The 57,671-nt window shown below is 40.9% G+C and carries 44 protein-coding genes (2 of these 44 cut by a window edge); 30 read left to right on the forward strand and 14 right to left on the reverse strand.

Translation table 11 applies throughout. The features are described from left to right. Positions 1-1,056, forward strand: the 3' portion of a protein-coding gene (gene clpA, locus WA256_RS11545) for an ATP-dependent Clp protease ATP-binding subunit ClpA (protein WP_054561665.1). 1,209 nt of this gene lie to the left of the window's left edge; only the last 1,056 of its 2,265 coding nucleotides appear in the window; the start codon falls outside the window, past its left edge; it ends in the stop codon at positions 1,054-1,056. 174 nt (positions 1,057-1,230) lie between these two features. Here the strand turns inward: clpA and infA are convergent, their stop codons facing one another. The 4 genes from infA to trxB form a co-directional block, all read right to left on the reverse strand. Continuing rightward, complete coding sequence (infA, locus tag WA256_RS11550) at positions 1,231-1,449, reverse strand: translation initiation factor IF-1 (RefSeq protein WP_002962494.1); 219 nt, start codon at positions 1,447-1,449, stop codon at positions 1,231-1,233. Positions 1,450-1,539: 90 nt separating this feature from the next. Next, a complete protein-coding gene (locus WA256_RS11555) occupies positions 1,540-2,244 on the reverse strand; it encodes an arginyltransferase (protein WP_054551468.1) in 705 nt (234 codons plus the stop codon). Continuing rightward, positions 2,237-2,953 (reverse strand): leucyl/phenylalanyl-tRNA--protein transferase, encoded by a 717-nt coding sequence (aat, locus tag WA256_RS11560; RefSeq protein ID WP_335991577.1) that lies wholly within the window; start codon positions 2,951-2,953, stop codon positions 2,237-2,239. The genes WA256_RS11555 and aat overlap by 8 nt, the downstream gene beginning before the upstream one ends. Positions 2,954-3,058: 105 nt before the next feature. Next, entirely contained in the window at positions 3,059-4,009 is a 951-nt protein-coding gene (trxB, locus tag WA256_RS11565; RefSeq protein WP_054551466.1) for a thioredoxin-disulfide reductase, read from the reverse strand. A gap of 288 nt (positions 4,010-4,297) precedes the next feature. Here trxB and pssA point away from each other — a divergent pair, with 288 nt between their 5' ends. Beyond that, complete coding sequence (gene pssA / locus WA256_RS11570) at positions 4,298-5,623, forward strand: CDP-diacylglycerol--serine O-phosphatidyltransferase (RefSeq protein ID WP_054561662.1); 1,326 nt, start codon at positions 4,298-4,300, stop codon at positions 5,621-5,623. A gap of 59 nt (positions 5,624-5,682) precedes the next feature. On the opposite strand, the gene WA256_RS11575 is transcribed toward pssA, so the two are convergent. Then, positions 5,683-6,426 carry a YciK family oxidoreductase gene (locus tag WA256_RS11575; protein ID WP_062564591.1) on the reverse strand — a complete coding sequence of 248 codons (744 nt, stop codon included), beginning with the start codon at positions 6,424-6,426 and terminating at the stop codon, positions 5,683-5,685. Positions 6,427-6,654: 228 nt separating this feature from the next. Here WA256_RS11575 and WA256_RS11580 point away from each other — a divergent pair, with 228 nt between their 5' ends. Both WA256_RS11580 and sohB read left to right on the forward strand, forming a co-directional pair. Then, positions 6,655-9,087: a VolA/Pla-1 family phospholipase gene (locus WA256_RS11580; RefSeq protein ID WP_335991583.1), complete on the forward strand. Its 2,433-nt coding sequence runs from the start codon at positions 6,655-6,657 to the stop codon at positions 9,085-9,087. Positions 9,088-9,202: 115 nt separating this feature from the next. Further along, positions 9,203-10,219, forward strand: a complete 1,017-nt coding sequence (sohB, locus tag WA256_RS11585; RefSeq protein ID WP_062564525.1) for a protease SohB — start codon at positions 9,203-9,205, stop codon at positions 10,217-10,219. Positions 10,220-10,282: 63 nt separating this feature from the next. Here the strand turns inward: sohB and WA256_RS11590 are convergent, their stop codons facing one another. Then, positions 10,283-11,614 carry a dicarboxylate/amino acid:cation symporter gene (locus WA256_RS11590; RefSeq protein ID WP_062564524.1) on the reverse strand — a complete coding sequence of 444 codons (1,332 nt, stop codon included), beginning with the start codon at positions 11,612-11,614 and terminating at the stop codon, positions 10,283-10,285. Positions 11,615-11,806: 192 nt separating this feature from the next. On the opposite strand from WA256_RS11590, the gene WA256_RS11595 reads away from it, so the two are divergent. The 4 genes from WA256_RS11595 to WA256_RS11610 all read left to right on the forward strand — a co-directional run bounded on the left by WA256_RS11595 (position 11,807) and on the right by WA256_RS11610 (position 18,998). Beyond that, the gene (locus WA256_RS11595) at positions 11,807-15,232 is read left to right on the forward strand and encodes a hypothetical protein (RefSeq protein ID WP_062564523.1); all 3,426 of its coding nucleotides are present in this window, start codon (positions 11,807-11,809) and stop codon (positions 15,230-15,232) included. 309 nt (positions 15,233-15,541) lie between these two features. Then, complete coding sequence (gene topA / locus WA256_RS11600) at positions 15,542-18,202, forward strand: type I DNA topoisomerase (RefSeq protein ID WP_335991592.1); 2,661 nt, start codon at positions 15,542-15,544, stop codon at positions 18,200-18,202. A gap of 145 nt (positions 18,203-18,347) precedes the next feature. Next, positions 18,348-18,803: a carboxymuconolactone decarboxylase family protein gene (locus tag WA256_RS11605; RefSeq protein ID WP_304636786.1), complete on the forward strand. Its 456-nt coding sequence runs from the start codon at positions 18,348-18,350 to the stop codon at positions 18,801-18,803. 9 nt (positions 18,804-18,812) lie between these two features. Continuing rightward, on the forward strand, positions 18,813-18,998 hold the full coding sequence (locus WA256_RS11610; protein ID WP_335991596.1) for a YrhK family protein: 186 nt from the start codon (positions 18,813-18,815) through the stop codon (positions 18,996-18,998). 67 nt (positions 18,999-19,065) lie between these two features. Here the strand turns inward: WA256_RS11610 and WA256_RS11615 are convergent, their stop codons facing one another. Then, the gene (locus WA256_RS11615; protein WP_054561654.1) at positions 19,066-19,308 is read right to left on the reverse strand and encodes a hypothetical protein; all 243 of its coding nucleotides are present in this window, start codon (positions 19,306-19,308) and stop codon (positions 19,066-19,068) included. Between the two features lie 239 nt (positions 19,309-19,547). Between WA256_RS11615 and WA256_RS11620 the strand changes: the two genes are divergently transcribed. Then, a complete protein-coding gene (locus WA256_RS11620) occupies positions 19,548-20,096 on the forward strand; it encodes a TIGR00645 family protein (RefSeq protein WP_058585177.1) in 549 nt (182 codons plus the stop codon). A gap of 61 nt (positions 20,097-20,157) precedes the next feature. On the opposite strand, the gene WA256_RS11625 is transcribed toward WA256_RS11620, so the two are convergent. After that, the gene (locus WA256_RS11625) at positions 20,158-21,783 is read right to left on the reverse strand and encodes an alpha-glucosidase family protein (protein WP_062564519.1); all 1,626 of its coding nucleotides are present in this window, start codon (positions 21,781-21,783) and stop codon (positions 20,158-20,160) included. Between the two features lie 683 nt (positions 21,784-22,466). On the opposite strand from WA256_RS11625, the gene WA256_RS11630 reads away from it, so the two are divergent. From WA256_RS11630 to WA256_RS11670, 9 genes are all read left to right on the forward strand, one after another. Beyond that, the gene (locus WA256_RS11630; RefSeq protein ID WP_055198748.1) at positions 22,467-25,256 is read left to right on the forward strand and encodes a TonB-dependent receptor; all 2,790 of its coding nucleotides are present in this window, start codon (positions 22,467-22,469) and stop codon (positions 25,254-25,256) included. A 105-nt stretch (positions 25,257-25,361) separates the two neighbouring features. Continuing rightward, entirely contained in the window at positions 25,362-26,858 is a 1,497-nt protein-coding gene (locus WA256_RS11635; RefSeq protein WP_335991602.1) for a tryptophan halogenase family protein, read from the forward strand. A 2-nt stretch (positions 26,859-26,860) separates the two neighbouring features. After that, positions 26,861-28,711: a glycoside hydrolase family 13 protein gene (locus tag WA256_RS11640; protein WP_335991604.1), complete on the forward strand. Its 1,851-nt coding sequence runs from the start codon at positions 26,861-26,863 to the stop codon at positions 28,709-28,711. 94 nt (positions 28,712-28,805) lie between these two features. Continuing rightward, positions 28,806-30,680 (forward strand): alpha-amylase family glycosyl hydrolase, encoded by a 1,875-nt coding sequence (locus WA256_RS11645; protein WP_442961433.1) that lies wholly within the window; start codon positions 28,806-28,808, stop codon positions 30,678-30,680. After that, the gene (locus WA256_RS11650) at positions 30,673-32,157 is read left to right on the forward strand and encodes an MFS transporter (protein WP_335991609.1); all 1,485 of its coding nucleotides are present in this window, start codon (positions 30,673-30,675) and stop codon (positions 32,155-32,157) included. The genes WA256_RS11645 and WA256_RS11650 overlap by 8 nt, the downstream gene beginning before the upstream one ends. A 12-nt stretch (positions 32,158-32,169) precedes the next feature. Continuing rightward, entirely contained in the window at positions 32,170-34,569 is a 2,400-nt protein-coding gene (locus tag WA256_RS11655) for a glucan 1,4-alpha-glucosidase (RefSeq protein ID WP_335991612.1), read from the forward strand. 60 nt (positions 34,570-34,629) lie between these two features. Further along, positions 34,630-35,523 carry a sialate O-acetylesterase gene (locus tag WA256_RS11660; protein WP_335991617.1) on the forward strand — a complete coding sequence of 298 codons (894 nt, stop codon included), beginning with the start codon at positions 34,630-34,632 and terminating at the stop codon, positions 35,521-35,523. Positions 35,524-35,721: 198 nt separating this feature from the next. After that, the gene (locus WA256_RS11665) at positions 35,722-36,126 is read left to right on the forward strand and encodes a hypothetical protein (protein WP_335991621.1); all 405 of its coding nucleotides are present in this window, start codon (positions 35,722-35,724) and stop codon (positions 36,124-36,126) included. A 74-nt stretch (positions 36,127-36,200) separates the two neighbouring features. Further along, positions 36,201-36,587: a hypothetical protein gene (locus WA256_RS11670; RefSeq protein ID WP_442961434.1), complete on the forward strand. Its 387-nt coding sequence runs from the start codon at positions 36,201-36,203 to the stop codon at positions 36,585-36,587. An 8-nt stretch (positions 36,588-36,595) separates the two neighbouring features. On the opposite strand, the gene WA256_RS11675 is transcribed toward WA256_RS11670, so the two are convergent. From WA256_RS11675 to WA256_RS11685, 3 genes are all read right to left on the reverse strand, one after another. Beyond that, on the reverse strand, positions 36,596-37,315 hold the full coding sequence (locus tag WA256_RS11675; RefSeq protein ID WP_335991628.1) for a hypothetical protein: 720 nt from the start codon (positions 37,313-37,315) through the stop codon (positions 36,596-36,598). Between the two features lie 182 nt (positions 37,316-37,497). Further along, positions 37,498-39,684 (reverse strand): OsmC domain/YcaO domain-containing protein, encoded by a 2,187-nt coding sequence (locus WA256_RS11680; protein WP_335991632.1) that lies wholly within the window; start codon positions 39,682-39,684, stop codon positions 37,498-37,500. Between the two features lie 193 nt (positions 39,685-39,877). Beyond that, complete coding sequence (locus tag WA256_RS11685) at positions 39,878-40,897, reverse strand: LacI family DNA-binding transcriptional regulator (protein ID WP_055198756.1); 1,020 nt, start codon at positions 40,895-40,897, stop codon at positions 39,878-39,880. Positions 40,898-41,312: 415 nt separating this feature from the next. Here WA256_RS11685 and glk point away from each other — a divergent pair, with 415 nt between their 5' ends. The 8 genes from glk (at position 41,313) to WA256_RS11725 (ending at position 49,544) form a co-directional block, all read left to right on the forward strand. Further along, positions 41,313-42,311 (forward strand): glucokinase, encoded by a 999-nt coding sequence (gene glk / locus WA256_RS11690; RefSeq protein WP_335991636.1) that lies wholly within the window; start codon positions 41,313-41,315, stop codon positions 42,309-42,311. 22 nt (positions 42,312-42,333) lie between these two features. Next, positions 42,334-43,347, forward strand: a complete 1,014-nt coding sequence (locus WA256_RS11695; protein ID WP_054561637.1) for a LacI family DNA-binding transcriptional regulator — start codon at positions 42,334-42,336, stop codon at positions 43,345-43,347. Between the two features lie 431 nt (positions 43,348-43,778). Further along, positions 43,779-45,629, forward strand: coding sequence for a phosphogluconate dehydratase (edd, locus tag WA256_RS11700; protein ID WP_062564509.1), 1,851 nt, complete (start codon positions 43,779-43,781; stop codon positions 45,627-45,629). 34 nt (positions 45,630-45,663) lie between these two features. Beyond that, a complete protein-coding gene (locus WA256_RS11705; protein ID WP_054551439.1) occupies positions 45,664-46,284 on the forward strand; it encodes a bifunctional 4-hydroxy-2-oxoglutarate aldolase/2-dehydro-3-deoxy-phosphogluconate aldolase in 621 nt (206 codons plus the stop codon). A gap of 18 nt (positions 46,285-46,302) precedes the next feature. Beyond that, positions 46,303-47,307: a type I glyceraldehyde-3-phosphate dehydrogenase gene (gene gap, locus WA256_RS11710; protein ID WP_335991644.1), complete on the forward strand. Its 1,005-nt coding sequence runs from the start codon at positions 46,303-46,305 to the stop codon at positions 47,305-47,307. Between the two features lie 122 nt (positions 47,308-47,429). Further along, positions 47,430-47,774 (forward strand): hypothetical protein, encoded by a 345-nt coding sequence (locus WA256_RS11715; protein ID WP_335991646.1) that lies wholly within the window; start codon positions 47,430-47,432, stop codon positions 47,772-47,774. Between the two features lie 21 nt (positions 47,775-47,795). Next, positions 47,796-48,239: a hypothetical protein gene (locus tag WA256_RS11720; protein WP_335991650.1), complete on the forward strand. Its 444-nt coding sequence runs from the start codon at positions 47,796-47,798 to the stop codon at positions 48,237-48,239. Positions 48,240-48,422: 183 nt separating this feature from the next. Then, complete coding sequence (locus WA256_RS11725) at positions 48,423-49,544, forward strand: sterol desaturase family protein (RefSeq protein ID WP_335991653.1); 1,122 nt, start codon at positions 48,423-48,425, stop codon at positions 49,542-49,544. Positions 49,545-49,579: 35 nt separating this feature from the next. Here WA256_RS11725 and WA256_RS11730 read toward each other — a convergent pair whose 3' ends face one another. From WA256_RS11730 to WA256_RS11740, 3 genes are all read right to left on the reverse strand, one after another. Next, positions 49,580-50,854 carry a leucine-rich repeat-containing protein kinase family protein gene (locus tag WA256_RS11730; protein WP_335991656.1) on the reverse strand — a complete coding sequence of 425 codons (1,275 nt, stop codon included), beginning with the start codon at positions 50,852-50,854 and terminating at the stop codon, positions 49,580-49,582. A 53-nt stretch (positions 50,855-50,907) separates the two neighbouring features. After that, positions 50,908-51,621, reverse strand: a complete 714-nt coding sequence (locus WA256_RS11735; protein WP_054561631.1) for a YebC/PmpR family DNA-binding transcriptional regulator — start codon at positions 51,619-51,621, stop codon at positions 50,908-50,910. Between the two features lie 74 nt (positions 51,622-51,695). After that, positions 51,696-53,438, reverse strand: a complete 1,743-nt coding sequence (locus WA256_RS11740) for an ABCB family ABC transporter ATP-binding protein/permease (RefSeq protein WP_442961435.1) — start codon at positions 53,436-53,438, stop codon at positions 51,696-51,698. 210 nt (positions 53,439-53,648) lie between these two features. Here WA256_RS11740 and WA256_RS11745 point away from each other — a divergent pair, with 210 nt between their 5' ends. The 4 genes from WA256_RS11745 to secF form a co-directional block, all read left to right on the forward strand. Then, complete coding sequence (locus WA256_RS11745; RefSeq protein WP_250659350.1) at positions 53,649-54,695, forward strand: NAD(P)-dependent alcohol dehydrogenase; 1,047 nt, start codon at positions 53,649-53,651, stop codon at positions 54,693-54,695. 197 nt (positions 54,696-54,892) lie between these two features. Next, complete coding sequence (locus WA256_RS11750; protein ID WP_335991664.1) at positions 54,893-55,264, forward strand: hypothetical protein; 372 nt, start codon at positions 54,893-54,895, stop codon at positions 55,262-55,264. Positions 55,265-55,338: 74 nt separating this feature from the next. Further along, on the forward strand, positions 55,339-57,150 hold the full coding sequence (gene secD, locus WA256_RS11755; protein ID WP_335991667.1) for a protein translocase subunit SecD: 1,812 nt from the start codon (positions 55,339-55,341) through the stop codon (positions 57,148-57,150). After that, a protein-coding gene (gene secF / locus WA256_RS11760; protein WP_335991669.1) for a protein translocase subunit SecF crosses the window boundary here: on the forward strand, positions 57,147-57,671 show its 5' portion. Its footprint extends 396 nt past the window's final position; only the first 525 of its 921 coding nucleotides appear in the window; its start codon is at positions 57,147-57,149; its stop codon lies off the right edge, out of view. Before secD ends, secF begins: the two co-directional genes overlap by 4 nt.

Here is a 57,671-nt window from a genome sequence, read left to right on the forward strand (position 1 = left end):
GTTATTGATGAAGCAGGTGCTAATCAGCGTTTACAGCCTGTTTCTAAGCGTAAGAAAACAATTGGCGTGGCTGATATCGAGCTAATTGTATCTAAGATGGCGCGTATTCCTCAGCAAAGCGTTTCATCTAGCGATAAAGAGACGCTTAAAAACCTTGACCGTAACCTGAAAATGCTAGTGTTTGGTCAAGACCAATCAATCGATGCGTTGACTTCAGCAATTCGTTTATCGCGCTCTGGGCTTGCTAACGAAGACAAACCAGTGGGTTCGTTCTTATTTGCAGGCCCAACAGGGGTTGGTAAAACAGAAGTCACTAAGCAGCTTGCTAAGTGTATGGGTGTTGAGTTTATTCGCTTTGATATGTCTGAATACGTTGAACGTCATGCGGTCAGTCGTCTAATTGGTGCACCTCCTGGCTATGTTGGTTTTGAGCAAGGTGGTTTGTTAACTGAAGCGGTAATTAAAAACCCGCATGCAGTTGTACTACTGGACGAAATTGAAAAAGCACATTCAGATATTTACAACATTCTACTGCAAGTAATGGATCACGGTACACTTACTGATAACAACGGCCGTAAAGCCGATTTCAGAAATGTTGTATTGGTGATGACGACGAATGCGGGTGTTCAAGAGACTGTACGTAAGTCGATTGGTTTTACCGAACAAGACCATTCTCATGATGCGATGAGTGAAATCAACAAAGTGTTTTCACCTGAGTTTAGAAACCGCTTAGATAATATCATTTGGTTTAATCACCTTGAGAAAGAGATTATCTTGCAAGTGGTTGATAAGTTCATTGTTGAGTTACAAGCGCAACTTGATAAGAAGTCGGTTAACCTTGAACTTACATCCAAAGCAAGAGAGTGGTTGGCAGATAAAGGCTATGATAAAGCGATGGGTGCACGCCCAATGGCGCGTGTTATTCAAGATGAGCTTAAAAAGCCGCTGGCAAATGCAATCTTGTTTGGTGAGCTAGCCGATGGTGGTTCGGTTAAAGTATCTGTGAAAGATAAGAAAATCCACTTTGACTTTGAAACTAGCCTAGAAACAGCTTAAGTTGTTTTTAGCTAAAAACAAAAAGCCCAGCAATTGCTGGGCTTTTTGTTTATTAAATGGAATTAAAACTAAATTAGTTTTAACACCATTTAACAAACGCTTTTAGCTCTTTGTAATAAACACGCCTGCTCATTCAAAGCAGCAAAAAGCTAAATCTCTCGTTAACGCACTAACTTAGCGAGCACGGAATACGATGCGACCTTTCGATAAATCGTAAGGAGTCATTTCTACGGTTACTTTGTCGCCAGTTAAGATGCGGATGTAGTTTTTGCGCATTTTACCAGAGATATGAGCCACAACAACGTGACCATTTTCTAGCTCAACTCGGAACATTGTATTTGGTAAAGTATCAAGGACCGTACCTTGCATTTCGATTACGTCTTCTTTCGCCATGTTTAGCGTAACACCTCTTTAATAGTTAAACGCTGCAGATTTTGCCGAAAATACAGCAATAAGTAAAGCTACAGGGCTCAATTTTGTAAATTAAATCGCCAACCACTCGTCGCCAATGTGCTTTTGTGCAGGCAAAAATTGGGTTTTATATTTCATTTTAGTGCATTCGTCGATTTGGTAACCTAAATAGACAAATTGTTTTGCTTGTTGTTTTGCAAATTTAATTTGCTCCATGATCATGATGCTACCAATACTGTATTGCTCATAATCGGGATCAAAAAAGGTATAAATCGCTGATAGGGCATTGGTCATGCAATCGGTTACCGCAACAGCAACTAATTTATCGCCATCTCTTAACTCTATGAACGTAACGGGTAGCCACTGGCAAAACAAAAAGCTTTCGTACTGACTTTGATCAGGCGGAAACATTGAACCATCTTGATGCCTTTGCGTGATGTATTTGCAATATAACGGGTAATATTCTGCGCGTTCGTATTCACTATAACTGACTGTGAAAACCTTATTTGCTTTATTTAATTTGCGCTTTTGTGATTTTGAAGGGGTAAATTGTTGGGCCAAAACGCGCACTGAATTACAGGCATTACAAATAGGGCAATGTGGACGATAGATTTGGTCGCCACTGCGTCTAAAACCCAATGCTAATAACTGTTCAAATTTATCAGGGCAATAACAACTTGGGTCAAGTATAACAAGTAGTTGCTCCTGACGGTCGGGTAAATAACTGCAATCAAATTGCTGGCTTAAACCAAGCCTAGCGGGTAAGTGCTCAGTCATAAATATTAATCAACTCTTGTGGTTGCCACATATCTTTTTTAGGCACATAACTGTGCGCTAATTTAAGTCTAGTTAAAAATTCTCTACGTGGGATAACTTTTGCACCTAAAGTGATTAAATAAGGGTTTTCTAGTTGGCAATCAATAAAATGGGCTTGGTGCTTCTTAAGCCAATTAACTAATGCCCACATCGCCAGCTTTGAGCCATTACTGACTTGATGAAACATTGATTCCCCACAAAATATGCCATTTTGCATAATGCCATAGAGACCAGCTACGAGTTCATCTTGGTGCCATATTTCAAGGCTGTGTGCTAGACCCTGGTGGTGCGCTTCAATGTAGGCATGCATCATTTGCTCAGTGATCCAAGTACCTTCTGCATCGATACGTTGCTCACGACAGGCATTGATAACGTGGGCAAATGCATGATTTATGGTGACACGTACAGGAAAACGCTTTAAATGCTTTTTTAAGCTGCGACTAACATGAAATTCATTAAGCTCAATAACACCACGCATGCTAGGTGACCACCACATAATAGGCTCATAGTCACTAAACCAAGGGAAAATACCGGTGTTATAGGCATTTTTAATGCGCTCAACTGATAAATCCCCGCCAATTGCTAACAGGCCATCGGGCTCATCAAGGGAGAGTTCTGGGTCTGGAAAATCAACAGTCTCGGGCGAGAGTTGGTATAGTTGCTTGATCATATCAGCGTATCGTTGTTATTTGCTCTGATTTTAACAAAAATTTAGCTATAAAAAAGGGGCTGTTTTACAACAGCCCCTAGTATTTAGTGCTTTAGATCAACTATTTTATAGGTTATCTAAGAAGCGTTCTGCATCAAGTGCAGCCATACAACCCGTACCTGCTGATGTGATTGCTTGGCGATAAATGTGATCAGACACGTCACCTGCAGCAAATACACCTGGTACGCTTGTTTGTGTTGCGTTACCGTTTAAACCAGACTGAACGACTAAATAGCCGTCTTTCATCTCTAGCTGACCTTCAAACATGTCAGTGTTTGGCTTATGACCAATTGCAATGAATACACCGGCAAGATCTAAGTTTTCTGTTTCTTCAGAATCAGTTGCTTTAATACGGATGCCGGTTACGCCCATTTCGTCACCAAGTACTTCATCCAAAGTACGGTTGTAATGTAAAACAACGTTACCGTTTTCAGCTTTTTCTTTTAAACGATCTGCTAAGATTTTCTCACTGCGGAAGCTGTCACGACGGTGGATAACGTGAACTTCATCAGCGATATTTGATAAGTAAAGTGCTTCTTCAACAGCAGTGTTACCACCGCCTACAACCGCTACTTTTTGACCACGGTAGAAGAAACCATCACAGGTTGCACAAGCAGAAACACCACGACCTTGGAAGTTAGTCTCTGATTCTAAACCTAAGTATTTAGCCGACGCGCCTGTTGCGATAATTAATGCATCACACGTATATGTGCCTGAGTCACCAGTTAAAGTGAAAGGGCGCTTTGAAACATCAACTTTATTAATGTGATCAAAAACAATTTCAGTTTCGAAACGTTCAGCATGCTCTTTCATACGGTCCATTAATGCAGGACCTGTTAAACCGTGTGCATCGCCAGGCCAGTTTTCAACTTCAGTGGTTGTCGTTAATTGACCACCTTGCTGAATACCAGTGATAAGAACAGGGTTAAGGTTGGCACGTGCTGCGTATACCGCTGCCGTGTAACCAGCTGGGCCAGAACCTAAGATTAATAGTTTACAGTGTTTTGCGTCACTCATGGTTTTTCCTAAAAACGTTTCAATACGATGTCTATGCGCCCGATTCTAAGAAAAACAAGGCGGATGTAAACAAAAGCCCTGATTATTTTTTTAGTCAAATCGCTAAGCTGTCAAATAATCCTTACTTATTATAATTTAAATAACTCTTTTTGCTCATAAAATAGGCTAATTACAAATTGTTCTGTGATCAAAGTACGGTAATTCATGACCAAGCAATATTTTTTTGGTATGTTTTAGCTAATTTTGATATTAGCTCTTGGTATGAGCTAACTAAACGAACAGGCAATTATGGTATTTTGGCAGGAAAAGCCCGCTTTTGGGCTGACTACAGAAGACGTACAAGTCTTAACCAATGCAAAAGAGTATCGCACTGAACTATTGCGTTTAATTGGTGCAGCGAAAAAAAGAATTTATATTACTGCTTTATATTTGCAAGACGATGAAGCTGGGCGAGAAATATTAACAGCGTTACATGAGGCATCACTTGCTAACCCTGAGTTAGAAGTAAAAGTACTGGTTGATTTTCACCGTGCTCAACGTGGTTTAATTGGTGCGGCTAAGTCTGATGGCAATGCCAGCATGTATTGTGATTTTCAAGAGCAGTATCAATCAAATGTTAAAGTTCATGGTGTTCCAGTAAAAGCCAAAGAGCTTTTCGGAGTCCTGCATTTAAAAGGCTTTGTGATTGACGACACATTATTATACAGCGGCGCAAGCTTAAATAATGTATATCTTCAGCAAGACGAACGTTACCGTTTAGACCGCTACTTTTTAGTTCGCCAAGCTGGTTTGTGTAATTCGGTCATCGAATTTATAGAAACACATCTTTTAAGCTCAGCAGCAGTGCCACGTATTGATATGCGTCCACTGGTAAAGTTTAATGATATTAAAGTCGCGCAAAAACAATTGATGCGTGAACTTAAATCGGCAAGTTACGAAAGTGCTGCAGAAGCTAGTGCCGGTGAGTTGGGTGTGCGTTTATTTTTAGGTTTAGGGCGTAGAAGTAATAAGCTGAATCGTTTAATTAAGTCGTTATTCGATACCACAGAGCAAGAACTCGTTCTTTATACCCCTTACTTTAACTTTCCTGCGCCATTAATGCGTTCATTACGCCGTTTATTGAAGCAAGGCAAGCAAGTAACTATTGTGGTAGGGGATAAAACCGCAAACGATTTTTATCTGCCGCCAAGTGAGCCATTTAGTAAAATTGGTGCATTACCTTATTTATATGAAACCATTTTATATAAGTTTTTAAAGTCACAAAAACGCCACATCAGTAATGGTAATTTGAATGTATACCTTTGGAAGCATGAAAGTAATTCTTTTCACTTAAAAGGGATTTGCTCTGATAAGCGCTTACATTTATTAAGTGGGCATAATTTGAATCCACGCGCATGGGGCTTAGATATCGAAAACGGTATTTTAATTGACGACCCTAAGCAGCATATTCTTGAGCAAATAGAAAATGAAAAACAAGCTATTTTACAGCACTGTCGTCGTTTAACAGGTCCACAGGATTTAGAGACGATGGATGACTATCCTGCACCGGTTAAAAAGCTATTGGGGCAGGCTAAACGTGTAAAAGTTGATTTTATTATCAAACGTTTTATTTAATCGAAAATTAAAAAAGCAGCGAAAGCTGCTTTTTTGTATCTGGATATTAGCAATCTGCTTTATTTTTGCTGAGCATCTAAAGACTGGCCGTTCACCTCTTTAGAGTCGTCGCTCATCAAGTATAAATATGTTGGCATTAAATCTTCAGGTGTTGCTAACTTATCTCTATCTTCACCAGGGTATGCTGATGCACGCATCGATGTGCGGGTAGCACCTGGGTTAATACAGTTCACGCGAATATTGGTTTTACCCACTTCACAAGCCCAAGTTTGCATCATACCTTCAACAGCAAATTTTGAGATTGCATACGCACCCCAGTGTTCACGGCCTTGGCGACCAACACCTGACGAAGTAAAAATAACAGATGCGCTTTCAGATTTGCGAAGCAGAGGGAACATGAATTTAGTGATCATAGCTTGTGCAGTTACATTCACTTTCATGATGTTTTCAAAGGTAGAAACACAGAAATGTTCAAGTGGGCCCAATGAACCTAAAATACCAGCGTTATTGAGTAAACCATCTAACTTACCGAACTGCATTTCGATGGTTGCAGCTAAGTCACGGTAGTTTTGTTTTGTGGCACCTTTTAGATCCATTGGCACAATAGCCGGTTGTGGATAGCCTGCATTTACGATTTCATCATAAACACATTCAAGTTTATTGGTTGTTTTTCCAAGTAAAATAACAGTGGCACCATGCTTAGCATAAGTTAATGCGGCAACACGACCAATGCCGTCACCAGCACCTGTTATTAAAATTACTTTGTCTTTTAGCGCATTCTCTGCGGCTTTATAAGTATGCATAAACGTACCATCGATTAGATTTTTCATCATTTTACCATAGCAAAAAGCCAAGTTATCGAATTTATTGCAAATTAAGGTGGCGAAAATTGAAACTTTACGTTAACTTTAACTGGTCTAATGTCTCATTAATAACCTAATTACATTAAATTAACTTAGAATGAAGGTAGTAGAATAACTACTTTTAACCCTGAATACACAATAACAATAAGATTTGCGCGGAGCGAAATTATGAAAAAACTGCTACTCTCACTAGCCATTGCGTCAGCCATTACTGGCTGTGGTGGAGGAGAAACATTAGAAGATGTAAAAAATGATAATCCTCCTGTTCTCCCAACCGCGACAGTAAAATTTGACCCAGCGAATAGTGTAATCTCAGTACCGAATGATTTACTGATGAGTGGTACCCTTGATGGTACTTTAAACATGCCGGGTGAATTAGACGACAACAATGTCAGTGTTGAACGTGCAGCTTATGCTGATCCTCAGCTTGCACTTGGTGCCCTTGATGGCTGGTCAACACAAACTCCGTTTAAAATCGATTTAACTTTTCCTGCGGGTATTTCTCTTGATATGACTTCTGCTGCTTCACCAGGAGCTGTGCGTATTTTTGAAGTTGTAATGGGGGCAAGCCAAACAGATGAAACTTGCTCGCAAGTTCCAGCGGGTATTGCTTGTAAATTAGTGTCTGAATTAACCTTTGGCGTTGACTTCATTACCCAAGGCTCTGGTGATGCGGTTGCTGTTATCCCACTTAAGCCATTTAAAGCGGGCAGCACTTACATTAATGTTCTGACAACATCATTAATGGACTCAGAAGGGCGTTCAATTGAGCCATCTTCAACTTATGCACTAGTGAGCGAAGAGACAACACTTATCACTGATTCGCAAAAGTCACTTCAAGCGGTTATCAATAGCTACGAAGATGCAGTGACATCGGGTGGTGCCATCACAAAAGATGAAATTATCTATTCTGCTGCGATGACAATGCAATCAGCAGGTCAAGTACTTGGTACAGTAAAACAGCTTCTTGCTGCAAGTTTAACGCAAGATGCACTACCTACGCCGATGGTGCAAATTCCTGAGCAACCTGTTATTACGGTTGAGCAAGTATTCGCATCACAAGGTATTACTGGTTTATCACCTGTTTTTGGCGGTGTGCAATATCAAAAAGGTAGCGTGATGTTACCTATGTATTTAGCCACGCCTACAGGCACAACGGTCGATGACTTATCAGCGACTTATTGGCAAGGTTTATGTGATAGTGGTGTTGCTGTGTTAGGTTATGCGGCAGCAGCCGGTGACTCATTCCCAACAGACCCAATTAGCGAAACTGATGGCCTTTGTATGGCGTTAAGTGAAGGCAAGTTACGCGACTTAGGTTTAGACCAAACTAAACACTTAACCAAGTACAACACAATTCCAAAAACTCAAAGCATTGCTAATGTGCCAGTGCAAATTACTAAACCAATTTTACCTGTGATCAATGCAATACGTGGTCAGTTAGGTATGGATGAGTTAGCAATGCCTGAAGGTGGTTGGCCTGTCGTTATCCTTCAGCACGGTATTACTTCTAAAAAAGAAGATATGCTAGCTATTACCGCACAGCTAACAATGCAAGGCTTTGCAACAGCTGCAATCGATCACCCTATGCATGGTGAGCGTGGTGTAGATGTAGACGGCGACGGTACTGACGACTTTAATGCCTCTACAGGTTCTGTATTAAGCTATATGAACTTACAGTCATTATTAGTAGCGCGTGATAGCTTACGTCAATCAGTTGCTGATTTACTTGGCTTACGCTTAGGTCTTAACTTTACCGGTGCTGCTGATTTAAATGCCCAAGATGTATCATTCTTAGGTCATTCATTAGGCTCGGTAGTTGCTCCAGCATTTGTTGCTGTGACTAATGCTCCGCTAGCTGATCAAGTTGATCCAATGTTCAACGTTAAAAGCGTAGCACTTGCCAGTGGTGGCGGTGGTATCGCCAGCTTCTTAATTGAGTCAAATACATTTGGCCCATTTGTACAAGGCTCTGTATTACTTGCAGCTGGTACAGCTGAATCTGCGGAGTTTGGTGCTTATGCTCAAAATGAAGCGCTATCGAACTGTGGTTCACTTGCGTCTAACCAAACTGCTTTCGTTACATGTGCTTATAAAGAGTACGTAAGTTCGTTAACAATGGCGGGCGAAACAGCAAAATTAGCTAACATTCAAAGTGTGATTACTCAGTTTGCTTTTGCTGCGCAAACAGCACTTGATAGTGGTGACCCTTCTAACTACGCAGCATCTGTTGCAGCACTTGGCACGCCAGTATACATGAGCGTTGTAGTGGGTGATGGTGAAAATAACAATGCTGATATGGTTATTCCACCTATGGTAGCGAGTAACCCAATTGCTGGTAGTTTACCTCTTGCTAACCTAATGGGTTTATCAACGGTAGCTGAAACACAAGGTCCAACAGCTGATGCAATGAGTTATGTGGTTAAATTCACTAAAGGCCATCACAGCTCAGTGTTAACACCTGTTGCAACGGCAGATTCAGGTGCAACAGCTGAAGAAAGTGCTGCGGCAACTGCAGAAATGCAATTGCAAATCGCGACTTTCCTAGCAAGCCGTGGTCAGTATCTTCAGGTTACTAATACAGAAGTCGTTACTGAATAATCGAAACCTTACTAATTAAGTAATAACCAATTAAGCAAAAAGCCACATCATGTGGCTTTTTTTTGCTTTAAAGCGTGGTAAATTGTGCCGATGCATTAATAAATGGAGAGTTTGATTGGAATTTTTATATGAATACGGGTTATTTTTTGCAAAGACCCTGACATTTGTCATCGCAATTGCTGTGATTGTTGCCATTATCATGGGCGCTGCAGTGAAACCCAAAGCGAAGAAAGGGGAGATAACAATTGATGATTTGAGTGAGCAACTTGATGATCTAAAACAAAGCTTTATCGAAAATACCCTTTCAAAAAAAGAGCTAAAGGCTCACCAAAAACAGCAAAAAGCTGAGGCTAAAAAACAGCAAAACGACGAGCCTAAATCACGTTTATATGTAATTGACTTTAATGGCAGTGTTGATGCCCACGAAGTAGAAAGCCTACGAGAAGAAATTACCGCTATTTTAACCATTGCCGACAAAGAAAAAGATCGCGTGCTGGTACGCCTTGAAAGTGGTGGTGGTGTGGTGCACGGCTATGGCCTTGCTGCCTCTCAACTACAACGCTTACGTAATGCTGGCATTCATTTAACTGTTGCTATTGATAAAGTAGCAGCAAGTGGTGGCTATATGATGGCCTGTGTGGCCAATGAGATTGTTGCAGCACCTTTTGCAATTGTTGGCTCGATTGGTGTTATTGCGCAAATTCCTAACTTTAATAAAATCTTGAAAAAGAATGATGTTGATTTTGAGCAAATCACCGCAGGTGAATACAAGCGTACGCTAACTATCTTTGGTGAAAATACCGATAAAGGTCGTGAAAAATTCAAAGAAGAGATAGAACAAACCCATGGTTTATTCAAAACTTTTGTGAGTGAGCAGCGTCCATCTCTGGATATTGATACTGTTGCAACCGGTGAGCATTGGTTTGCTACCCAAGCATTCGATAAAGGCTTAGTTGATAAGATTGACACAAGTGATGATATCTTATTGAGCCAAGCGAAAGAACGTCAAATTTATAAAGTTAAATACCGTATTAAGAAGAATTTAAGCGATAAGCTTGCTGTTGGTTTAAGTTCAGGAGTAAGTAAAGCGGGTGTTAGTTTAATGTCACGTCTTAAAGGCTTAAATCCATAACCAAGCACTATCAATAAAAAACCCGCTAACTTAGCGGGTTTTTTATGGGCTGCAGATAAGTAATTACTTAATTGACTTATGATAGTCCTCTAAATCTTTAGCGGCATTTGGGTCGTTAAATACGTCCTCATCAAATTCACCTTCAGATTTTGCAACCACACAGGTAACCATACAGTCACCGGTTACGTTGACAGCGGTACGTGTCATATCGAGTAAACGGTCAACACCAATGATGATAGCAATACCTTCTACAGGTAAGCCTACTTGGTTTAACACCATGGCTAACATAATAAGACCAACACCGGGTACGCCCGCAGTACCCACAGAAGCAAGTGTTGCGGTTAAAATTACCATTAAGTAATCAGAAATTGTTAAATCAACTGAAAATACCTGTGCGATGAACACGGTAGCAACACCTTGCATAATTGCAGTGCCGTCCATGTTAATGGTTGCGCCTAAAGGCACAGTAAACGAAGCAACTGAGTTGTGTGCACCTAACTTCTTGCTCGCAGTTTCAAGGGTAATAGGCATAGTTGCACTTGAGCTAGATGTACTAAATGCAAATAGGCAAGCGTTTTTCATCTTCTTTAAAAACGTCACTGGATTTAAACCAGTTAATACTTTTAATAAGATACTATAGTTTATAAAGCCATGAATTAAGAGCGCGAAGACCACCACGCCAAAGTATAAGGCAAGGCTTGTGATGAGTTTAAAGTCTATAGTTGTGAATAACTTAGCCATTAAAAAGAATACACCGTAAGGAGCGATATTCATCAGTAGGGTAACAAGTTTTAAAATAACGGTGTTTAAGTCTTCGAACACGGTTGCAACACGTTTACCTGCTTTACCGCTTAAAGCCATCGCCACACCAAATAACAAAGCAAATACAATAACTTGCAGCATATTGCCATTTGCCATTGCATCAATTGGGTTGGTAGGGAACATTCCAATAATGACTTGTGCAAGGGTAGGTGCTTCTTTAGCACTGTAGGTCGCATCTGATGGTAGGTTAATACCTTCACCAGGATTAACTAATAGCGCTAGTGTTATAGCAACGGTGATCGCTATTGCTGTTGTTACTAGATAGAGTAAGATTGATTTTCCACCTAATCGACCTAGTTTTTTAGGGTCGCTTAAGCTACAAGTACCACAGACTAATGATACAAAAACCAGTGGCACCACAAGCATCTTTAAGCTTGCAATGAAAATTTGACCACCAACATGGAAAATACCATCAACAAAAAATGCTTTAATTGGTAAAGAGAATAACCCTAGTGGAATAAGGAAATCGTCTTCACCCGCTAAAATGGCTTGAAAGATAAAACCAACGATTACACCCAGTACCATACCTACCATGATACGAGATGTAAGGCTTAAAGATCGTACTTTTGACATACACCCAGTCTATTTTTTTATAAATTTTGCCATAGACTACCAGCATGAAGATTTTTATACAGAAAAATTCGATAAATAGTTAAATAATTTCGTTGCCTTTAAAGGAAAAAAATTATGATCTTCGTTTAATTTTTAGGTTAATATTAGGTAAACAATCAAATAAGTAAAAAATAGCTAACTAGGGAGAGGTCGATGCCTTTATTGCGATGGCTAAGTGTTTTAGTTTTCATCTCATTGTTAGCCGCCTGTGGCGGTGGAGGATCATTAGATAGTGATTCATCCGATGGAGATGATGACACAACCGTAGAAACAAACTATGTTGTGTCTGTTCAAGGCTACAACCAATCTACTACAGATGAAGCGAGTGCAGTTACAGCTGACACACCGTTAACCATCTCGGCAACATTGACTAATAATGACGAAGCCGTTGTAGGTGCAGTTATTAATTTCAGTCTAGATGGTGACATAGGTCTATTAGACCCAGTTTCTGGAACAGATTTAACTGATTCTGATGGTGTTGCATCAATTACGTTAACTGCGGGTGATACTGCGGGGGCAGGTATTGTTACTGCTACATATGTAATTGATAGTGAGACATATACTGATACGTTTGGTTTTACATCAGATGGCTCTGAAACAGATGACTCGAGTGTTAGCGGTAGTGTTACGCTAAGCCTTAACATCGTAGATAGCTCAGGTCAGCCATTCTCTCTAGATAACCCAGTAAGTAAAGATAACAAAGGTACGGTTACTGCGACTTTACTTGATGAAGACACGCCACTCGATGGGCAACTTATTTCATTTACTACTAACTACACAGGTAAAATTACACCAGTACTAGGCACAGCCCTTACCGATGAAAATGGTGAGGCATTTGTAACGCTTAGCAGTGGTGACTCAAAAGGTGCAGGTCAAGTCGTTGCAACTTACACAGATGAAAGTGGTAACAGTATCACAAAAATCGCAGGCTTTATTTCAAATGGTGATGATGCCCCGGTTGAAAGTGCTGAAGCTGAGCTTGATATTAAACTACTTCAAGGCTGTGCGACTGATTGGGATGCCAATCGCAGTACAACATCTCTTGAAACTACTTACTTAACGTCAGGGTGTACGGTTGTAAATCAATTCTCATCTGATGAACTTATCGATGTAATGGTAAAAGTGACAGATACAAGCTCGGGCGACGGTATCGACGGTATTATCGCTGAGCTTTCAACAGATCTTGGTGGTTTATTACCAGAATCTGGAAAGGCGCTTACTGACAACTTTGGTTTTGCCATTTTAAAATTACAGCCTGGCGCAAACAGTGGTGCGGGCGAGGTTACTGTAACTGCTAAGTCTGTAACTTCTTCAAAAGCATTTGAAATTGCGACAGCTGAGTTGAGCGTTGAAATTTCAAATGGTCTATATAACAAGCTAGATGACTCAGGCAATGTTATTGATGATGAATTTGTGCCGCTTGCTGCAGGTGCGACAACTGTTATTACGGTAACAATTTACGATGCAGCTGGTGATTTATATGTTTCTCCTCTTGATGTTGAGTTCACTTCAGGGTGTGTTGAGTCAGATTTATCTGTAATGGATGAAACCGCGACGAGTATTAGCGGCATTGCTACAGCAACATACAGAAGCAACGGCTGTAACACTTCACAGGGCGATACAGTAACAGCGACTGTACTAACAGGTGGAACACCAAAAGTGGTATCAGTGAACGTGCCTGTATCAGCTGCTGAAGTAAGCTCAATCGAGTTTGTAGAAGCGACAGAAAATGTGCTTGCTCTAAAAGGGACGGGTGGTGTTTCACGTCAAGAAACAAGTCAACTTACTTTTAAACTTACCGATGCAATTGGTAATGTTGCAAAACAAAAACGTTTAGATTTCCGCTTAAGCTCTACCAATGGTGGAATTTCACTCTCTGAAGTGACAGATGCAAGTGGTTATTCTCATGCCAGCGTGTCAACCGACTCAGAAGGTTTAGCTCGAATTCAGATAAATTCTGGTTTTGTTCCACAAGCAGTGCGTGTACAAGCCTGTTATATTCCTGATGACCAAATCCCAGCAGATCAAAATGATAATGTTACTTGTTGGAAAGAGCTTTATGACGAATGTCTTCTAGATGAAGCAGACCGTGATAGCAGTGTCTCATGTCCTTCTGGTGAGCTTTCGTTGGTTTCATTAGATGAGCAAGTAACAAGCGTATCAGATCTTGTTTCAATCAGCTCAGGCTTACCTGATGGTAATAGCTTTACCGCAGGCCCGGAAATCATCAACATTGAAGCATTAAATTACATTGGTGATACCACAGATATTTCGGTTTATGTTGCAGATCACTTTAATAACCCAGTACCAGATGGGACTTCGGTTTATTTAACGACAGAAGGTGGCGCTGTAGGGACATTAGATGGTGAGGAGTTTAACCCTCAACTTGAATGTAACACGGTTGATGGTGCGTGCGTTGCACAGTGGCGCTCACAAAATCCGATTCCATTTAGCGAAGATAAATGGGGCAATAAAATCAATAGCACTAACCCAAAAACAAGTGCAATTAACTGCGACCTATATTTTGGTGTGGCAGCACCTTGTATGGCGGGTATTTTAAATGCTGCGTTTGATGATGATGGTGTACCTCTCGGTGGTCGCGCAACAGTACTTGTGACTGCAAAAGGTCAAGAGTCATTTATCGACATCAATGGTAATGGACTTTATGACAAAAATGAGTATTACAGTGGTTATGACTTACCTGAAGCGTTTGTCGATCATAATGAAAATGGCGTTTATGACGGTCTAGCTGCAATTTATGACCCAGTTACAGCAGCGGTCACTAAAGCTGCTGAAAACTGTCAAGAAGGTGATGCAAGCGACCCATGTAGTGCAACGAATACTAATGCAGGTCATACAGAAGAAAACTTCGATATTGACTTAAATGAGATGCATACACTTGCTGATGGTAAATACAATGGTCTTGAGTGTTCTGAAGATGCGACAACACCTGATGAAGACGCAACATTTGAGACTTTATGTACCAAAGAGCTTATTGATGTTCGTGACTCATTTGAGATTATTATGTCAGGAAGCTTTGCATACAGTCGTTTTGTAGTAACAAAAGATGAGCTACGTAATCGCTTTGCTGAAGCACTTGCTGAAACAACAGAAGACGATCCAACTGTATTTACAGATAATGCAATGCAACTTGCTGTTGATATTGAGAACTGTAGTACAATTTATCGACAAGCAGATACGCAGTCAGGTGCTATTATTGCTCGTTTAGAAGCCACAGCGAATACTGACTACTGTGATTTAGGCTCAATTAACATTACTACCGCTGATTCAGGTAACCAGTTGTCAGCGCTGAGTTTTGAGCTTTATTTCTCTGATATTTACAACAACCCAATGCCTTCAGGCACCGCGGTTGCAATTAGTGCAGATAATGGTGATTACAGTGGTACATCTGGTTTTGATATTGGTAATACAAGCCAAACAACAGCGACTGGGGTTGCCCTTACGATTAGCCGTGAAGCTGATCCAAATGATAAAACAGATGGTTTCTTAACTGTTGAATTCACAACAGGTAAAGACAATGTATCAACTGCTACAATAGCAATAAGTGACGATGGCTAATTAAGTAGTTAATTGTTTAAATTTAAAAAAATGCCAACCAGAAGGTTGGCATTTTTGTTGCTGTTCTATATATTCCCCTTGAAATTACCGCAAAACACCACATTGACTAAATTAGCAACAAAAATTGTTTAATTATTCACTCAATGAAGAAAAGTTTCTATTAAAAGCTTGTAACAATTGGTGTTTGTAGATATACCTATAAATATTCGTGCTCCAATGTTAAAAAATCATACTTATTTGTTTAATGTGATGGATATACATTTATAAGGGCAAAAAACTTTTAAAATACTCGGTCAGAAATAGGCAGCTATGGGCAAATCACTTGTAATTGTAGAGTCTCCAGCAAAGGCAAAAACAATTAATAAATACTTAGGTAACGATTTCATCGTAAAGTCCAGCGTTGGACATGTGCGTGATCTACCAACTTCAGGTTCAGGCAAAACGAAGACTGCAGCGACGAAAACGCCTGCTGAAGTTCGAAAAATGTCACCAGAAGAAAAAGCTGCCTATAAAAAGCAACGCGATTACAAAAATCTTGTTGCTCGCATGGGTATTGATCCTGAAAAAGGCTGGGAACCACATTACGAAGTCTTACCGGGCAAAGAGAAAGTTGTTCAAGAATTAAAAAAACTTGCAGAAAACGCCGATAAAATCTATCTCGCAACCGATTTGGATAGAGAAGGGGAAGCCATTGCATGGCACCTTGAACAGATTATCGGTGGTGAACCTGAAAAGTATAAGCGAGTTGTTTTTAACGAAATCACTAAGAATGCGATTCAGCAAGCATTCGAAACACCCGGTGAATTAAACACTGACATGGTTTACGCACAGCAAGCGCGTCGTTTCCTTGACCGTGTAGTGGGCTTTATGGTGTCGCCATTACTGTGGGCTAAAGTGGCACGTGGCTTATCAGCTGGTCGTGTGCAATCTGTCGCAGTGCGTTTACTTGTTGAACGTGAACGCGAAATCAAAGCATTTATTCCTGAAGAGTTCTGGGATATCCACGCCGATGTTAAAAGTACAGAAGCAGCTTTACGCCTAGAAGTGACCAAACACGCTGACAAGCCTTTTAAGCCAGTTAATGAAGAGCAGGCGATGTCTGCCGTTAGTCAACTTGAAAAAGCCGACTACAAGGTCATTAGCGTTGAAGAAAAGCCTAGTAAGAGTAAACCAAGCGCACCATTTATTACTTCAACCATGCAACAGGCAGCAAGTACACGCCTAGGTTATGGTGTTAAGAAGACCATGATGCTGGCTCAACGCTTATATGAAGCAGGTCACATTACTTATATGCGTACCGATTCAACTAACTTATCGAAAGATGCGGTTGAAATGTGTCGTGATTACGTGACAGAGCAGTTTGGTGAGAAGTATTTACCGAAAGCACCGATTAGTTATAGTTCAAAAGGTAATGCCCAAGAGGCGCACGAAGCGATTCGTCCTTCTAGTGTTACTGTGTTGTCTGGTCATTTAGACGGTGTTGAAGCGGACGCTAAAAAACTCTACGAATTAATTTGGCGTCAGTTTGTTGCCTGCCAAATGGTTCCAGCAGAATACGATTTAACAACTTTAACAGTTGGCGCTGGTGATTATCAGTTAAAAGCAAAAGGCCGCGTGCTTCGTTTTGATGGTTGGACTAAAGTTCAGCCAGCTGTTCGTAAAAAGAACGAAGAAGATCAATCACTGCCTGCGGTTAAAGAAGGTGATGTACTGACCCTTGTTGAGTTAGATCCTAAACAACATTTTACAAAGCCACCTGCACGTTTTAGTGAAGCAAGCTTAGTTAAAGAATTAGAAAAGCGCGGTATTGGTCGTCCTTCTACGTATGCATCTATTATCTCAACGATTCAAGACCGTGGTTACGTACGTGTTGAAAACCGCCGTTTCTTCGCCGAAAAAATGGGTGAGATTGTTACAGACCGCTTAGTTGAAAACTTCGAAGATCTGATGAACTTTGATTTTACCGCTAAGATGGAAGGTCGTCTGGATGATATCGCAGAAGGTGAGCGTGTTTGGACACAAGTTCTTGATAAATTCTATGCGGACTTTTCAACTCAGCTTGAAATTGCCTCTGGCGATGAAGAGCACGGTGGTATGCGTCAAAACCAAATGGTCGAGACTGATATCGATTGTCCGACTTGTGGTCGTAAGATGGGTATTCGTACCGCATCAACCGGTGTGTTCTTAGGTTGTACAGGTTATAACCTGCCACCAAAAGAACGTTGTACTACAACAATGAATTTAGTGCCAGGCGATGAAGCCATTGCGGCAGATGTGGAAGACGTTGAAACAGAGTCACTAATGCAAATGAAGCGTTGCCCAATCTGTGAAACGGCAATGGATTCATACTTAATTGATGAAACGCGCAAATTGCATGTGTGTGGTAATAACCCAGCATGTAAGGGTTATATCGTTGAACAAGGTACCTTTAAAATTAAAGGTTACGACGGCCCAATTATCGAATGTGATAAATGTGGCTCAGATATGCAATTAAAATCGGGTCGTTTTGGTAAGTACTTCGGTTGTAGTAATGAAGAGTGTAAAAATACACGTAAGTTACTTAAAAACGGTGAAGCCGCGCCACCAAAAGAAGATCCAGTTCATTTACCTGAACTTGAGTGCGAAAAATCAGAAGCTTACTTTGTACTGCGTGATGGTGCATCGGGTATTTTCTTAGCTGCAAATACCTTCCCTAAATCACGTGAAACACGTGCGCCAAAAGTGGAAGAATTAAAACGTTTTAGAGATCGTATTTCTGAAAAATTCTATTACCTTGCTGACGCACCTGCAAAAGACCCTGATGGTAATCCTTCAGTCGTTCGATACAGCCGTAAAAATAAAGAGCAGTATGTAATGAGTGAAGTAGATGGTAAAGCCACAGGCTGGACTGCTCATTACCAAAATGGCAAGTGGGTAGAAGAGAGTAAAAAGAAAGCACCAGCTAAGAAAAAAGCGGCGGCTAAAAAGTAAGTTTACATCTATGTAGATTATAAAAAGGGGTTGCAGTTGCAACCCCTTTTTTATGCTTGTATGGCATCGCTAATGTCGTTTTTTACCAATCTTTGCTTTTAGGCTGTTGTTATTCTGTCATCAACATCAAGACAGGAGATTTAAAATGCAAACACGTTTATCACAACAGCAGGTTTATTCACTCAACCCAGGACTTGTTAAACATTTAACTGGGCTCAGCGCACTGCCAGAAGGTACAAACATAACCGCGAAGCTCGCTGATTTAGTAAGACTAAGAGTGTCGCAAATTAATGGCTGTGGGTTTTGTCAGCATATGCACTCAGCAGAGCTGAGAAGCCAAGGTGAGTGTCAACAGCGACTTGATGTACTAGCCGCTTGGCGTGAAGTCCCTGTGTTTTCAGAACAAGAAACTGCAGCACTCGCTTGGGCGGAAGCCTTAACAAATATCATTGATAAACATGTTGAAGACGATGTTTACAACCAAGTGTCTGCTATTTTTAACGAAAAAGACATCGTGGTATTAACGACGGTAGTACTTGAGATAAACAGCTGGAACCGCATAGTTAAAGCGTTTCACTTTATCCCTGAGTTAACAGAATAAGGAATGGTTATGAAATTTACACTCGTACCTAAAGTTAATGCGTTGGTGAATATCATATCAGCATGCGCCTTTTTCTTTGGTAGTACCTTATTTTTACCAGCATTTATAGAGTATGCCACAGTGGGGGGGGTGTTATTCATGGTAGGTTCGTTATTATTTTTATTAAGTGCATTAGCTGATTATTACAGTCATTAAAAACAAAAAACCGGAGCGCACATCATTGTGTCATTCCGGTTTTTCTATATTCTAAGCAGGCGTAAAATTAGATTTGTACGTCTTTTACTTTTTTATAGCCTTCAGCTTCAAGCTCATCGTTTAAACATTTTAATACGTATGGCTTTAATTCTTCGTTGCTGATGTCATCATCTTTTGCCCAGTTTAAACACATTTCAGTGTATTCTTTGATCATTTCAGCTGATGCTTCAGGTGCTTCGTTAGCGATTGCATTCGTTGCTGACACGCTTAAAACAGGTGCCAAAATTAGTGCTAGCAATGCTTTTTTCATTTAATTATTCCTAATCAACAAAAGTAATTATTACCGGCTCAATTGCACAGTAATGGTGCGCAATGTGTATCTCACTTTGCTTGAGTGAATTTATAAACTAAATTTCAAAAAAAGATAACGAAATATTTTTATCGTAAAGATAAGCAAAAAATAACCACTCTTTTTGCCTCTAATGCTGGTAATCGTAAGGTCAAAACACGTATTATCGCGCTAATTTTAAAAGAAAAGTGAACTAAGTTATGTCTGAACAAGTGACTCATTCAAAAATAAAGAAAGTACCAACCAAACTAGAGCAAGTTGTGGAGAGTTTTATCTTTCGCTCGCGTTGGTTATTAGCACCATTCTTTATTGGTTTATTAGTCGCTGTGGTATTACTGCTGCTAAAGTTCTTTAAATATTTATACAGTATGGCCTTAAATACGTTCACTGCGTCAAACCAAGAGCTTTTGGTAGGTATTTTGACTTTAGTTGACACTGCGCTATTAGCAGGGCTTTTGCTTATCATCATTTTCAGTGGCTACGAAAACTTTGTGTCAAAGTTGAATATAGACAACCATGAAGACAGGCCTGTGTGGATGGGTAAAGTTGGTTTCTCGGGCCTGAAGATGAAACTGATAAGCGCTATTGTCGCAATATCTGCTGTGGAGCTTTTAAAAGTGTTTATTAGCTCAAACAACCATTCAACAGATGAGCTACTCTGGAAGGTGTTAATTCATGTCACGTTTGTGGTGTCGGGGGTGTTGTTTGCGCTAACAGATTACATTAATAGTAAAACCATGAACCACTAACACCATGATTAGGAATAAAAAAGCCCTGCAATTGCAGGGCTTGGTTTTTAACAACTGATTATTAATTCAGGGTTGCGTAAAAGCAACCGAACCCGGGCAGAGTGACTGTATTATTGTTTAATTCAGCTGTGTGATGAGAGATCTCAGTATGCTGTGAAGACACAGTATCAGAGATTGTCAGTTCACTACTTTGTGCACCTAAGTTGAATGCACAAAGCATTTTAGTGTCGTTAAGCGTTCTATAAAAAGCAAGCACTGGCTCTTGCGTTTCGATAAATTCAATATCGCCTTCTAACAATACGTTCTTATCTTTACGCCATGCCATAAATTCACGATAAGCATTCAAAATTGAATCTTTATCATGATCTTGCGTATTTACGGCGACTGATTTGTGCGCATCGCCCACAGGTAGCCAAGGTTTTACTGTTGAGAAACCTGCTTGCTCAGCATCTGCTGCATCCCATGGCATTGGTGTACGACAGCCGTCACGGCCTTTAAAGTTTGGCCAGAATGTAATGCCATATGGGTCTTGTAAGTCTTCAAATGCGACTTCTGCCTCACCTAAACCAAGCTCTTCACCTTGGTACATACATACACTACCACGTAATGAAGCAAGTAGGGCTGTTAGCATCTTACATTGCTGAGGCTCAATTTTTTCACCTTGACTCCAGCGGCTAGCAACACGTTCTACGTCGTGGTTGCTAAATGCCCAACATGGCCAACCTTCAGTCATGCGCTGCTCTAAAGTGCTTACTGTGGTACGAATATATTCCGCGCTATAGTCGTTAGTCAGTAGCTCAAAGCTATAACCCATATGAAGTTTGTCACCACCTGATGTGTACTCTGCCATGGTTGCCAGTGAATCTTCAGATGAGATTTCGCCTAATGCAACTGTACCAGGATACTTGTTTAGTAGGGCACGAATGTCCTGCATAAAACTAAGGTTCTCAGGTTGCGTATTATTGTAGTAGTGATACTGGAACGCATAAGGGTTGTCTTCGCTAAAGCCTCGGCCTTGACGCTTCTCTGGTGGCTTAGCTGGATTATCACGTAATTGAGCATCGTGATAGCAAAAGTTAATTGCATCTAAACGGAAGCCATCAACCCCTTTCTTAAGCCAAAACTCAACATTATCTAATACTGCTTTGCGCACTTCAGGATTATGGAAGTTTAAATCTGGCTGCTCAGCAAAGAAATTATGTAAGTAATATTGACCACGGCGTGGTTCCCATTGCCATGCAGGGCCACCAAAAATTGATAACCAGTTATTTGGTTGTGTGCCATCAGGCTTTGCATCAGCCCAAACGTACCAATCTGATTTGTCGTTAGTTTTATCTTCACGGCTATCAAGGAACCATTGATGTTGATCTGAGGTATGGCTCAATACCTGATCAATAATGATCTTAATATCACGTTGATGAGCTTGTGCAATGAGTTCATCAAAATCGTCAAGGTTACCAAACAATGGGTCGATATCACGATAGTCACTGATGTCATAACCAAAGTCTTTCATTGGTGATTTAAAGAAAGGCGAAACCCAAATAGCATCAACACCTAGGCTTTTAATATAATCAATACGATCAATGATACCTTTGATATCACCAATGCCATCGCCATTGGTGTCTTGGAAACTGCGCGGGTAAACTTGATAAATAACCGCACCTTTATACCACTGCTTTTGAGCCATGTTTTTCTCCATCGTGACACTCAGTGTATGTAAACTGTTAGGCAACCGTTAATGCAATATGTTGCCGGAATGTCAAAAGCATACGTGAAGGGTGAGATACTGTAAAAACTCTGCATACGTATGCACGCCAAATTCATCTTTGTTCTCAGTAAAATTTATTAATTTGATTTAAAAGTAAACAAGTCAGATTTCTATCAATAAAATTTACCAATTAGGTTTGCTGGGTTTTAATTATGATCGCGAACGCCAGCTTGGTGCATAATATAGCTGGCTTACACCATAATGGTGCAGGGGTTGTATTGGTAAGACCAATTATCATTGGTATAGACTAGTACCTTTAATAATTGCGTTTAGTCACCATTTAAGCGAGATAAATGGCTTAGCACCTATTTGTGTAACCAAATTAGGGGCGAAAATATAGCGAAAATGTTTCAATACTATTAAATCACACAATAAAATTGATAAATCATTTATATTCATATGGTTACAATTCTATTTTGTAAAAATGTTGTTAATGTTCGTGGTGGTGGACTACGCTGAATACGTATGCATAAATTTGTTAAGAAAATAATCAGAGCGTTAATATTCAATTCGACAACAAAATCAGTCAGCGAATTACAGCTATTATGTTAATGAATAACTGCAACACGTTGGCATTACAATTTGGGTAATGGGAAAACATCATGTCTATGTTCAAACCAAGTATATTAACTCTGGCTTTAACAGCCGCAGGTTTAAATAGCTTTGTAGCTTATGCTGCAGAAGAAGACCAAAAAGCAAAAAACGATAACGTTGAAGTTATCGAAGTAAAAGGTTTTCGTGGCAGTGTTGTAGAATCTATTAATACTAAACGCTTCACTCCTGAAGTTGTTGAGTCAATCTCAGCAGAAGATATCGGTAAATTACCTGATTCATCAATCGCAGAATCAATCGCACGCCTTCCTGGTTTAACAGCACAACGTCTAGACGGTCGAGCTAGCCGTGTAAGTGTTCGTGGTTTCAGTGAAAACGAAAGTGCAACAACATTCAACGGTCGTGAGCAAGTTTCAATCGGCGACAACCGTGGCGTTGAATTTGACCTTTACCCATCAGAAATTATGAGTGGCGTAACGGTATATAAAACTCCAAGTGCAGGCATTGATGCTGAAGGTATCGCTGGCGTTATCGACATGCAAACTGTTAAACCTTTAAGTAAAGGTGAGCAAGTTATCATGTTTAACGGCCAATACGAGCAAACGGGTTTTGACAAATTAAACCCAGACGGTGACGATAAAGGTTTCCGTGGTACGGTTTCTTACATTGACCAATTTGCAGATGACACAATCGGTGTTGCATTTGCTTACAACACGATGAGCTCTCCAAACCAAGAAAAACGTTGGAACTCTTGGGGTTACCCTGAATTTACAGGTGAAGATGGTAATACGTACTCAATTTTAGGTGGTGCTAAGCCATTCGTACGTTCATCGACTCTTGAACGTGATACAGCAATGCTTGTTATTGAAGCTGCGCCGACTGATCGCCTAAACATGACATTTGATGCTTTATATGTAGATTTCTCTGATGAGAAAATCTTACGTGGTATCGAAGTGCCATTTGCATGGGGCCAAGGTTCAATTGACCCAAGTTCAGCTGTTGTTGACGCAGATTCTGGTTTCATCACAAGCGCAGTAACAGAAGGCCAACGTGTTGTTGTTCGTAATGACTACGAAGAGCGTAACGCAGAACTAACTCAGTTTGGTTTTAATGCAAAATACGACATCAGCGATGATTGGTCAGTAGAATTTGACGTAAGCCGCTCTGAAGTTGAGCGTCAAATCTGGAGTATCGAAAGCTACTCAGGTACAGGTCGTGGTGATGCAAATGGTGTTGCTGATACGATTGGTTATGAGTTTGACGGTGGTAACACTGGCGCACAATTCAGCCATAACCTTGATTACAGCGATTATGACTTAATTCAACTTGGTGGCCCATTATCTTGGGGTGCAAGTGCTGCACTTAACGATAAGTACGGTCTAACTGATACTGCTTATCAGAATACTGCGCAAGATGGTTTCATCAATGCGCCAGAAATCAATGATGAACTAAGCACATTGAAACTTGCTGCTAGCAAAGTACTTGATAACGCTTACATCAGCCGTGTGTCATTTGGTATGTCATACCGTGACCGTGAAAAGAGCAAGTTGTCTGAAGGTTACTTCATGACACTAAAAGACTTCTCTTTATCAAACCCGGGTATGCTATCTATCCCAGAACAATACCGTTTAGGGTCAGCTAGCCTTGATTTCATTGGTATGGGCAACATGGTTGCTTATGATACCAACGGTCTGGTGAATGATGGTTACTATAGCCTTCTTCAAGAAAGCTTAACTGATTCAAAACACAAGACACAGTCTTGGACAGTTCAAGAAGAAGTAACAGCGTTCTTCGCACAAGCTGACATTAATGCAGAGCTGGGCTCTATCCCTGTAACAGGTAACGTTGGTGTGCGTTATGTGAAAACTGAACAGTCTTCACAAGGCTTTGCTGCTAATACTGTGGATGGTTTAGTTGTTGTATCTCCAACAGATGTAAGCCATGACTACAGCCACTTCTTGCCAAGCATCAACTTATCATTTGCAATTGATGAAGAGCAAACTGTACGTTTTGGTGCGGCAAAAACGATTTCTCGTGCTCGTTTAGACGAAATGAACTCATCAGTTAATGCTTCTTACAATCAACAACCAGATGAAAACGGTAACTACTGGAGTGTATCAGGTGGTAACCCAGAGCTTGAGCCAAAAGAAGCAACTGGTTTTGATTTAAGCTATGAAAACTACTTCCATGAAGAAGGTTACTTCGCTGCAGCTGTATTCTATAAAGATATCACTCAGTGGATTTTTGACGGTACTTATGAAATCGACATGAGCGGTGTAGCTGACCCGTCTACTGGTGAAATCCCTGAAACTTCAACAGGTACAGGCTCTGGTAAAGTAAACGGTGGTTCTGGTGACCTATGGGGTTACGAGCTTTCATTAACACTACCATTCACTATGTTCAGCGAGTCACTTGATGGTTTTGGTTTAATCGCAAGCCATACAGGTGTTGAGCAAGACTTAACTGACCAAAATGGCAACGATTATGAGCTACCTGGTCTATCTGACCAAATTGATAGCCTAACAGTTTACTTTGAGCGTAACGGTTTCCAAGCGCGTACTAGCATGCGTAAGCGTAGCGACTTTAAAGGTGACGTATACGGTTTAGGTTTTGCGACTACACAAGTTGACATTAAAGGCGAAACAATTTGGGATGCTCAAATTGGTTATGACTTTAGCGAAGGCGGTGTAGAGAGCCTTGACGGTTTATCTGTAACATTCCAAGTACAGAACATCACTGAAGAGCCGTTCACATCACTACAAGGTGATAACTCACTTCAAGTACGTGACTACCAAGACTACGGTCGTACATTCCTGTTAGGCTTCAGCTACAAGCTGTAATTAGCTAAAACAGCGATAGAAAATTGCCCTTGTGAATTGTTTTACAAGGGCTTTTTTATATCAGTGAGCTACACTCAATGAATTGAAATTGGCGTTAGGTGTACTATGGAAACAAAAAAAATAACCAAGGTCGTGATTGCCGGTGGTGGTACTGCTGGTTGGATAACTGCTGCATTACTTAATAAAGTGCTGGGCAAAGTAATTGATATCACGCTGGTAGAGTCAGCAGAGATCGGCACTGTTGGTGTAGGCGAAGCAAGCATCCCACCTATTTTGCATCTTAATGGTGCGTTAGGCATTTCTGAAAAAGAATTTATTAAGGCTACTGGTGCCACGATTAAGCTTGGTATCGAGTTTGAAAATTGGCGCAGCCAAGGCCACAGCTATATGCATGCCTTTGGTGAGATAGGTAAAGATTTTCCGTTTTGTGAGTTTTATCATTTTTGGTTAAAAGCAAATCAAGCTAATAATGCGCCTGATTTTTGGGATTTTTCACTTAATTATCAAGCTGCAAAAGCTCATAAATTTGCTCACCTCAAGCACATTCCTAACACTCAGTTGGCGGGCTTACATTATGCCTACCATTTTGATGCCACTCGATATGGCGAATTCTTAAAGGAATTAGCGCAATCACGAAGCGTAAAACGCATTGAAGGCAAAATTGAATCGGTTAACCAATGCCATGAAAGCGGGTATATTCGATCTTTGCTACTTAAAAATGGCGAGCAAATAGACGGCGACTTATTTATTGATTGCACCGGTTTACGTGCTTTATTAATAGAACAAACTCTTAATACCGGCTTTGAAGATTGGTCACATTGGTTACCATGTGATAGTGCGATTGCGGTGCAAAGTGAATCAGCTTCTGATGCAATTCCTTATACACGTTCAATTGCAAGAGACTCGGGTTGGCAGTGGCAAATTCCATTACAGCATCGTGTAGGCAACGGACTTGTGTATTCTTCTCGTTTCTTATCAGATGAAGCGGCAAAGCAACAGCTCTTAGAAAACCTACCTGCTAAACCACTGACAGAGCCCCGCGTTATTAAGTTTAAAACAGGTCGTCGCTTAAAACAGTGGCATAAAAATGTAGTATCAGTTGGCTTATCGAGCGGATTTTTAGAGCCATTAGAATCGACCAGTATTCATTTAATTCAAAGTGCAGCCATTCGTTTAATTAAGTTTTTTCCTCATCAAGGTATTAAACAAAGCCTTGTGGATGAATTTAATCAACAAAGTAAAACAGAATTTGAGCGAATTCGTGACTTTATTATTCTTCATTACAAAATTACAGAGCGTGATGACAGTGCGTTTTGGCGTTTTTGTAAAGGCATGGATATTCCAAGCAGTCTTAAAAAGAAAATTGAGCTATTTAAAACCAGCGGAAAGCTCATTAGAGAAGACGATGAGCTATTTGCCGAAGTTGCGTGGCAGCAAGTGATGATAGGGCAAGGGCTAATTGCAGAGGATCACCATCCATTAACTGATGCGTTATCAGACGAGCAATTAAATGAGTTATTTAGCAATCTAAAAACCTTGATTAACAGCACTGTCGAGCAGCTGCCGACCCACAGTCAATTCTTAGAAAAAGTACAAAATTAACTATGAAAAAAACACAATCATTTTTAGCGCTAACGACCGCATTTACACTTTTTAACTCAACAGCAAGTTTTGCTATTACTGCGTCACCAGAAAACTGGTGGGTAGGGATGCAAAATGACTCATTACAAGTCATGCTTTACGATAACAATATTGCTAACAAAACGTGGCAAATGAAGCCTTACAAAGGCGTTGAGTTTAAAGGGGTGACAACAACGAATAACCCTAATTACGCGTTTTTAGATTTAACCATTAGCGATAATGCAAAGGCGGGAACACTGACTTTTAAAGCTAAAGATGGCACAGAATTTACTTACCCATTAAATGCCCGTGATAAGCAAAGTGCCAATCGTCATGGCTTTACAAATAGAGATACGCTTTATTTAATCAATCCTGATCGCTTTGTAAATGGTGACCCAAACAATGACACCGTTGCTGGTATGAAGGAGGCTGCAAACCCAAGTTTTAAAGGAGGTCGACATGGTGGAGATATTCAAGGTGTTATCAATAGCCTAGATTATCTTGAGGACTTAGGTGTGACGCAACTTTGGTTAACACCTGTACTTGAAAATGATATGCCAAACTATTCATATCATGGCTACGCTATTACTGACTTTTACAAAGTTGATCCGCGCATGGGTAGCAATGCGCTTTATAAAACCTTATCTGCGGAAGCGAAAGAGCATGGTATCGGTTTAGTGATGGACATGGTACTTAATCACTTTGGTTCATCACATCAGTGGATGAGTGACATGCCAACAGCTGATTGGGTTAACTTTGATGGCAAGTTTGAAAACGGTAAAAATGCAACCAGTCACGCCAGACAAACAATCCAAGACCCTCACGCAAGCCAATACGACAAACGTCAATTTAACGATGGTTGGTTTGTTGAGTCGATGCCTGATTTAAATCAGCGCCAGCCGTTACTATCAACGTATTTGATTCAAAATGCCATTTGGTGGATTGAATACGCCAACTTAAGCGGCATTCGTGTTGATACCTATTCATACTCAGATAAAGCATTTTTAGCCGATTGGACTAAAGCGATTATGACCGAGTATCCAAACTTTAATATTGTCGGTGAAGAGTGGACAACTAACCCAGCAATTGCTTCTTATTGGCAGCGCGGTAAAGTCAATCAAGATGGTTATACCTCTGATTTACCAAGTGTGATGGACTTTTCATTACAAGAGGCATTAATCCAAGCACTTAACGAAGAAGAAAGCTGGAATACAGGTTGGGTAAAAGTATATCAATCGCTGGCGAATGACTTTTTATATGCTGATACAGATAACATTTTAGTGTTTGCAGATAACCATGACATGAGCCGTGTTTACACTGAGCTGGGTCAAGACCTCGCAAAAACTAAATTAGCCATGACGCTGCTGTTAACAACTCGCGGTATTCCACAAATTTATTACGGCACTGAACTGCTGCTCGATAACACACCTAGTAATGATCACGGTGATATTCGTATTGACTTCCCAGGTGGGTTTAAAGGTCAAAAAGCAAATGCCTTCACAGGTGAGGGGCTTTCAGCTGATCAGCAAGAGATGTTAGCTAGCATGAAAAAACTGCTTAAGCTGCGCCAAGAAAAACCAGCGTTAAGCGAAGGTCGTTTAATGCATTTTTCACCCAAGCAAGGCGTTTACAGCTATGTGAGGGAGCACAATGGCCAAACTGTATTGGTTGTTCTTAACAAAAACCAACAAGCCATTGATTGGGATTTAAGCTACATGCAAGAAGTGCTGAAAGGCAATAATAAAGGACGTGATTTAATCAGCGAAAAACGCGTTGATCTTGCATCGCCAATCCGCTTAAAAGCTATGCAAGCACGCTTAATCGAGCTTGAATAATTGCAACTAATAGGCTGAATACGTATGCATTTACTGTCCGTATGCAGCCCTTAACATTAGTATGAACTGATATTTACAGAAAAATGAAGTAATGATGACAACATACAAACTAACTGCGTTAGTAGTGGCTTCTGTTTTAGGTTTAACTGCCTGTGGTAACGATGCGCCAGTACAGCAGAACACGCAAAAGCAGCAATCAGAATCTAGCCAAGCAGCTATCTCTAAGCCTGTGATTTACCAAGTATTCACTCGATTATTTGGTAACACTAACAACACCAATAAACCGTGGGGCACATTAGAAGAAAATGGGGTAGGTAAATTTGCTGATTTTAATGATGCAGCATTACAAGGCATTAAAGAGCTAGGCACGACACATGTTTGGTATACCGGTGTACCGCGTCATGCTTTAGTAACTGACTATACCGAATACGGTTTGTCACAAGATGACCCTGATGTTGTAAAAGGCCGTGCAGGCTCACCCTATGCGGTGAAAGATTACTACGATGTTAATCCTGATTTAGCAATTAACCCTGAGCGCCGCTTAGAAGAGTTTGTGGAGCTAATTAATCGTACTCATGAGCACGGTATGAAAGTTTTTATTGATATTGTGCCAAATCACGTAGCGCGTAATTACGAGTCAGTCGCCAAGCCTGAAGGCGTAAAGGATTTTGGTGCTGAAGATGACACGACGAAAACCTATGCTCGCGATAATAACTTTTACTATGTAACAGGGCAGTCATTTCAAGTTCCTACCAGCGATAGCTACCAAGTGTTAGGTGGTAACCCGCATCCTCTTGCTGATAATCAGTTTGCCGAAACCCCAGCAAAATGGACGGGTAATGGGGCCCGTGCCGCTAAACCTGACATTAATGATTGGTACGAAACAGTTAAAATCAATTACGGTGTTAAACCAGATGGCAGCTACGACTTCCCAACACTACCGGATGATTACGCTGATAAAGATTACCGTGCGCACTACGCCTTTTGGCAGGATAAAGACTTACCAAATAGCTGGTATAAATTCCGCGATATCGCGCTTTATTGGTTAGATAAAGGTGTCGATGGCTTCCGTTATGATATGGCCGAGATGGTGCCTGTTGAGTTTTGGAGCTTTTTGAACTCATCAATCAAGATGCAAAAAAGTGATGCCTTTATTCTGGCAGAGGTTTATAACCCAACGCTTTACCGCCCATATATCCAACAAGGTAAGATGGATTACCTTTACGACAAAGTCGGTTTTTACGACACGGTTAAAGCTGTGATGCAAGGCAAGCAATCAGCGGATACTATTTTCGATATCCAAAGCCAAGTGGCTGATATTGAAGAGCACATGCTGCACTTTTTAGAAAACCATGATGAGCAACGCATTGCTAGCCCGGATTTCGCTGGTAGCAGTGAAAAAGGTAAGCCAGCTATGGTGGTTTCTACATTAATGTCGCGTTCGCCAACCTTACTTTATTTTGGTCAAGCTGTTGGTGAAGATGGCTCTGAAGACGGTGGTTTTGGTGACCCAACGCGTACCAGCATTTTCGACTACATGGGTGTACCTGCACATCAAGCGTGGATGAATAATGGTAAATTCGATGGCGGTGCGCTTTCAAAGCAGCAAGCTGATCTTCGCGCTTACTACACCAAGTTAATGTCATTAAACACACTGCCTGCAATTGTTGGCGGTGACATGCAAGCGGTTGAATTGACAGGTTCAGAGCAAGTGATTGCTTTTACGCGCAAGCTAGGTCAACAACTAGTGCTTGTAGTAAGTAACTTTTCAGAAAACCCACAAAATGTTGAGCTTACTCTTAACCAAGCGTTGTTACCTAAGCTTAACCACAGTGGTTTAACGTTTACTGATAACCTAGAAAATCATGCCGACATTGTGATTCCTGAGGCATCTACAAAGGCGCCAATTCAATTACAACTGAACGGCTTAAGCAGTGCAGTATTTACCTTAAAGGCTGACTATGAATAATAACAAACCAACGCTAAGCTTTTGGCAAATATGGAATATGTGTTTTGGATTCCTTGGAATCCAATTTGGCTTTGCATTACAGAACGGTAATGTAAGCCGTATTTTTCAAACCTTAGGTGCCAATGTTGATGATATTCCAATTCTTTGGGTTGCAGCACCATTAACAGGCCTTATTGTTCAGCCGATCATCGGTTATTGGAGTGATAAAACATGGAATAAGTTAGGTCGTCGTCGTCCGTTCTTTTTCTATGGCGCTATTTTAACGACGTTATCGTTATTTATTATGCCTAACTCACCAAGCCTGTGGATTGCGGCGGGTATGTTATGGATCATGGATGCGTCAATTAACGTAACTATGGAGCCATTCCGTGCTCTTGTCAGTGATAACTTACCGAAAAAGCAACGTGCAACTGGTTATGCAATGCAAAGCTTCTTCATTGGTGTTGGTGCGGTTGTCGCGTCTGCATTACCTTGGGTGATGACTAACTGGTTCGATATTGCTAATACTGCACCTGCAGGGCAAATTCCAGATTCTGTAAAATTTTCGTTTTACTTTGGCGCAGTAGTTTTAATTATTGCTGTGTTTTGGACTGTCTTTACTACTAAAGAATATTCTCCAGAAGAACTTGAAAGCTTTCATGAACAAGAGCAAAGCGATGACTCGGGCGATGTTCAAAGTGATGTAAACTTTAACAAAGGCGCTGCAATCTTTACGGTTCTTGGTCTAGTAGTACTTGGTATTGTTACGGGTCTATCGCTTGAAAAAGAGCTTTATTTACTTGCTGGTGGTTTGATTAGCTTTGGTGTTATTCAGTTTATTGCTGGTGCTTTAAAGGCTAAAAACGCAACCAGTGGTGGCTTTTATCAAGTTGTGAATGATGTATTCACTATGCCAGAAACGATGAAACAATTGGCTTGGGTACAATTTTTTAGCTGGTTCTCATTGTTTGCAATGTGGATTTACACCACATCGGCAGTAACTAGCTTCCACTACGGCAGCAGTGATACAAGCTCTCTTGCTTACAATAACGGTGCAGATTGGGTTGGTGTATTATTTGCCGCTTACAATGGTTTTGCTGCCATTGCAGCACTGTGTATTCCGGTTATCGTTAAAAAAGTAGGGCTAAAAATGGCTCACGCTATCAACCTAGTGCTAGGTGCATTGGGTCTGGTCAGCTTCATTATTATCAAAGATCCAAGTTTACTGATCTGGCCAATGATTGGAGTAGGGTTTGCTTGGGCGTCAATTCTATCTTTACCATACGCAATGTTAAGTACCTCAGTACCAAGTAAAAAAATGGGTGTGTACATGGGTATCTTTAACTTCTTTATTGTTATTCCGCAGCTTTTAGCGGCAAGCGTATTAGGCCTAATTTTACGTCACTTTTTTGATAATCAACCGATTTATGCGTTAGTGCTAGGTGCAGTGTCATTCGTACTAGCAGCGGTCGCTGTACTGCGCGTTAAGCAACAATAATAAGGACACACCATGAAAAAATTTAATCTTATTACCGCAAGTTTTTTAGCGTTAGGTTTAACAGCTTGTAGTTCAGAGCAATCAGTTAATACATCAGTTGAGCAGGTGTCTGCGCCAGGAGCTCCGGGTGTTGAACCTTTTTGGGCATACTCAGGTAAAACAGGTATTGGTACATCTTACGAGCAATACCAAGACGGCCACTATAGCGACGCAGCTGCTACCGGCAAAGTATCAAAAGTTTGGTTTTCAATCGCGAAAGGCATGATCACAGAAACCATGTTTGGTTTAATTCACCAAGCACAAATCAAAGATATGCAGTTTGTTATAGTTGGTAAAGACTTTACCGTTACAGAGAGCGATGATCTTGATGTAAGCATTGATTATTTATACAAAGACGACGCTGGTCGCCCATTATCGCTTGCTTACAAAGTCGTTAGTAAAGATAAACAAGGTCGTTTCACTTTAGAAAAGCATATTTTTACAGATCCAAATGGCCAAACATTGTTTGTTCGTAGCGTATTTAATACAGACCTTGAAGGTGTAAAAGCCTACGTTAATGTAAACCCTTACATTGATAACAACGGCTTAGATGATTTTGCAAAAGTGACTGATAAGGGTCTAGTTGCTTGGCAAGATGATAACTTTTTATCTTTACAAGCCGCTAAACCATTTAAGCAAGCAAGCGTTGGCTTTACGGGGGTAAGTGATGGCTTAAAAGAGTTAAAAACATCGCAATCACTATCAACGACTTACCAAAATACCGGTGATAAGTCGGGTAATGTAAGCTTACTTGCAGAGCTTGGTGAAGTATCAAAAAACACCACCTTTGATTTAGCTTTAAGCTTTGGTAACTCTGAAGCTGCAAGCTTAAAAGAAGGCCAAACAAGTTTAAACCAAGGCTACCAAAAAGTACTTGCTGCATATAACGGTGAAGGTGCTGCAATTGGTTGGCAAGACTACTTAGCAAGCCTTGAACCTTTGAGCACATTAACTAACAGCACCGCAGATAATGGTAAGTTGCTTTATATCAGCGCCATGGTGTTAAAAGCGCAAGAAGATAAAACTCATGCCGGTGCTTTAATTGCGTCACTGTCTAACCCTTGGGGTGAAACAGTATCAGCTAAAACAGGGTCTACCGGTTATAAAGCGGTTTGGGTACGTGATTTCTATCAAGTAGCAATGGCATTTATGGCCATGGGTGATACACGTACTGCTAAAACGGCGTTTGAATATCTAGAAAAAGTACAAGTAACAGATAACACGCCAGGCAATGGTGGTGACACGGGTTGGTTCTTACAAAAGACGCATGTTGATGGTGAGCTTGAGTGGGTAGGTGTTCAGCTTGACCAAACAGCAATGCCAATCATGTTAGCGTGGAAACTACATCAAGCTGGCGTACTTAGCGATCAAGAGCTGACAGATTGGTATGGCAAAATGTTAAAACCAGCTGCTGATTTCTTAGTTGATGGTGGTCTTGCGAAAATTCTTTGGAATGACACACAAATTACACCGCCTGCTACGCAACAAGAGCGTTGGGAAGAACAAAATGGTTTTTCACCATCAACAACGGCTGCGGTTGTTGCAGGCCTTGTGACAGCTGCTGATATTGCTAAAAAAGCAGGTGACACTAAAAATGCAGAGCGTTACTTAGCAACGGCTAAAACCTACAATAGTGAAATTGAAAGCACCATGTTTACGACTCAAGGTAACCTTAAGTCTGAAAACAGCGATGGTGAATATTTCATTCGTATCGGTCAAGACAAAGATCCAAACTCATCAACCACACTTAACGCCAATAATGGCCGTGAAGGCTTTGATAAAAAGCAAATCCTTGATGGTGGTTTCTTAGAGCTTGTACGTTATGGTGTTCGTGATGCACTTGCGCCAAGCATTGTAAAAACATTACCAGAATACGATGACGAAACCTTAGTCGATAATCTGCAAGTGCGTTACACCTTTAATTTTGCTGATGGCTCAGGTTCATTCCCTGGTTACCGTCGCTATGGTAACGATGGTTACGGTGAAGATGAAGTGACAGGTAACAACTATGCCGAAGGTGGTAACAACACCCCTGGTCAACGTGGTCGTGTATGGCCGTTTTTCACAGGTGAACGTGGTCACTATGAAATCGCTGCTGCAAACGCAACTAATAGCCTTGATGCGATGAAGCAACAAGCGATTAAAGACACCTATGTAAAAGGTATGGAAGCATTTGCCAATGAAGGCATGATGTTACCTGAACAAGTTTGGGATGGCGTAGGCAACAATAAAGCAGGCTATCAGCTAGGTGAGGGTACAAACTCTGCCACACCACTGGCTTGGACTCACGCTGAATACATTAAGTTACTCCGTTCAGTGAGCGATAAACATGTATGGGACCATTACCCAGTTGTTGAAGACGCATTGAAGTAAAAACGTAATTAACATGCCCAATATTTATTGGGCATGTTGCTTTTGGCAAAAGGAAAAATAATGTTAAAAAAACTAGCTTTATGTGCTCTATTAGCAGTAAGTACGCAAAGTAAAGCGGATGATTACTTGCTTTACTTTATGGGTGGCCAATCAAATATGGAAGGATTTGGCTTTAATAAAGATTTACCTGCGCAGTATAAAAAACCAGTTGAAAATACCTTACTCTTTTTTGGTAACCCTGTTGCTGATGATGCATTAAATGGTGGTAAAGGTGTTTGGACTAATTTAATGCCTGGTTTTGGAACAGGCGCAAGATCGACAGATCATTCAATTATTTTATCTGAAAGGTTTGGTCCTGAATTGAGTTTTGGTAAACGCTTATCTGAGCTCACAGATAAGAAAATAGCCATTATTAAATATGCGCGTGGTGGTTCATCTATTGCGCTTGGGGCATCTGGTTTTGGTACGTGGGGGCAGAACTATGCTGACAACACCAAGATCAACCAATGGGATAACTTTCAAACTACCGTAAGAGCTGCGTTAGCTAACAATGATATAGATGGTGATGGTGAAGCCGATAGTTTAGTCCCAGCAGGGATCATTTGGATGCAGGGTGAGGCAGATGCCTATCATGAGCAAGCATCTAAGGTTTATTTAGCTAATTTAACAAGCCTGATGAATGATATGAAGATGACTTTTGGCAATAAAGAGTTACCAATCATACTTGGCAGAATCGAAGACTCTGGTAAAACACCTCAAACACGCATGATGCCATATATAGAGAGTGTATGGGATGCTCAGAAAAAGTATGTTAAATCAAATGCTAATGCTCATTTAGTCGCCTTTGATGAGCCTGTCGAATTCATTGAAGATAAATGGCACTATAAAAGTAATTACTATATAAAACTAGGTAACCTTTTTGCAGAAAAAGCAGCCGAAACATTAGCTAAGTAAGCTTCTTTTAAATAACTACTTAAATAATTAAACCGCCGAATTAACCTCGGCGGTTTTTTGTTTTGCACTTTTTTACAATTTAATTGTGATTTCCTTATACGGGTACGATAAGATAACTTATCTTTAGTTTAGTAAACAAAAGCCATTACTATTTGGTGTAATTTGTAGCTGAACAATTAATTCAGGGAAGGTGAAAATATGTTCAAGGCTTTATCTACTTTGTTGAGTGTTGGTTTATTGTGTTCTTGTGCAATAAATACAAACGTGGGTGAGTATGTACTTGGTGATGTTGAAACTTCAGTCCGAGGTCACAATGTTGAAGTATTTACAGAACGCCAATTAGTGAGCCACAGAGCAACATTTCTTGGCCAGGTTTCGAGCTATTATTGCCAATTAGAAAGTGATATGCATTTACCACAAGCGGGTCCGTTTGATGATATTGATGGTTCTAGAAGTCAACTCCAAGACACTCTTAAAAGTAAAGTACAGCAAAGGGGTGGCAACGCGATTGTTTATGGACAGTGTTATATCAGTGCTCATGCAGATACTGATTGCCAAAAAGCGCTGAGTTGTGATGGGTTTGCGTACCAAGTTGAATATTAAAAATTTTTACTATTTCCATCTCGTTACTTAAGGTCTGGACTGTGGCGAATTATCCTAACGTTATCCTAGGTTTGATGTTACTTTTTCATGCTTCTATTTCCAGTTGTGCTGAACTTAAACCCTTCACTACAGATGGTTGCAGTTCTTTTCCTGATGGAACAATAGAACATAAAAACTTATGGTTGGCGTGCTGTACAGCCCATGATCTTGCATATTGGCAAGGCGGTACTTTCAAGCAACGTGAGCAAGCTGATATAGATTTAAAAAAATGTGTTGCTAAGGTGGGTGAGCAAGAAATTGCAGTATTGATGCTTGCCGGTGTTAGAGTGGGTGGAACACCTTTTTTACCTACTAGCTTTCGCTGGGGTTATGGCTGGCCATACCCCAAGTTTTATGGCGAGCTAACAGTGCAAGAGCGTTCACAAGTTGAAAGTCGTTTAGCCGAGCTTAAAACTAAATAATCTATCGTTTATCTAACTTCTTTACAGGTTTTTGATGCATCGTTGATAGCAGTTGCTTCAGCGCTTTTGGCAAAATGTGATGACATATAAAGCCCTAATTGATGGTCGGGCATTTTAATGCGTGTAATGCCATCAAAGTGGTGAGGCTCGATATCTTTTGCAATCACACTAGGTAGGGCTGTTATACCAGCTCTGTTCTTAGCCACAAAATCAACAGCTTGTTGCCATGTACTAACTTGATGTTCATGGCTTATCGATTCATTTTTATCAATGCCTAAATATTTAAGCATTAAGGTACGTGCCCCAGTTCCGCGTTTATAGACGATACCATTCAAGTTTGCCTGTCTGCGTAAATTCTCGATACTCAAATCTGGGTTAGTACTGTGGCTTATCAGCTCATATCCAACTTGATAAATTGTCGCTGAGCGAGTCGCAAATAGCTCTCTCTGTGGTAACAATAAAAGTGGCATGGCAATATCAACTTCATTGTTTTGCAGCATTTTAATAAGCCGTGCTTGCGGTACAGTGATTACGTCGTAGTTGCTATCAAGTTGATTGATAACGCAGCTATAGGCTGATTTTAATTCACCGTGAAATTGTTTGCGTGAGTACTTTAATGACTCGCCATTTTCACTTGATACACCAATTGTTATTTTTGCAAAACAAGGGTGAGAGCAAAACAGTACAAGCAGGATAAGAGGGGCTGTAATGAAGTCTTTTAAGTCCATTTAATAAATCGATAGGGTGAAACTTGAGCGAAATTTATCAGTTTAAACAGAACTGGACAAGGTAGGGGGCTTACAGTGCAAATACATAAAAATCTAAGTGTTTTATTGAGGTATTAATTAATTTACCTAGTAAACAAAGGGATGGAGCTGTAAGTTGGTTGCTTACAGCTCGATTTACCTGATTATAATCCTGCTTTTTTAGCGCGAGCAGTGTGTAGCTTTTTGTAGCTTTCGATTAAACGAAGGTGCCTGTCTAAGCCCTCAAGTTTCATGCTGGTTTCTGTTAAACCATAGAACATTACATCGCCGTTGATTGAGCCAACGACTGCATCCATCGTTTCTTGACCAAACATACGGGTGAAGCTATGAATGTAATCTTCAATCTCAAGGTCATCGCTGAGTGCAACTTCTAACGTTGCATGCATTGCTTGGTAGAATAGGCCGCGTTCAACAATGGTATTGTCGTTATACTGTAAGAATGCTTCAACAAGCTCCATTGCTGCTTCTAAATCACCAAGTGCTAAGTAAATAAGTAGCTTCAGCTCTAGAATCGTTAACTGACCCCATACTGTGTTTTCATCAAACTCAATACCGATTAATGTGATGATGTCAATGTAGTTATCTAGTTCACTTTCTTCTAGGCGCTCAACTAAATCAGCAAGTTGATCTTCTGATAAACGGTGTAGGTTTAAGATATCTTCGCGGAAATTAAGTGCTTTATTGGTATTGTCCCAAATCAAGTCTTCCACAGGATACACTTCTGAGTAATCAGGCACTAAAATACGACATGCGGTACCAAGATCTGAGAACTCAGCAATGTAAGCTTCTTTACCTAAGCTTTCTAAAATACCGAATAAGCTCGCTGTCTCTTCCTCATTGCTACCAGAGAAATCCCACTCGACAAACTCATAATCGTGTTTAGCACTGAAGAAGCGCCATGAGATCACGCCCGTTGAATCAATGAAGTGCTCTACAAAGTTTTCCGGTTCAGAAACTGCCATACTATTGAACGTTGGCTTAGGTACATCGTTTAAGCCTTCGAAGCTTCTGCCTTGTAATAACTCAGTTAAGCTGCGCTCTAAAGCAACTTCAAAGCTTGGGTGCGCACCAAAAGAAGCAAATACACCGCCTGTTTTAGGGTTCATGAGTGTTACGCACATCACTGGGAACTGACCACCTAGCGAGGCATCTTTTACTACAACAGGGAAACCTTGTTCTTCAAGACCATTAATACCCGCAACAATACCTGGGTACTTGTTTAACACCTCTTGAGGTACGTCTGGTAAAACAATTTCTTGCTCAATGATTTGGCGCTTAACTGCACGCTCAAAAATTTCAGATAAACACTGTACTTTTGCTTCGGCAAAATTGTTACCAGCACTCATACCATTACTTAAGAATAAGTTTTCAATTAGGTTTGAAGGGAAGTAAACTGTTTCACCGTCAGAGTGGCGAACATAAGGAATAGAGCAAATACCACGTTCTTTATTTCCAGAGTTAGTATCGATTAAGTGTGAGCCACATAGCTCACCATCTGGATTATAAATTTCACGGGTATAGTCATCTAAAATACCCTCAGGTAGAGAGTCATCATCAGTCAGAGCAAACCACTTTTCATTTGGGTAATGAACAAACTTGCCATTAGCAATGTCTTCGCCTAAGAACTGATCGTTATAGAAGAAGTTACAGTTTAAGCGCTCAATAAACTCGCCCAAAGCTGAGCATAGCGCGCTTTCTTTAGTTGCACCCTTACCATTGGTAAAACACATTGGTGAGGCTGCATCACGAATATGAAGTGACCATACATTTGGCACAATATTACGCCAAGAAGAAATTTCGATTTTCATCCCTAACTCTTCAAGGATGGCCGTCATATTTGCGATGGTTTCTTCAAGGGGTAAGTCTTTACCTAAAATAAAGGTATTACTGTCATCACCTGGTTTTGCCATCAACATTGCTTGCGCGTCTGCTTCGATGCTTTCAACAGTATCGATTTTAAATTCTGGGCCAGTTTGAATAACACGTTTTACTGTACAACGCTCAACAGAGCGTAAAATACCCGTGCGGTCTTTCTCAGAAAGGCTTTCTGGTAACTCAACCTGAATTTGAAAAATTTGGTTATAGCGGTCTTCTGGATCAACGATATTGTTTTGCGCAACACGGATACCATCTGTCGGGATATCGCGTGAATTACAATACACTTTAATAAAGTAAGCCGCACACAATGCAGAAGATGCTAAGAAGTAATCGAATGGACTAGGTGCAGTGCCATCACCTTTATAGCGAATAGGTTGGTCTGCAATGACTGAAAAATCATCAAACTTGGCTTCAAGTCTGAGATTGTCGAGAAAATTAACTTTAATTTCCATTAAAAAATTCCACCTTTGTGCGCGTTGTTATCTAAAGCTTTGTTTGCCAGATAAGCGTTTTCAACATAATAGGCGTAATTATCTGCTTTTTCGAAGTAATAGTCTTGGGTAAATCGAAAAAAAACTAATTTTAATGCAATAAGTTTGTGGTTGGGTAAGGAGTAGGCGATAACAAGGTTGTTATCGCTAAAAATTAAACACTCGAACCACGAATAATTAAACGCGGTGGTAAAAGGGTATTCTCTACATCTTCACCACGAATGAGTTTGAGCAGGTTATCGACCAACATTTGTCCGGCGAGGGTGGTGTCTTGCTGAACAGTGGTAAGTGGTGGGTTTACAAAGCTGGCAACAGCAATGTTATCAAAGCCAACAACATGTACATCATCAGGGACCTTTATTTTTGCTTCTTTCAAGGCGCGAATTGCACCAATAGCAATAAGGTCACTGGCGGCAAACAATGAGTTAAAGCGAATGTTATTTGCTATGAGGGAACGAGTCGCGTGATAGCCAGATTCCTCTGTTGAAATCGCATTTGCCATTTTACGCTCGTTTAAAGCCACGCCTTTGGCTAAGAATGCATCTTTAAAACCTTGATAGCGAGCAAAAAACTCAGGGCTATGATCAGAAGCATCACCAATAAATGCGCAGTCGGTTCTACCGGTTGCAAGTAAATGTTCAGCTGCTAACTTACCACCGCCATAGTTATCGCAGCTGACTGTTAAATCTGGGCGGTTATCGACGCTTGCACCCCAACAGACAAACTTAGTATGTTGGTCAATTAAGGTTTTAAATTTAGGTTGGTAATCGAGGTAATCACCATAACCAAGCAGTATTAAGCCATCTGCACGGTGGCTGTCTTCGTAATCGGCTTGCCAATCAGAGCTGCTCGACTGAAACGATACCAGTAAGTCGTAGCCTTCCTTTGCACAAGCTCTTGTAATACTGCCCAGCATCGCCAAAAAGAAAGGGTTTATTTGTGATTCATCCGAAGTGGGATCTTCAAATAATAACAGGGCGAGGGTACTACTTTGTTGAGTTCTTAAGTTACTGGCATTTTTATCAACTTTATAGTTGAGCTGTTTTGCTACCTCATGAACACGTCGACGCGTTTCTTCGTTGACCAAAGGGCTATTTCGCAGCGCGCGAGACACGGTTGACTGCGACACACCCGCATAATGTGCAATGTCAAAAGATGTCGCCTTACCTTTCATATGGTTACCAAATAACAGAAGTAGTAATTGCCATTTTCGGCTATTTAATATTTTTTTCAAGCTATTTGTGACAAGTGGCGTGTGTGTGGCTGTTCTGTACACAGCTAGGCATTTTTTATGCGTATATAAATGCTTTTTCGATACTTAATACGCAGGTTTTATCAATAAATACGTATGCATGCACAAATAATGAAAATTTTTATTGATCCTAATCTGACACCGGTGTCATAATGTCACTGTTTTATCATTTTGTTGTCAAAACGTATTTGGCTGCCCATTCATTTGGGCAGCATTTTTTTAATACAAAAGATAGCTTCTTTGAGGCAATGACCCAAAGTTTAGCAGACACAGTGGCTTTGCCATTGAAAACTAGAAAAATAAGCGGCAACTAGCTTAGACAAATAGAGAAAACATCATGAACACACAGACAACTACAGAATTCGCTCCTATTCTTGTTGCCGATATCGGCGGCACTAACGCTCGTTTCGCTTTAATCACTGACTTTAATGAACAAACTAACCAGTTTGTTATCGAGCACAATTTAACTTTTCCAAGTGCAGATTTTGGCTCTTTAGAAAGTGCGATTAACCAGTACTTCAGCCAGATTTCGTTTCCTAAGCCAAGCCGCGCATGTTTAGCAGTAGCTGGCCCGATTAAAGCAGGCCAAGTTCACTTAACAAACCTTGGCTGGCACTTTAACGTTGCAGATTTAAAAGCAGAGTTTTCATTTGAGCAACTTGAAGTAATCAACGACTTTGCAGCATTTGCTTATGCGGCGCCTTATTTAGATGATTCGCAAAATATGGCTGTTAAAGCAGGCCAGGCTGATGAAAATGCGAATATCGCAGTTATGGGGCCAGGTACAGGTTTCGGTGCTGCGTGTTTAGTTCGCACATCACAGGGTAGCGCTGTACTTAGCTGCGAAGCAGGGCACATTACCCTTGCGGCAGTGACAGAGTTAGACCGCCAGTTAATCACTGAGCTTAAAAAGCAGTTAAATCATGTATCTGTTGAAACAGTATTCTCGGGCCCAGGTATCGCGCATTTATACCGTGCTATGGCAGCGGTAAAAGGTGTTGAAGCAAAGAATCTAGATGCTGCACAAATTAGCGAGCTTGCAACCACTGGTCAGTGTGAAGTCTGTGATGCAACACTTAATCAATTTTGTGATTGGATTGGCAGCGTAGCAGGGGACTTAGCCCTGACATTTGGCGCATTAGGTGGCGTATTTATTGGTGGTGGTATTTTACCTCGCATGCAACAACGTCTATTATCTAGTCGATTTGTTGAGCGTTTTGCAGACAAAGGCATTATGTCGCAATATACTTCACAGATCCCCGTTACGCTTGTAACACAAGACAACATTCCATTCATTGGTGCTGCTGCGTGTATACATGTTAAAAGTAACGCGTAATTAGCAGTTGGATGTAGAGCGGATGAAGAAAGTAACCATCAACAGTGTCGCCAGCTATGCCGGTGTATCGAAAAAAACAGTGTCTCGCGTGCTCAACAATGAGCCTAACGTGAGTGATGCAACGCGCGAAAAAGTACTCAAAGTATTTAAAGAGCTTGATTACACACCAAACCCAATCGCTCGTGGTTTGGCACAAAACCGTAGTTTTATTATTGGTTGCTTGTACGACAATCCGAGTAAAAGCTATATTACCCGTGTGCAAACCGGTGCTTTAGCGGCGTGTCATGAGCTTAACTACAATTTATTGATCCACCCATGTGAATTACGCGGCGAAGAATTAATTAGTAATATTGAGCAATTAATTCAAACCTCTCGTTTAGACGGCATTGTACTTACCCCACCATTTTCAGATTTCCCTGAACTTGTAAGCTTTTTAAAGTCGAAAAAAATCCCGTATGCTCGCGTCGCATCTGCGGTACTTGAAGACGACTCTATTTCGGTAAGAAGTAACGACGAGCAGGGTGCTTTTGAAATAACAGAGCATCTTATTAAGCTGGGTCATAAAGAAATCGCCTTCATTAAAGGTCACCCTGATCACAGTGCGACAGAGCAGCGTTTTAAAGGTTATCGAAGAGCGCTTGCGTCAAATGGTATTGAGTTTGATGAACGCTTAGTTGAAGAAGGTAACTTCAGTTATCACTCTGGTGTTGATAGTGCCCGTACAATTTTAGATTTAAACCCTCGCCCAACAGCGGTATTTGCTTCAAATGACTACATGGCAGCAGCAGTATTAAAGCTTGCTACACAAATGCAGTTAAGAGTGCCAGATGATATTTCTATTGCTGGGTTTGATAACGCACCAATTGCACGTCATATCTGGCCAGGGTTAACGACCATTGCACAACCGGTTGAAGAAATGACGCAGCAAGCAGTTAAGCAATTGATCACTCATATTGGGGATCCACAAGAGTCGCCTTATCAAGTAACCCTTGAAGCAAAACTCATTACTCGAGAGTCGACAGCAGCAATTAAATAAATTTCATCTTGTTTTTTCACAGTAGCCCGAGAATGAGTGACGCGTTCTCGGGCTTTTTTATTTTCAATCTAAAAATTGCATTTTTATGATCTAAGTTGCTGTTTTTAAATAAAGCTCAGAACAAAACCTTTCTTATGCATACACCTTTGATAGTGGTGCTTTACATGAATTCTACTCATATTCTATTAAAATAAAATTGTTCATTATTTGGTCATTTAAAAAAATTAAACTAAATTTAACAGATAAGGTTGACACCGGTGTCACAGTCATGAGTTAATACAGTGACACCGGTGTCAGGTTGGTTGTGAGAGACAGCCTGTCAGCGTACCTTTGAACGGGTAAATCAAAGTTGCTCAGTACAATTATTTTCGTGGAGTCTGTAATTGTTACTGAGCCTTTATCCTCTAACTATAGAGATGAGTCGAATTTATATGTTGCATCCTCGTATCCAAGAAGTCACCGAACGCGTTATCGAACGCAGTAAAGAGACCCGCCAAGCTTATTTAGAGCGAATCGCGCACGCAAAAAAACAAACAAGAGTTCGTGCTGGTTTAGGCTGTGGTAATATTGCACACGTTATGGCTGCTTGTAGCAGCGATGACAAAGCTCGTTTAAAATCAGACGAGCAACCAAATCTAGCTATCATCAACGCTTATAACGACATGCTTTCTGCGCATGTTCCTTACAAAGACTATCCAGAAATTATCAAAAGCCTTGCCACTAAGTTTGATGCTACAGCACAGGTTGCTGGTGGTGTACCTGCTATGTGTGACGGTGTTACACAAGGCCGTGATGGCATGGAGCTTTCATTGTTCTCGCGTGACGTGATTGCAATGTCTACTGCGGTATCTTTATCGCATGACGTGTTCGACGGTGTTTTTTGTTTAGGTGTGTGTGACAAGATTGTCCCAGGACTTTTAATTGGTGCCTTATCATTTGGTCATTTACCAACGTATTTCTTACCAGCCGGTCCAATGCAATCGGGTATCCCAAATAAAGAAAAAGCCCGTGTTCGTCAAAAGTTTGCACAAGGCTTAGTAAGCCGCGAAGAGCTTTTAGAAGCAGAAAGCGCATCGTATCACAGTGCAGGTACCTGTACTTTCTACGGTACGGCAAACTCGAATCAAATGTTAATGGAAATCATGGGCCTACATTTACCAGGTAGCTCTTTCATTAACCCTTACACAGAACTACGTGATGGCTTAACAGGTCATGCTGTAGAAACCATGTTAAAGCAGCTAATCGAAACAAAAGATGCTAACTGCCTTGCTGACGTAGTAAGTGAAAAAACAATTATTAATGGTTTAGTTGGCTTGTTATCAACAGGCGGCTCAACAAACCACGCAATCCACCTAGTAGCTATCGCGAAAGCAGCGGGTGTAATCCTTACTTGGAAAGACATGGCTGACTTATCAGAAGTTGTGCCACTTCTTACACGTATCTACCCGAACGGCTCAGCAGATGTGAACCACTTCCAAGCAGCCGGCGGTATGGGCTTCTTAATGAAGCAACTACTTAGCAAAGGTTACTTACATAACGACGTGAAAACGATTGTGGGTGATGGCTTAGAAGCATACACCACAGAGCCAATGCTAGATAAAGATTCATCAGTGATCATGACTAACAGCACTGGCCCAAGCAAAGTTAAATGGGTAGCGTGTCCAGAAAAATCACACGATGAAGAAGTGTTACGTCCGATTGATAACCCGTTTAGCAAGCAGGGTGGTTTACAGCTTCTTACAGGTAACCTTGGTAAAGCTGTTATCAAAGTATCTGCAGTGGCTGAGTCTCACCAAGTTGTTTCTGCACCAGCTAAAGTATTTAGCTCTCAAGGAGAGTTACAAGAAGCGTATAGCCGTGGTGAATTAAACACAGACTTTATTGCTGTAATTAAAGAGCAAGGTCCAAAAGCGAAAGGCATGCCTGAGCTTCACAAATTAACGCCAGTAATGGCAACACTACAAGACCAAGGCTACAAAGTGGCGATTGTGACTGACGGCCGTATGTCGGGTGCATCAGGTAAAGTTCCTGCTGCAATCCACTTAGCACCAGAAGCGGTTGAAGGTGGTGTAATCGCAAAAATTCACGAAGGTGATTTAGTGACGCTTGATGCACCAGCGGGTGTATTGAAAGTACACGTAAGCGATGAAGAATTAGCAAAACGTGAACTACAACTTAGCCAACCAAGCCAAACATATGGTACAGGCCGAGAGTTATTCGCAGGTTTCAGAAATATAGTAAGTAGTGCAGACCTAGGCGCAAGTGCCTTTGGTTTAGAATAATAATACGCCGTTACTGGGCTATGAGGAACAAACAATGAGCATTGAGAAAATTTTATCATCGGCACCTGTGGTACCGGTTGTTGTTATCGAAAAACTTGAAGATGCAGCACCCCTTGCACGTGCGCTTTATAACGGTGGCTTAAAAGCACTAGAAATTACTTTACGTACGCCGATTGCGGCAGAAGCTGTAAAGCTAATGAAAGAAGCCGTACCAGAAGCATACGTTGGCACAGGCACTGTGGTTGATAAAGCAACATTTAATGCATCTGTTGAAGCCGGTGCTGACTTCATGGTTAGCCCAGGTGTAAACGACGAATTATTAGCACTGGCTAAAGACACTGATATTCCATTTTTACCAGGTGCAGCAACACCAAGTGAAGTAATGAAATTAGCAAGCCATGGCTTTAAGTTCTTAAAGTTCTTTCCTGCAGAAGCAGCAGGTGGCACAGCAATGCTGAAATCAATTGGTGGCCCTTTACCACAAGTAACTTTTTGCCCTACAGGCGGCATTAGCCTTGAAACAGCACCTAACTACCTGGCACTTAAAAACGTAATCTGTGTAGGTGGTACTTGGATGTTAGATAAACAACTTATTGAAAACAAAGACTGGCAAGCCATTGAAGCGCTTGCTCGCCAAGCAAGTGAAGTAAAATAATTAACGGGAGATATTAGAATGATTAATGTTGCAATTAATGGCTATGGACGTATCGGTCGTAACGTATTACGTGCCCTTTATGAGTCAGCTCAAAACAACGAAATCAAAATCGTTGCAATCAACGATTTAGCACCAGCAAATGTTAACGCGCATTTAACTCAATTTGACTCAGTACACGGTCAATTTTCTCAAAAAGTAACACTTGCTGAAAACACCATGCTAATTGGTAATGATGAAATTACCCTTACACAAGAGCGTGATCCAGCAAACCTTCCTTGGAAAGCACTAAACGTAGATATCGTTTTAGAATGTACTGGTTTATTCACTTCACGTGACGCAGCGGCTAAACACATTGAAGCGGGTGCTAAAAAAGTAATCGTTTCTGCGCCTGGCACGGACATGGATGCAACAGTTGTTCATGGTGTTAACAGCGAAGTATTAAACGCTGACAGCAACATCATTTCAAACGCATCGTGTACAACAAACTGTCTAGCGCCAATTGCAAAAGCAATCAACGATACTGTAGGTATCGAGCAAGGTAGCATGACAACAATTCATGCTTACACAAACGATCAAAACTTATCTGACGTTTATCACCCAGACTTATACCGTGCACGTAGCGCAACTCAGTCAATGATCCCAACGAAAACAGGTGCAGCTAAAGCGGTTGGCCTAGTACTTCCTGAACTTGCGGGTAAACTTGACGGCATGGCAGTACGTGTACCAACAATCAACGTTTCTTTAGTAGACTTAACGTTTGTTGCTAAGCGTGAAACAACTGCAGCAGAAATCAACGAAGTCGTTAAAGCAGCATCAGAAGGTACAATGCAAGGTATTCTTGAATACAACGAACTACCACTTGTTTCTATCGACTTTAACCACAACCCTGCGTCTTCAATCTTCGATTCTACCCAAACTAAAGTAGATGGTAAGCTTGTTAAAGTGATGGCTTGGTACGATAACGAGTGGGGTTTCTCAAACCGCATGTTAGACCAAGTTAAAGCGCTAGGTCAGTTCTTATAATAGAACAGTAAAAGTTTAAGCTTTATCCAACAAAGCCACGTTTATCGTGGCTTTTTTGGTTTTTGCTGGATAAAAGCATTTATTCACAGTATCTTGTCTTTAAACATTTTTAGGGACAGATGATGAATAAATTTTTAATACCTTTATGCCTCTTGTTAGTGTCTTGTTCATCAACACAAGATAAATACCTACCCGATTTTAATATTCCCAAAGATGTGATAACAAAAGCAAAAGACGACTTCAGACGATCTGATGATAAAATTTTATTTATGATGATGGTTAATCAAGCGGGTGATGTTGTCAAAGTCAGTGTATTGGATAATAAGCTGCAAAATAAGCAATTCTTAAATATGTTTAAAAAGAATATGTATAACCTTAAATATCCAAAAGCTCAGCAAGGGGACCCTGAATTTAGAGAATTCATTTTACCCTTTGGTGTAAAAACTGAAGTAGAATTCTATGGTTAATCCCAGTTTATGAGGAAAATAATGAAAAAAATCTTATTAACTACTTCACTCTTTGTAATGTCGTTACTGCCTAGTTATGCTTCAGCATCAGAAGAAGCTCAGCAACTTGCAGTGTGTTTAACTGATTCGCTAAATGGCAAAGAGCGGAAAAATCTCGCTAAGTGGATTTATCTGGGTATGTCGACGCACAGTATAATTAAGCCTTTCGCGAACGTTACAGAGCAAGATATGGATGACACTAATCGCTATGTTGGTGCGTTAGTTACGCGTTTATTAACTGAAAACTGTCCAAAGCAAGCTAAGGCGGCGATAGAAGTCGGCGGTCAGGGAGCAATGGAAAATGCATTCGGTATTGTCGGTGAAGTTGCAATGCAAGAGTTAATGGCTGAGCCAAGTGTGGGTAATGCTTTAGGTGCATTTGATAAATACCTTGATCAAGATAAGTTTGATAAAGCATTTCAGTAATAGTTAAAGGCTTATTCTTTTATAAGCCTATTTCGTTTCATAAGGATATGGATGTTCAATAATATTAGACAGTTCTTCGCTATTAATTTGTAATTTACACATTTTCGTGATGGCTCAGCGTACATTTGTTCCTAAATTCTTCTGTGTTATGCTGCAAAAAATTGATAAATGGATTTTTATATCATGGCTCGTCTTTATCATCGGCTATTTAGGGCTGAGCAGTTTCAAGTGGGTGAAGGCAATATTAGCGGTTATATTGCTTGTTTCTTAGCGGTGTTATCCTGTTTAGGGGTGTTAGCCTTTCATTTTCCAGAGTACTTAACGACCCCAGAGCTCAGGCAAAACTACAGTGTTGAGTTTTTACGTCAGCTAATGTTTGTGGCATTAATTATTTCAGGCAGTTTAGGGTTGTTGAACTTTGTTCGTAATACTAATAAACGGCTCGGTGCAACCGCTTGGCTGTTGATCTTACTTGCTATTGCATTTGGTGGGCCTAATGTTGAGGTGGGCGACTTTAAAGATAATACGCCTTACTTGGGGCTGGATTGGTTCATTCTTGACTTACTTGGCTCCACACTGATTTTTATTCTAATTGAGAAGCTACTGCCGCACCGTAAAGAGCAAAAAATTCTCCGATCTGAGTGGCAGGGTGATTTAAATCATTTCTTTGTTAATCACTTAATTATTGGTTTTGTGTTGCTGGCAACCAATCAGTTCGTGCATCATGCATTTGGCTGGGCTGTGTCTGATACAGTACAAGGCTTTATTATTCAACTGCCTTTTTTACTGCAGCTATTTCTAATCATTTTAGTAGCCGATTTAATGCAATATTTTGTGCATAGGGCTTATCATGAAGTGCCTCTGCTTTGGCGTTTTCATGCCGTGCACCATAGTGCAAAAGAGATGGATTGGCTTGCAGGCTCTCGTCAGCATATTTTAGAAATACTCGTGACGCGCAGCTTAGTACTCACGCCTATTTTTGTGCTTGGCTTTCCATCGGATGTTATTAGCCTCTATGTCATTATTGTTGGCTTTCAGGCCGTGTTTAACCACGCAAATGTTCGTGTGAAATTTGGTTGGCTAAAGTATTTGCTGGTTACACCTCAGTTTCATCATTGGCATCATTCATCTGATAAAGCGGCCATTGACCGTAACTATGCTGCGCATTTTTCTTTTTTAGATTATCTTTTTGGCACTGCAGTGAAAGGTCAAGCAGAGTGGCCCGATAAATATGGTGTGGTTGGCGATTACATGCCCGAAGGTATGTTAAGGCAGCAGGTGTTCCCGTTTAAAAAGCAAAAATAAAGCCTCACTGAGGCTTTATTTATTATTACCTATACTCATAATCGCGAAACTAGCTCAGAAAGGCGAGGGCGTTTGTCTAAGTTGAGTCCTAAGCACTCTTGCGCTATGTCAGAAAGTATCTTGGTAGTGTCGTTTTGTTCAGTGACTACAGTTAGTAAATCATCGATGAAATAACCAAGGGCGCGTACTTCAATGCCTTCTAATATCTGCTGTTGATCAGGCGTCAGCATTGATAAGTCTGTTGCCGCACCAAAGTCACCAAATAATAACTCGCCATGTGAATTGATCATGCTGTTATGGGCATAAATGTCACCATGGCTTACTTGCTTTTGATGCAAATGGGCGAGGGTACTTGCCATTTGCTTAACGATTTTTAGCACCATTTCTGGCGCGTACTGGCAGTTGTCTTCGAATGTGTCTCGGGTACAAGTTGCAAGAGAGGGTGGCAAACCAAGATTACTAAACTCTTTACTGATAAGCTCCATCACTAAACCAAGTTGTGACTCTTCATCGACATAGCCCAATGCTTTAATGAGATTTGGATGCTCACTGGCTTTTAAACAACAATTTAGCTCATCAAGTGGATAGCCATCACTGGTGATCTCGCCTTTAAATAACTTAAGGGCAACAGGCTGTTGGTGCCAATTGGCTAAGTGAATAACCCCAGATGCGCCTTGGCCAATCTGCTTTTTAACTTCGATTTCATCCAGTGCGATTTTGCTAAAATGCTCACAGTGTAAGCTAGTTGAGCGATTTAAATCGTTACCAGAGAAGGCAAGCCAAGCAAGTTTCGGTAAAGCTAAAAGCCAATCTTCAACTTTTGTAAGCTTATTGGCACTTAAACGTATTAGCTCAAGCTCTTTACAATCAGCCATTGAAACTGGCAAATGAGTTAACTGATTACCTGCCAGTGCGAGCTTTTTAAGCTTGCTGTACTCACCAAATGTATCAGGTAAAGCAGGAATTTGATTATCAGTTAAGATCAGCCATTCAATCTGCGTAGGTAAACAGTGCGCTTTAAATTCATTAATTTGATTACCTTTAAATGCAACCATGATTAAGTTTGGGCATTGTCTTAGCACTTCTGGAATATGTTTAAACTGATTAAATGATAAAAACAGCCGTTTGAGATTTTTTAATTTGTAAAAATCGTCAGGTAAATCACTTAGCTGATTATTAGATAAATCGAGGATTTCTAACGTATCGGCTAGGGTATAAATTTCTTTTGGGAATTCGGTTAGTTCTGCAACAAGCTGAAGCCGTGTACAACCTTGTAGAGAACCGGCTTTTAACTCTTCGAGGGTATTCAATGTTGATTCCTTTGGGCTAAAAGGTAAAAGGCCAACTTGGTTGGCCTTTTTAATTAAAACTGTGCGTTATGGTAAACGTTTTGTACGTCGTCACAGTCTTCTAGCATGGCTAAAAAGCGCTCCATGACTTCAACGTCTTCACCTTCAATGGGTGCTTCTACTTGCGGCACAAAAGCAATTAGATCTTCGTGGAAATCAGTAATTCCCATTTCTTCAAGTGCTGTACGCGTGTTGTTGTATTCAGTGTGTGGAGCGAATACAGTCACTTTACCGTCTTCAACTTCTACATCTGTTACATCTACATCAGCCATCATTAGTGCTTCTAAAACAGCCTCGTCATCATCACCATCAAATACAAAAATAGCGAGGTGATCAAATAAGTGTGATACTGAGTTTTGCGCACCAATTTTTGCATTCGCTTTTGTAAAACAAACACGTACGTCAGCAAAGGTACGTTTGTTGTTGTCGGTTAAACAGTCAACAATGATCATACAGTTACCCGGGCCATAACCTTCATAGCGAGTTGCTACGTAATCTTCGCCGCCACCGCCTTTGGCTTTATCGATTGCACGCTCAATTACATGCGTAGGTACTTGGTCTTTTTTAGCACGCTCAATTAAGCGACGAAGCGCTAAGTTGCCATCGGGATCAACACCACCATTCTTAGCGCAGATATAAATTTCTTTTCCGTACTTTGAATAAACTTTGGTTTTTGCACCCGCAGTTTTTGCCATTGAGTCTTTTTTGTTTTGATAAGCTCTGCCCATCTGCGTGTTGCCTTTTTGTTATAGATAAAAATAAAGCGGTTATTCTAATCATTTAAACTACTAGTTAACAGTGTTTATTCTTCGCTTTGCTGTAACTGCCACATTCGTGCGTATTCACCATTCGCTGCAAGCAGTTGATGGTGCTGACCTTGCTCAACAACCTGTCCTTGTTTCATAACAATAATTTTGTCTGCGTCAGTAATTGTTGATAAACGATGCGCAATGACTAAGCTGGTATGTCTTTGTGCAACTTCACGCATCGCGCTGAGAATGGCTTGTTCTGAATGCGAATCTAGCGCCGATGTTGCCTCATCAAATAATAAAATGGGTGAACCCTTTAAAATGGCTCTGGCAATTGCAATGCGTTGTTTTTCACCGCCTGATACTTTTAAACCGCGTTCACCAACAAGGGTTTTATCGCCTTTATCTAGGCTGGCAATAAATCCATCTAAATGGGCAAGGCTTATGGCTTTATCAATTTCATCTTCGCTTGCCGTTGGATTTCCATAGGCGATGTTTTCGCGAATGCTGGTGTTAAATAGCACGGTATCCTGCGGTACGATGGCAATAGCTTGGCGCAAACTTTCAAGTGTTACTGTGTTGATTGCTTGCTCATCGATATAAATTTTACCCGCATCAACATCATAAAAGCGGTAGAGCAGGCGGCTTAGAGTGCTTTTACCTGCGCCACTGGCACCCACAATCGCCACTTTGCTGCCAGAAGTAACCTCAAAGCTTAAGTTATTTAAAATTGGCCTTTGTTTGTCGTAACTAAACGACACATTTTCAAATCGAATAGCTGCTTTGGTTGCTTTTAATGGTTTTGCATCTTTTTCATCGCTAATGGCGGCTTTTCGATTTAACAGCCCCAGCATATTTTCAAGGTCAGTCAGCGCTCGGCGTATCTCACGATAAACAAAACCTAAAAAGTTAAGTGGTAAAAATAACTGGATCATATAAGCATTGATCATCACAAGCTCACCTATTGTCAGCTCTTTATTGACCACTGAGCTGGCACCTAGCCACATTAGTGCTGTAATAGCCGCGGCAATAATAAGTGCTTGCCCTGAATTAAGTGCCAGTAACGATAAACGATTTTTAAGCCTCGCTTGCTCCCATTTAGCTAAAAAGCCGTCGTAGGTGCTCGCTTCATAGTGTTCATTGTTGAAGTACTTAACGGTTTCGTAATTTAGTAAGCTGTCGATTGCACGGGTGTTTGAGTTGTTATCGGCAGCATTTGCTTCACGAATAAATCGATTTCGCCACTGAGTTACTATCACAGTAAATGCAATGTAAATAGCGACCGCGATAACGGTGACTAATGCAAACCAAGGCGAAAACAAGGTTGCAAAAATAATCGCTACTGTGATTATTTCAAATAGGGTTGGCACAATATTAAACATCAAAAAGCGCATTAAAAAACTAAGGCCATTTGTACCACGCTCTATATCGCGACTGATACCACCTGTTTGCCTATCAAGGTGAAAGGCAAGCTCTAAACTGTGCAAGTGCTTAAATACTTTTAAGCCGATATGGCGCATTGCGTGCTCTGTAACACGGCCAAATAATGCATCGCGTACTTCACCAAAAAATACACTAGCAAAGCGCAGCAAACCATAAGCGATCAGCAAGGCAATAGGAACGCTTAATAGCGGGTTGATACTCGCATCAACCGCATCAATTATTTCTTTTAGTGCCCAAGGCATCAGCAATGTGGCGCCTTTTGCAGCAATAAGCGCGAAGACGGCTAATATGACTCGGCCTTTAAAGGTCATTAAATAGGGCCAGAGTGTTTTTATGCTTTGTGATAGGTTCATTGCATCAGGCGATCTTGTCACCTGTTCTTTGCGGCTCATTCCACGCATGGGGGTCTCTTAAAATCAATTTGATAAAAATAGGCAAAAGCTTTCGTGTTTTAGGCAAGTGTAATTTGTTAATTTACCTCTATACTGAATGCATTATACACCAGCGCATTTGCAAATTAGTTAAATGCATGAGTAAAACACGAAGAAAACTAAGGAGTAAGCATGAAAACCGTCGGTTATGCAGCACATGATTCTGAAAAACCATTAGAGCCGTACCATTTTGAACGCCGTGCACTTCGTGATGAAGATGTATCAATTGAAATTCTGTATTGTGGCGTGTGCCATTCAGACTTACACACAGCAGAAAACGATTGGGGCTGGACTCAGTACCCAGTGGTACCAGGCCATGAAATCGTTGGTCGTGTTCTTGAAGTAGGCAGCGGCGTTACTAAATACAAAGTGGGCGATAATGTTGCTGTAGGTTGTATGGTTGATAGCTGCTTAAGCTGTGACCAATGTCATCACGGTGAAGAGCAGTTTTGTCGCGAAGGTATGGTAGGGACTTACTCAGGACAAGATCGCATTAGCGGTGAACTCACTCAAGGTGGCTATTCAAAACACATTGTGGTGCGTGAAGAATTTGTACTGAGCGTGCCTGAAGGCTTAGACCTTGCTAAATGTGCACCAATTTTATGTGCGGGTATCACAACGTATTCGCCATTACGTACCTGGAATGTCGGCCCAGGCAGCCGTGTTGGTGTGATTGGTTTAGGTGGTTTAGGCCACATGGCGATTAAAATCGCAGCTGCAATGGGCGCACATGTTACGGCAATTAGCCGTAGTGATAAGAAAAAACAGCAGGTTTTATCTTATGGCGCAAAAGATTTATTGGTATCGAGTGATGAAGCTGCCATGCAAGCGCATGCAAATCAATTTGATGTGATCATTAATACTATTCCGGTAAAACACGACTTTACGCCGTATATTCCGCTTTTAGATATTGATGGTACGCAAGTATTGGTTGGTCAAGTAGGTGAACTTGAAGAGACTAACTCAGTGCCATTATTAATGGGGCGTCGCCGTGTTGCAGGCTCATTGATTGGCGGTATTGCGCAAACTCAAGAAATCCTCGATTTCTGTGCACTACATAATATTCTGCCAGAAGTCGAAATGATCAAAATGGATCAAATTAATGACGCTTTCGATAAGTTAAAGCAAGGTGATATGGCCTCACGCTTTGTTATCGACATGTCATCATTAGAAGTTTAACAAAGTTAAATGACTAAGCGGGCCTAATTAGGCCCGCTTTATTTTAGGTACTTTTATTTAAGTAATACCTTGTGTTTTATTTTTTTACCCCCATTATACCCACGGTATCTACTTAATTTATTGGTCAGTTCTTGTTACGGTTTTTCTCAGTCATTATCTTGCTATTTACTGTGTTCTTTAGTGCACAGAGCATGGCTATGCCTGATACTCACTCACACTTTGCTGCGACTAAATTGTTCCAAGTCGAGCTGACTAAAACCCCAGTTATTTCTCAAACTCATACAGTTGAACATCCTAAACCGGTAGAACCATCGGGGTTTGATACCCTAGTGCCGCGTTTAACTGCCAGTAATTCATCATTGTTTCTTTATCATAGTCAGGTTGATCCTGATTACGAGCTATTAATTGAATTCTTTGCTGAAGACTGGAGAAAAGAGCACTTTTTAGCGCCGCCAGGTGCTGTGCGTGCGATCCCATGGTTTGCGTTAGCCACTCAACGTAAATCCCGCATTAGTGGATGGAAAGACGCTAATCTCTTGTACAAAGCCAATACGACCTATCATAGCTAAACGACTTCCTTCGTTACTTTTTATTTTTTGGAATTAAATTTTTACCGGCTGACAATGCCGGAAGGAAGTCATGTATGTCACATAAATCTAAGCCGGCGCTATGGCGTCGTCTAAAAATGAGTTATGTCGCTATGATAGCGGCGTGTATTTTATTAGCGGTTAGCGCATTACCTAATCTTTATCCTAATAAATCTTGGTTGCACATTAGCTTGCCAGATCAAACTGTTACGCTGCAAAGTGTGACAACGTCACTTAATCAACATGGTTTTGAAGTGACTGAAGCCAATGATAGCCAAGCACAACTGGCTATTTTATTAGCTGAGCCGACTCAAAGTGCTAATGCGTTGAGTTTTATCAAAACACAATACCCACAGCTAGAGGCTAAAATTGTTGAGCATGCGACAAGCCCACAATGGCTTCAGCAGCTGGGTCTTTCACCAATTAAATTGGGACTCGACTTAAATGGTGGAGTTTTATTTGTGCTTGATGTTGACCTAGATAAAGCAATGCAAGAGCACTTAAGCAGTGTGTATCAACAAACTAAATTGACGCTTCGTAAAGACAAAATTCGTGGGATCCGGGCAAGTGAAGTAAAAGAAGGGGTTGAACTACAAATTTTGCCAAGTGGCGAGGAGCAACTTGCAGGGCTCGTCTCAACGTTACAAGGTCAATTTAAAGGCCTGATGCATACTAAATCAACAACGAATAACCTAACCACGGTATTACTGCATTTTAATGAGCAAAGCCAAAACGAATTCAATAAACAAGTTATGGCGCAAAGCTTAACAACCCTGCGTGGTCGCATTGAAGAGCTTGGTATCACAGAAGCGGTAACGCAAAGACAAGGTAAGCAGCGCATTCGCATTGAGTTACCTGGTGTGCAGGACCCATCAGAAGCGAAACGTATTATTGGTGCAACTGCGACCCTCGATTTTTATCAGGTCGTCGAAGTGGGTGGTAAAGCGTTTAATGTACAAGGCGGTGGCGTTGTTAATTTAAATCCGATGGCGATTTTTTCAGGTGATCACATTAATAATGCCAGTGTTGGCAAAGATGAATGGGGCAAGCCTTTAGTTCAGCTCAGTTTAGACTCGCAAGGTGGTGATGCCATGTCTGCTTTTTCGAAACACAACATAGGTAAACCAATGGCCACGGTTTATTCGGAATACTCGCGGGATGCGAATGGCGACGTTGTGAAAAAAAGCGAAGTGATCAATGTGGCAAACATTGCCCAGCATTTAAGTTCCCGTTTTAGCATTACTAATATGAAAAGCCCGCAAGCAGCCAACGATTTAGCGCTTTTACTACGTGCAGGGTCGCTCACAGCGCCAGTGACAATCGTTCAAGAACAAACCATAGGCCCAAGCTTAGGCAGTGAAAACATTGAGCACGGTTTAGTTGCGTTAATGCTGGGTATCGGTATTACCCTTGCGTTTATGGCGCTTTGGTATCGTCGCTTAGGGTTGATTGCAAATATTGCTTTACTCCTTAATTTAACGGCTTTAGTCGGTTTAATGTCGTTATTGCCGGGTGTTGTGCTGACCTTACCGGGTATTGCAGGGCTTGTTCTGACTATAGGGATGGCAGTGGATACCAATGTGATTATCTTTGAGCGAATAAAAGAAGAGAAACGCAAAGGCAGGCCTACATATCAAGCGATTGAACAAGGCTATAACCAAGCATTTACGACCATTTTTGATGCCAATGTGACTACGATGATCACGGCAATTATTTTATACGCCATTGGTTATGGGCCGGTGAAAGGCTTTGCAATCACCTTAGCGCTTGGGCTATTAACCAGCGTTTTTACTGGCGTTTATATTTCAAAAGCGCTTAGCCAAACACTCTACATTAAACTAACTAATTTGACGGGGGCTAAAGCATGAGTTGGTCAACATTAACTGCGGCGAGTAAAGCACGCGTTTTAGGGCTAGTGCTAAGCTGTGTTTTAGTCATCTCGAGCCTAGGTGTTTTATCTGTAAAAGGACTAAATTTTGGCCTTGATTTTACAGGTGGCTACATCAGTGAAATTAACACAACGTCAGTCACGACAATTGCTGATTTAAAGGCAAAGTTAAGCCCCGAGGTTGCAAGCAAATTAACCATCACTAAAGCAGGTGAATATCACTTTGTTTTAAGAGAAGCGCCAGAGGCTAGCAAAGCCAGTACTTGGCAAGCAGAGCTGAATGAGCGAGGTGTAGACTATAGCGTATTATCTAGCTTATTTTTAGGCTCACAAGTGGGTGATGAGCTTTTTGAACAGGGCTGTTTAGCTTTATTTGCGGCGCTGATTGCCATTATGGTTTATCTTGCAGTGCGCTTTGAATGGCGACTTGCGGTAGGTTCAGTGGTTGCACTGTTACATGATTTAACTTTAGTGCTGGGCTTGTTTTCCTTACTTGGGCTT

The sequence above is a fragment of the Pseudoalteromonas sp. CH_XMU1449-3 genome, from assembly GCF_037027245.1.
In the GTDB taxonomy this organism is placed as follows: Bacteria; Pseudomonadota; Gammaproteobacteria; order Enterobacterales; family Alteromonadaceae; genus Pseudoalteromonas; species Pseudoalteromonas shioyasakiensis.

What these genes read in the sequence shown, in the direction of transcription:
- WA256_RS11595 (WP_062564523.1), top strand. Translation starts at nt 11,807, where the DNA reads ATGCCTTTATTGCGATGGCTAAGTGTTTTAGTTTTCATCTCATTGTTA.
- WA256_RS11750 (WP_335991664.1), top strand. Translation starts at nt 54,893, where the DNA reads ATGCCTGATACTCACTCACACTTTGCTGCGACTAAATTGTTCCAAGTC.
- WA256_RS11575 (WP_062564591.1), bottom strand. Translation starts at nt 6,426, where the DNA reads ATGCATACTTATAAAGCCGCAGAGAATGCGCTAAAAGACAAAGTAATT.
- WA256_RS11735 (WP_054561631.1), bottom strand. Translation starts at nt 51,621, where the DNA reads ATGGGCAGAGCTTATCAAAACAAAAAAGACTCAATGGCAAAAACTGCG.
- WA256_RS11720 (WP_335991650.1), top strand. Translation starts at nt 47,796, where the DNA reads ATGAAAAAAATCTTATTAACTACTTCACTCTTTGTAATGTCGTTACTG.
- WA256_RS11635 (WP_335991602.1), top strand. Translation starts at nt 25,362, where the DNA reads ATGGAAACAAAAAAAATAACCAAGGTCGTGATTGCCGGTGGTGGTACT.
- WA256_RS11555 (WP_054551468.1), bottom strand. Translation starts at nt 2,244, where the DNA reads ATGACTGAGCACTTACCCGCTAGGCTTGGTTTAAGCCAGCAATTTGAT.
- WA256_RS11615 (WP_054561654.1), bottom strand. Translation starts at nt 19,308, where the DNA reads ATGAAAAAAGCATTGCTAGCACTAATTTTGGCACCTGTTTTAAGCGTG.
- WA256_RS11695 (WP_054561637.1), top strand. Translation starts at nt 42,334, where the DNA reads ATGAAGAAAGTAACCATCAACAGTGTCGCCAGCTATGCCGGTGTATCG.
- WA256_RS11665 (WP_335991621.1), top strand. Translation starts at nt 35,722, where the DNA reads ATGTTCAAGGCTTTATCTACTTTGTTGAGTGTTGGTTTATTGTGTTCT.
- WA256_RS11640 (WP_335991604.1), top strand. Translation starts at nt 26,861, where the DNA reads ATGAAAAAAACACAATCATTTTTAGCGCTAACGACCGCATTTACACTT.
- WA256_RS11590 (WP_062564524.1), bottom strand. Translation starts at nt 11,614, where the DNA reads ATGTCAAAAGTACGATCTTTAAGCCTTACATCTCGTATCATGGTAGGT.
- WA256_RS11605 (WP_304636786.1), top strand. Translation starts at nt 18,348, where the DNA reads ATGCAAACACGTTTATCACAACAGCAGGTTTATTCACTCAACCCAGGA.
- WA256_RS11650 (WP_335991609.1), top strand. Translation starts at nt 30,673, where the DNA reads ATGAATAATAACAAACCAACGCTAAGCTTTTGGCAAATATGGAATATG.
- topA (WP_335991592.1), top strand. Translation starts at nt 15,542, where the DNA reads ATGGGCAAATCACTTGTAATTGTAGAGTCTCCAGCAAAGGCAAAAACA.
- WA256_RS11670 (WP_442961434.1), top strand. Translation starts at nt 36,201, where the DNA reads ATGTTACTTTTTCATGCTTCTATTTCCAGTTGTGCTGAACTTAAACCC.
- glk (WP_335991636.1), top strand. Translation starts at nt 41,313, where the DNA reads ATGAACACACAGACAACTACAGAATTCGCTCCTATTCTTGTTGCCGAT.
- WA256_RS11745 (WP_250659350.1), top strand. Translation starts at nt 53,649, where the DNA reads ATGAAAACCGTCGGTTATGCAGCACATGATTCTGAAAAACCATTAGAG.
- WA256_RS11630 (WP_055198748.1), top strand. Translation starts at nt 22,467, where the DNA reads ATGTCTATGTTCAAACCAAGTATATTAACTCTGGCTTTAACAGCCGCA.
- gap (WP_335991644.1), top strand. Translation starts at nt 46,303, where the DNA reads ATGATTAATGTTGCAATTAATGGCTATGGACGTATCGGTCGTAACGTA.
- WA256_RS11675 (WP_335991628.1), bottom strand. Translation starts at nt 37,315, where the DNA reads ATGGACTTAAAAGACTTCATTACAGCCCCTCTTATCCTGCTTGTACTG.
- WA256_RS11725 (WP_335991653.1), top strand. Translation starts at nt 48,423, where the DNA reads ATGGCTCGTCTTTATCATCGGCTATTTAGGGCTGAGCAGTTTCAAGTG.
- WA256_RS11660 (WP_335991617.1), top strand. Translation starts at nt 34,630, where the DNA reads ATGTTAAAAAAACTAGCTTTATGTGCTCTATTAGCAGTAAGTACGCAA.
- infA (WP_002962494.1), bottom strand. Translation starts at nt 1,449, where the DNA reads ATGGCGAAAGAAGACGTAATCGAAATGCAAGGTACGGTCCTTGATACT.
- edd (WP_062564509.1), top strand. Translation starts at nt 43,779, where the DNA reads ATGTTGCATCCTCGTATCCAAGAAGTCACCGAACGCGTTATCGAACGC.
- WA256_RS11705 (WP_054551439.1), top strand. Translation starts at nt 45,664, where the DNA reads ATGAGCATTGAGAAAATTTTATCATCGGCACCTGTGGTACCGGTTGTT.
- pssA (WP_054561662.1), top strand. Translation starts at nt 4,298, where the DNA reads ATGGTATTTTGGCAGGAAAAGCCCGCTTTTGGGCTGACTACAGAAGAC.
- WA256_RS11680 (WP_335991632.1), bottom strand. Translation starts at nt 39,684, where the DNA reads ATGGAAATTAAAGTTAATTTTCTCGACAATCTCAGACTTGAAGCCAAG.
- WA256_RS11620 (WP_058585177.1), top strand. Translation starts at nt 19,548, where the DNA reads ATGTCTGAACAAGTGACTCATTCAAAAATAAAGAAAGTACCAACCAAA.
- WA256_RS11715 (WP_335991646.1), top strand. Translation starts at nt 47,430, where the DNA reads ATGAATAAATTTTTAATACCTTTATGCCTCTTGTTAGTGTCTTGTTCA.
- secD (WP_335991667.1), top strand. Translation starts at nt 55,339, where the DNA reads ATGTCACATAAATCTAAGCCGGCGCTATGGCGTCGTCTAAAAATGAGT.
- trxB (WP_054551466.1), bottom strand. Translation starts at nt 4,009, where the DNA reads ATGAGTGACGCAAAACACTGTAAACTATTAATCTTAGGTTCTGGCCCA.
- WA256_RS11685 (WP_055198756.1), bottom strand. Translation starts at nt 40,897, where the DNA reads ATGAAAGGTAAGGCGACATCTTTTGACATTGCACATTATGCGGGTGTG.
- WA256_RS11625 (WP_062564519.1), bottom strand. Translation starts at nt 21,783, where the DNA reads ATGGCTCAAAAGCAGTGGTATAAAGGTGCGGTTATTTATCAAGTTTAC.
- aat (WP_335991577.1), bottom strand. Translation starts at nt 2,953, where the DNA reads ATGATCAAGCAACTATACCAACTCTCGCCCGAGACTGTTGATTTTCCA.
- WA256_RS11645 (WP_442961433.1), top strand. Translation starts at nt 28,806, where the DNA reads ATGACAACATACAAACTAACTGCGTTAGTAGTGGCTTCTGTTTTAGGT.
- WA256_RS11580 (WP_335991583.1), top strand. Translation starts at nt 6,655, where the DNA reads ATGAAAAAACTGCTACTCTCACTAGCCATTGCGTCAGCCATTACTGGC.
- WA256_RS11740 (WP_442961435.1), bottom strand. Translation starts at nt 53,438, where the DNA reads ATGAACCTATCACAAAGCATAAAAACACTCTGGCCCTATTTAATGACC.
- WA256_RS11610 (WP_335991596.1), top strand. Translation starts at nt 18,813, where the DNA reads ATGAAATTTACACTCGTACCTAAAGTTAATGCGTTGGTGAATATCATA.
- WA256_RS11655 (WP_335991612.1), top strand. Translation starts at nt 32,170, where the DNA reads ATGAAAAAATTTAATCTTATTACCGCAAGTTTTTTAGCGTTAGGTTTA.